The sequence below is a fragment of the Citrifermentans bemidjiense Bem genome (assembly GCF_000020725.1).
GTDB classification, from domain to species: domain Bacteria; phylum Desulfobacterota; class Desulfuromonadia; order Geobacterales; family Geobacteraceae; genus Geomonas; species Geomonas bemidjiensis.
This window is the reverse complement of record NC_011146.1, coordinates 1,127,501-1,175,000: the sequence shown is the minus strand read 5'-3', so window position 1 is coordinate 1,175,000 and position 47,500 is coordinate 1,127,501. Positions and strand designations below refer to the sequence as shown.

Here is a 47,500-nt window from a genome sequence, read left to right as displayed (position 1 = left end):
CCCGCGTCAACGGGTTTGTTGTTTGTTTTTTCCAATGGTGATAAAGGGCAACGGTCGGTGCGCTGTGGCTGCTTTTTGGACTCGATGGACGGGGTGGACTGGGTGGACTTTATGGACAGGCTCAGTACACGCAGAAGGGGCGATGCTTTGCGCATCGCCCCCCCACCTATTACTGGTCTAACTCTTGCGCCTAGGCTTGCGCCGCTTTCAGGGCCTGCTCTATGTCGGCTATGATGTCCTTTACGTCTTCTATGCCTATGGAGAGCCTGATGAAGTCGGGGCTCACGCCGCTTGCCAACTGCTCTTCTGCGGAGAGTTGCTGGTGAGTGGTGGACGCCGGGTGGATCACGAGGCTCTTGGCATCGCCGATGTTGGCCAGGTGGGACAGCAGCTTTACGTTGTCGATGAACTTCATGCCTGCTTCAAGCCCACCCTTGATGCCGAACCCGATGATGGCTCCTGCGCCGTTCAAGTACTTCTTGGCGTTCGCGTGGTCTTTGTGGCTCGGCAGACCAGGATAGTTGACCCAGCTCACCAGCGGATTCTGCTCCAGCCATTCGGCAACTTTTTGCGCGTTCTCTACGTGACGCTGCATCCTGACATGCAGGGTCTCTATCCCCTGGATGATCTGGAAAGCGTTGAAGGGTGAAATGCAGGCACCCATGTCGCGCAGAAGTTCTACCCTCATCTTGATGATGTAGGAGATGTTGCCTAACGCGTCCCAGAACTTCAAGCCGTGGTAGGAGGGATCCGGCTCGGTGAACTCGGGAAACTTGCCGTTGTCCCACGGGAAGGTGCCGCCGTCGACTACGCAACCGCCGATGCTGGTACCGTGGCCTCCCAGGAATTTGGTCAGCGAGTAAACGACGATATCGGCGCCATGCTCGAGAGGTTTGAATACGAACGGCGTAGCCGCGGTGTTGTCTACGATATAGGGGATGCCCGCATCGTGTGCGACCTTGGCGATGGCCTCGAAGTCGTCAACGTTATTCTTGGGGTTGCCTATGGCCTCGCTGTACACCAAACGAGTGTTCTCATCGATGGCTTTGCGGATGTTCTCCGGGTCGGAGGAGTCGACGAACTTCACGGTGATGCCCAGTTTCGGCAGAGTGTAGTGGAACAGGTTGTAGGTACCGCCATAGAGATAGCTGGTGGATATGATGTTCTGCCCGGCGCTGGCGATGTTCAACACTGCATAGGTCGTGGCTGCCTGACCGGAAGCCACTGCGAGGGCTGCAACACCGCCATCCAATTCCGCCACCCTCTTCTCAAGGACGTCGGTGGTGGGGTTCATCAGACGGGTGTAGATATTGCCGAACTCTTTGAGCCCGAAAAGGTTGGCGGCGTGTTCGGAGTTCTTGAAGACATATGAGGATGTCTGGTAAATGGGAACCGCACGGGACAGGGTAGCAGGATCTACAGTCTGGCCGGCATGAAGTGCGAGGGTATCGAATCCGAATGAATTCTCTGACATAGGTTCTCTCCCGTCCTTTTCTGAAGCTCTTTGATAAAGAATACGTGGTGTATTCTCTATACAAAAACTGCAGCCGCGCTGTCAACAAATTTCACTACCGCATCTCCAGCAAATTAGTCTGGCAACCTGCCGTAAAGTTCGGTAGCCCGTGCGAGTTTGGCGGCAAGCCTTCCGGAAAAGGCGTCGGCGGGGCATCGCCAGCTCCAGTTGCCTCCGGCGACACCCGGAACGTTCATCCGGCCGGTGCTGGGCAGTTCCAGCAGGTCCTGCATGGGGATGATGGCATAGTCGGCAACTGAGGCGAGGGCGCATTTCACCATCTGCCAGACGATGTCGCCTCCGTCCCGATCAAAATAAGCCAGCACGTTCTTTTGCTCCTTCGTCTTCAGAGTATCGAACCACCCTGCTGTGGTATCGTTGTCGTGAGTCCCGGTATAGACCACGCAGGAGCGCACATGGTTGTGCGGCAGATATGGATTTTCGGGGCCGGATCCGAAGGCGAACTGCAGAATCTTCATGCCGGGGAAGCCGAATTGTTCCCTGAGAGCTTCCACCTCCGGCGTAATGATGCCGAGGTCCTCGGCGATGATGGGGAGATTTCCCAACGCGTTGCGCAAGGCATGGAACAATGCCTCACCCGGCCCTTTCACCCACCGGCCGTTGATCGCGGTCTTCTCCCACATCGGCACTTCCCAGAAAGCCTCGAAGCCGCGGAAGTGATCGATGCGCACCATGTCGTAGAGGCAAAGGTCGTTTCTCAGCCTGGCGATCCACCAGCCGTACCCTTCCTGGGCCATCTGTTCCCAGTTATAGAGCGGATTCCCCCAGAGCTGCCCGGTCTTGCTGAAGTAATCCGGCGGCACCCCTGCCACTACGATGGGGACCCCCTTCTCATCCAGGTGGAAAAGGTGCGGATTTGCCCATACATCCGCGGAATCGTAGGCGACGAAGATCGGCAGGTCACCGACCACCGAGATGCCGAGGACGTTCGCATAGCTCTTTAACTTCTTCCATTGCCGAGCGAACTGCCACTGCTGGTACTTCTGCTCGCCGATGGCGGTACCTAATTTCTCGCTCCAGAAGGAAAGTGCAGCAGGCTCCCGGTTAGCCAGCGTATCCGGCCAATCCTTCCAGCTAACGCCCTTGAACTCTTCCTTCAGCGCCATGAAGAGCGCGAAATCGTGCAGCCAGAAGGTGCCATCGCAGAACTGCCAGAACTCCTCTTTGCGCTTTTGCGTCGCCTCCGCGAAAAAACGCGCCGCCGCCCCCCTCAAGCGCCCCAGCTTGTGCTCTTCGACCGTCGGAAAATCTATCCGGTCGGTGGAAAGATCGGGCTTATTTTCCTGGGGCAATAGATCCCCATCGTCCTGGACTGCTTCCAGGTTGACCAGAAGGGGGTTACCGGCAAAAGCCGAGTAACAGGAATATGGGGAGTTTCCATAGGCGGTAGGGCCAAGGGGAAGGATTTGCCAGAGAGACTGACCGGACTTGTGCAGAAAGTCAACGAAACGCCGCGCTTCTTCGCCAAATGAACCTATGCCTCCGGCTCCTGGCAACGAGCTGGGGTGCAACAGTACCCCACTCTTTCTCTGTCTCACCATGTACACCTCGATAACATTGAAAAGGAATGAAAGTCATACGGAATTTTAGCAGTGAGTACTATGACATAAATAAGTTGTAATGCAACACTGTCAGGGTTTACGAGGTCTGCAACAAATGGTATAGTGCCGCCCATGGAAACTATAAAGACAGCAACTTTTGAAGCTTTGATGGAACTCGCCGTAGCTGACGGCGACGGCTATGTTTTCACCTTGGACGGAGAGACCTTCAGGATCAAGGATACGCTGGAAATTACCGGGATCGCTACTAGGAAGGGATACATCATAATCTACTAGTTGGGGAAAGGGGCCGGCTTTGTGGACCTGGTGGACCTGGTGAACCTGGTGGACCTCATGTACTGCCAGGACTTCGTGGAACGGCCTGACTCACGCTCCCGACAAAATCTCATCGACGCGCTGGCCGTCAAGGGTCTCTTCCTCCAGGAGCGCCGCCGCCAATGCGTCTAGCTTGCTCCGATTGGCACTCAAAAGTTCCACGGATTTCCCTTCGGCAGCCCTGATGAACGATGCTATCTCCTGGTCTATCAACCAGGCCATCTCTTCGGAAAAGGTCTTTTCTTCCGCCAACTTCATGCCAAGAAAGGGATGCTCCTCTCCCCTGGAAAAGGTCATCGGCCCTATCTTCTCGCTCATCCCCCACTGACATACCATCTTTTCGGCCAGTTCCGTGACATGCTTCAGATCGCTCTGGGCGCCCGACGACACGTCGTTGAAGACGATCCGCTCGGCGACCCTACCCCCCAGCGCCACGCACAGACGATTGACGAGATAGGCGCGCGGGTAGTGGTAACGATCGTCCTCGGGCAACTGCTGGGTTACCCCAAGAGCACGCCCCCGCGGCAGTATGGTTACTTTGTGAACCGGATCGGTGCTGGGAAGAAGACGCGCCACCAGAGCGTGCCCCGCCTCATGGTAGGCGGTGATCCGCCGTTCCTCGTCCGAGATCACCATGTGCCGCTCCCCCCCCATCAGGAGCTTGTCCTTCGCCCGTTCCAACTCGTCCAGTCCGACAACGCGCTTGTTCTCCCTTGCCGTGAGAATCGCCGCCTCGTTGACCAGCCCCTCCAGGTCCGCGCCGGTCATCCCAGGTGTTCCCTTGGCGATGACCCCCAGATCGACATCGGCTGCCAGCGGGATCTTCTTGGTATGAACCCTCAAGATTTTCTCGCGGTCACGCCAGTCCGGCCGCTCTATGACCACGGTGCGGTCAAAGCGCCCGGGACGAAGCAGGGCAGGATCGAGGACGTCGGGCCTGTTGGTGGCAGAAATGACGACCAACTCTGTGTGGGGATCGAAACCGTCCATCTCCGAGAGCAGCTGGTTCAAAGTCTGTTCGCGCTCGTCATGCCCACCGCCGAAACCAGCTCCACGGCTCCTGCCGACGGCATCCAGCTCGTCAATGAAGATGATGCTGGGGAGCGATTTCCTTGCCGTAGCGAAAAGATCCCGCACCCGGCTCGCGCCCACCCCGACGAACATCTCTATGAAGGCCGATGCGGAAATGGAGAAAAAGGGTACACCAGCCTCCCCCGCCACCGCCCTTGCCAAAAGCGTCTTGCCGGTTCCCGGAGGCCCGACCAGCAGCACCCCTTTGGGTACCTTTCCTCCTACCTGCTGGAACTTCTTAGGCTCTTTCAGGTATTCCACCACCTCGCGCAGTTCCTGCTTGGCCTCTTCCATACCGGCCACGTCCGTAAAGGTCACCTCGATACGCTCGGAGGTGTATGCCTTGGCGCCGGAGCGGGCAAACCCGCCCATCATCCCGGTCGGTCCCTGCTTTCTCATCCCCCGCATCACCAACCACCAGACCCCGAGGATGATGAGCCACGGCAGGAGGTACAGGAACAAGGTTCCCATCGTTGACCCTTCCGTGGAAACGACCGAGACGTCGACCCGTCTGCTGTTAAGCTCGGGCAATAGGGTCATATCTTCTATAGACGGCAATGTGGTGGTGAAGTTGGAGACGCTGACGGTCCCCCCCTTTTCATCGACGGTGGCCGCGGGAACCTTGACCTGATTGCGGAACTGCCCTTTGACGTTCTTCCCCCTGAGCGTGACCTTGGTCACGTTGTTCGCTGCCACCTCGTCCCGGAAACGGGTGTAGCTGATGTCGGCGCCACGCTCCGCCGTCGGCTTCACGACGGCACCGTAGAACAGGTCGACCAACAGCACGAACAATGCGGCGATCATCAGGGGTTTCCAGATGCCTTGTCCCATGAACAGGCTCCTGTAGTGGTACTAACGTTAAAATACCACCGAATTCTAGCTGAGATAACTATCATTACAAGAGATTAATCTGCTCTAGCAGGGGTTCTAATCGCGTTGCGGTGCGGCAGTGGGGTCTTAAAGCGGCAGGAAAAGGCTCAACTCTTTACGCGGTAAGAGCCAAAGCCAAATGAAGCCCCCTTGCCGAGATGGGTGGCCATCCCAAGTTGCAAGAGCAGGTGAAACGGCTCGAGATCGCCGCCAAATACCGCGGTTCCGGCGATCCCCGCCGGGCGGCCGTTCCACGAGACCAGCCGGCAGCCGTACTCGAGGGTTTCCACGGCTTCGCTGCTCTGGGACAGCCAGCGGTAATCGAGGGACGGCTCCGCCCCCTCGTAATGATAAGCAAGCGAGGAGATGCGGCGCATCAGCGACCGCGCGAATTGGGCAAAGGTGAAGGTCTTCAGCAGCCTTCCCTCATTGACGAGTTTCAGCGGGGTGAGCAACTGCAGGGTCACCGTCTCCGTCGAAAGCGGTCCTGCCAGCACCGGATCCTGGGAACTGAGCAGCGGGACGCCGCCGGCAGCGTCAATCGGGGTACGCCCTCCTCCCGGAGCCTCCGCTTCCACCCGCAAGACACGCCCTTTCCTGGATTCCACGAGAACCCGCACCGCACAAAGGTAAGAGGAGACATGCTGAACCGCGCTACCGACCAGGTGTAGCGCCAGCTGATGGTTCGTGCCGCGGTTAGGGGATGGAGGTAGCACAGGGAACTGGAAGATGAAGGGAAGCGGCGGCTTCTGGTGCCGCCGGACCGCTTCCGGGTCCTTGGCTATCTGCTGCCCGAAGGTGGCGGGAAAGGGACAGGGGGCCGCCGAAAGACAGCCGGCGCAGTCGGACCTGCGGCAGGCAAGAGAACTACGGAAGGCGCTCTCGAACTCGGCGCGGGTGACAAAAAAAGCGTGGGGGTCAGGAAGATCCGACGAGAGGGTAAAGGTGAACAGCAGCCTGGCGTAATGCAGCTCCACAAATAATCTCCACTTCTTTGGGCGCAGCCGCGCTGCGAGCTCGCTGAAGGGGGACCGGCACCTTGCGGAGCCAGTCCCCTTCAGAGGGGGCTTTAAACCGATATCCGGCGGGGCGGTTACTTCTGGTTGATCGCGCTCAGCTTCCAGGGGTTGTTGCCGACCGTCCTGGTGAAGGTCCAGTACTCCTCGAATTTGACCGGGTCGGCCTTGCTCCCTGAGACGACGGCCCCGGTGGCGTCGTCGGTCGTGTAGTCGAGGAGGTTGGCATAAATGAGAGCGGTGATGAAGTCCTTGCCGCTCTCCTGCCACGCCTCCGAGATCTCCACGTTACGCACCGCGATGTTCTCCAGCCGGTTCACCCTCTTATCCCGCAGCAGTTGATCGACGTCACCCTGCATGGCGGCCCGCATTTCATCGGTGAAAAGAGCGGAGACGCCGGAGAGGTCGCGGTTCATCCAGGCCCCCTGGATCTTGAAGAACATGTCCATGACGGCGTCGTTGAAGCGGCCTTCGTCAAAAGAAGGATCCATCTGACGAATGTGCGAAAGCCCCTCCTCGACTTCGTCCTGTGCCTGCTGGTATCCCAGGGACTGCGCACTTCCCTGGCTGACCTGATAGTGATCGATGTCGATCACGTTGGGACGCTGCCCGTAGACATCTGTTTCGGGCTCACGCTTTTTCTTGACCATCCGGTAGATGAGATAGGCGATGCCGGCCAGAAGCAGGATGTCGAAGAGGCCGATGCCGCCCCCCATGCCCATGCCGCCGCCAAAGCCCAGAGACCTGAACAGCATCCCTCCCAGGAAGCCCCCGGCGAGCCCGCCCAAGAGGCTCCTGCCAAAGCCGCCGAAGCCGCGCGAGGGCTGCTGGTAAGGGGGAGTCATGGGACTTGGGGTGGGGCTCGGTGCGTACTGACGTGACGGCGACTGGGACGGCGGAGCGACGGGGCGGGAATAGCTCCGGCTCCCTCTGCTCCCAAAGGAGCGTCCGCCGCCAGCGCGGGCATCCGCGTTCTGCTCCGCTACAAGCAGCACCATTGCCAGCAAAACCATGACGATTGCGCTTCGACCGAGGTATCTGTTCATTTTTTTGCTCCTTTTTTTCGATGACACCTTAAGGGAACACTCAGGTAGTTGCTATGCCGCGCCGGCGCCCTCTTTCAGGCGCCGCTCCAGATATCCCCGCACCTGTGCCAGCACGTCGGCGACCGCCTCGTCAGCGGGGAGGATGGCGGCGAACTGCTCCAGCACGCCCCTCTCCCGGATAAGCCTGAGAGTCGAGACGAAGTTGATGTCGTAGATCCATGACAACTGCAGGAGCTTGAAGTCGTTCAGGCTCCTCAGGCTGGAGAGGTGCACCATCTTCCCTTTTCTCACCGCATCCATCACTTCGGGAGAGCACCCCGGCAGGTCCGGAAACCCGAGGCCGGCGGCGGAGGGGCGCTCCTCTTCCGGAGTTTCGAAGTACTCGATGAAGACGCGCCAGATGTCGAGCTTGTCGGCATCGCGCAGCAGACGCAGCAGTTTTTCCGTTTCAGGGGGAAGTCCGGCCGGGACCTCGAAGGCGTTATGCAGCCGTACCGCTATCTCCACAGCTTCCCGCTCCTCACGAGGGAGGAAATCGAGCAGGGCGCGCTGCTTAACCACTTGGGCCGAGAGATGGGCGTGGTTCACGGAATCGCTGTCTTTAAAGGTGTGGTAGTCCCTGAATTGGGGGAAGCGGCCCAGGTCATGGCAAACGGCGGCCACCTCCGCCAGCGTGCAGAACCTCGGGCTCTCCCCCTGCGCGATGCGGCGGGCGGCGAGGCAGACGTTGCGGGTATGTTTTTCCTTGAGGTCGAAGTTGCGCTGCTGTTCCGGGTCCGCGCTGCGGAAGGAATCGCAATACGAGGCAAACCAAGCCCGCAGCGGTTCCAGACCCGGAACCTCCGCGTCACTCATCATGCATCTTCCTGACGATGTACTCGGAAAACTCGGCCATGACCTTGGACTCGTCCCCGCCCTGGTAGGAGATGATGCTGCGGAGATGGGCGAAGGATTCGATGTCCATCTTGTCGAAGGCGCACCCGATCCCCCCCGGCACCAGCCTTGCCACTGTCCCTTTCACGTTGATGACGACGGGCTCGGTGGTCGCGGAAAGGTAGATGGTGATCTCCACAGGACTCCCCATCGGTATCTGCTCATCGGTCTCCATGTAGAGACCGTGCAGACTTACGTCCGTAACCTCGCCCTTTATCGCCACACCCTCTGCCTGCAGCAACGCCGAAACCCTGAACTCGACCCGAGAAAAATTGCGTCTGTCTTTCATCGTGATCCCCTTTCGGACACCCAGTCAAAAAAGGGGGGCGCGGCGCCCCCCTCGTGTTCCGCTTCGCTGCAACTACGGCTTTTTAGTCTTCGAAGTTGCCTGCAGGTCCTTTATCCCTGGAAAGCCCGGCAGCCTGCTTCGGGAGCATTTCCTTGGTCCACTGTGCCGGATCCTCGACGCGCTTACCCTTGGGGCCTAGGTCGTAAGAGCCGGCTTTCAAAATGGCATCGACGGCAAGCGGCGCGGTATCGCCGGAGTTGAATACCTCGGTGATGAGCTTGTAGGCAAAATCCTCGACCCGCTTGGCCATCCTGTCACGCGCCTCCTTGGGCTGTGCCAGGAGCTTGTTTTCGAACGGGAGGTTGAGGTTTTTGTAATCCCCCTTCTTCCACCCCTTGGAATCGGCGAAGGCGACCATTTCGGTCCAAAGCTCCTCGGTCATCCCCTCGCCCTTCACCTTGATGAAGTTGCCGTTCGCGTCGAGCTTGGCGTTGCCGTAGTCGTTGACCTCGAGCCCCCAGGAGATGAACTGCAGCGCCGTGGCGACGTTGGCCTTGGTGGTGCGGGTCTTCTGGGCGATCTGGCGCAGCCTGTCGTAGCTGTTGCCGGAGGTGCCGTGCTGGGCGCCGTTCACGCCGTACTGCTTGATGGCCTCGTGGATTTCGGCGGTCAGTTCCACCTGGATGCCGGCGTCGGACGCCTCGATCCCGTGGGTGGTGCCGTTATTGAGGGCGATCCAGTCCGGGAAGACGCCGTGGGCGTTCAGTCCCTTGATCAGGAAAAGCGCTTCGGGCACGGTGGAAAGCCCCTCTTTACCCTTGATCTCGCCTACCTCGGTCTCAAGGCCGGCCCAGGCCGGGATGAACTGGTTCAGCTCCAGGTTCGCCAGGAGGTTCTCTTCGTCGGGGAGGTGGGAGGCGTCGATGGCGATGGAGGTGATGCCGGCGTCGAACATGCTGGGGATCTCGACCTTCGCCGACTTGATGTCCCCCTCACCCTTGATGCCGTAGTGGTCGGCATGGATGGCGACCGGAATGGTGATGCCGAGTTCGTTGGCGACGGCGTCGACCTGGCGGGCCATGTTCCAGTAGTTCACGGGGCAATACGCTTTCTGGCCCCCCTCGGACTTGGCAATCTCGATGAGGACGGCGGCGTTGGCCCTTTGTGCCGCAGCCAGTACGCCGCGGATGACGAAGTGATTCCTGCCGTTGGCTGCCAGTGCGAGCGCGTGCCCCTTGGCGTTCATGGCGCGATCGATCACCTTGCCGCTGACCAGCAAAGCCTTGGAATTGGGGAAAAGCTTCGCGACGTTGGGGGGACGGCCTACTTCGAGGGCTTTGACGAAATCTGAAGACGTTACGGGCATATCTCCTCCTTCTCACTGGGATTGTAGTCAATTCATCACAAAAACCGCTTCCTTATAACATCTTAATCATGCAAAGGCAAGGACAGATCGGGAATCGCGCGCCCTCCGATCGTCCCAGGTACAGTCACTTGGCTAAGGAGAATTCCGTGGCTCCGCCACCTGTGAACCTCCCGCCGCCGAGATATTCGCCCTGCCAGAACAGGTACCCCTCACCCGGCGGAAGCCCCGCCTCGACGGCGGTAAAGGAGAGGCGCGAGGGAGGCGATCCCTTTTCCGCCCCCACCACCGCTTGCAGCGCGTAGCGCGACAGCGTGGGATATTCCCCCCGTACCGTCTGCGCTTTTACGGCTTCCGCAACGGTTCCCCGGGAGACGGCGTACTGCACCCCCTTTTCGCGCCGGGGGAGCTTCGCGTGCAGCAGCAATTCCCCGCTACCTTCTCCGGAGACGCGAAGGTCGTAGCAGGGCGTCCAGCGCTCGTCCTGCAAAAGGTAGCTGACCCGCGCCTTGCCTCCGGCCAGCCAGATCCTTGCGGCGGCCACTCCCTTGGCGGCCGCGGCGAGCTGCCGTTCCACCTCTTCGAGGTTGTTGCGGCACTTGCGCTTACTGCGGTACACCGACTCCATCTGGCTCAGCGCGAAGTCCGTTCCCTGCTGCAGGGACCCAAGCGGATCGGGGTTCGCCTTGGTCTTTCTCGGCGCCTTGCCGCTTTGCGACTTGGCCGCCGCGCTGAAGATCTCCTCGCGCCTTTCCAGGACTGCCATGCGGTCCTGCAATTCGGCCTTGCGCTCCTTCAGGCGCGCTATCTCCCCGGCACGCCGCCGCTCCTTTTGCGCCGACACCAGTTCCACCCGGAGCACCCCCCCGCCGGACACCGGCTTCACCCGCAACGAGCCCGGGGCGAAGTTGTCGGGGAGAGGGAGTTCCACATAGCCGTTAGCGGCGGATAGCTCCTGCTCCACCCGGGCGCCGTCCAGGAAATAGGTGACACTCTTCTGTCCGGCCAGGGCCTGTCCGCAAAGCGGCAGGGAGAGCAGGATAAGGGCAAAAGGCAAAAAGCGCATGCGGCACCTCGCAATGAAACCCTGTAGGATCACCGGCAAAAAACACAGATGACAAATCTACAGGACCGAAAGGTCATTGCAAGAGCCGTAAAAGCTCTACTTCCCTACGTCCAGCAGTTCCACATCGAAGATCAACGTGGCGTTCGGGGGAATCACCCCGCCGGCCCCTGACGCGCCGTAACCAAGCTGCGGCGGGATGACCAGCTTTCTTTTGCCGCCGACCTTCATGGAGATGACACCTTCGTCCCACCCGGGGATCACCTCGCCCGCACCGATGCGGAAGCTGAAGGGCTGGCCGCGATCGACGGAGCTGTCGAACTTGGTGCCGTTTTCCAAGACGCCCGTGTAATGCACGGTCACCATCTTCCCGGAGGTGGGAGCGGCGCCGGTACCTTTAACGATATCGGTATAGGAGAGCCCGGAAGCAGTCACCGTCGCGCCGGCGGGGGCCTTGCTCTCGGCGGCCTTTTCCGTCACCGGCTTCGCCTCTTTCTGGGAACATGCGGGAATGGCTACTGCAGCCAGGAGCAGCAAAACGACGATGAACTTCTCTACGTTGCGCATCTACTTCCTCCGTCTGTGTCTTGTTCTTCTTGTCGGTGAGAACAGCAGTTTTTCTAGTCGAGCATGTGGATGAACAGACCGCTTCTGAGTTTGGGTTCGAACCAGGTCGACTTGGGCGGCATGATCTTGTCCACGTCGGCCAGCGACATAAGCTCCTCGATGGAGGTCGGGAAGAGCGAGAAGGCGACCTCGTATTCTCCGGAATTCACCACCCTCTCCAGCTCCTCAACCCCGCGGATCCCCCCCACGAAATGGATGCGCTGGTCGGTGCGCGGGTTGCGCACCCCGAGGACCGGGTTGAGCAGGTTGTCCTGGAGGATGGAGACGTCCATCGACGCCACCGGGTCCGTCTCGGAAAAGGACTCCTCGCGGGGAACGAGTTCGTACCACTTCCCGGCCAGGAACATGCCGAACTGGTGCCGCTCGCCCGGCTTCACCGGGCCGCAGACCGGGGTAACCTCGAAGCGCTCCGCGACCCGGGCCATGTACTCGGCCACGCTCCGCCCGTTGAGATCCTTCAACACGCGGTTGTAGGGCATGATGGTCATCTCGTTGTCCGGGAAGATCACGGTGAGGAAGTAGTTGTACTCTTCGCTGCCGGTGTGCTTATCGTTGGCGTTCTTCCTGAGGTCGCGCACCCGGCTCGCCGCGGCGCTCCGGTGGTGGCCGTCGGCGACGTAGAGGGTCGGGATGGCCGCGAAGCTGCTGGTCAGGGAGTCGATGAGGGCGCGGTCGGCGATGGTCCAAAGGGCATGGGAGACGCCGTCGTCGGTGGTGAAATCGTAGACCGGCTCCCCCTTGGTGACCTCTTCAATGGTCCGGGTGATGCCGGGGTTGTTGCGGTAGGTGTAAAAGACCGGCTCGTCGTTGGCGTTCAAAACGTCGATATGCTTCACCCGGTCCTCTTCCTTGTCGGCGCGGGTCAGCTCGTGCTTCTTGATGGTGCCGCTTTGATAGTCATCCACCCCGGCGCAGACGACCAAGCCGGTCTGGGTGATCCCCCCCATCTTCTGGCGGTAGACGTAATACTGCTCGCTTTCGTCCTGAACCAGCACACCCTGCGCCAGGAAACCCTTCAGGTTTTCATGTCCCTTGACGTAGACCCCTTCGGAGTGGACATCGGTCCCCTGCGGCAGGTCGATCTCGGGGCGGGAGATGTGCAGAAAGCTCATCGGGTTCCCGGCGGCCATCGCGATGGCCTCTTCGGTGTTCATGACGTCATAGGGGAGAGCGGCCACTTTCTCGGCCAGCTCCTTCTTCGGGCGTACCGCTTTGAACGGTTTGATAAATGCCATAACTGCTCCTGTCTTAGCTTCTTTTCTACCTTCTATGTTCTTGGCGCCGCGCCCGGTTTTGCGCGCCACTCTCTGTCCGAAACGCAAGGTTCGGACGCAAGCGGCGCGGCTTACGATTAACCTATCGGCATGACGCGGCTTTTCCTTAAAAATACCTTTTAGCGCCGATAAATCGCTTCTGGAAGTACGACTCGTCCATGGAACTCACCTTGATGTCGTCACCCCTGCGCGGGGCGTGGACGAAACGGCCGTTGCCGACGAAGATCCCCACATGGTTGATCTCCTCGGGGGAGCCGCCGAAAAATACCAGGTCGCCGTCCTTCAACTCATCCCGCCCCACCACGTCCCCCACGCGGTACTGCTCCCGTGAAGTACGGGGGATGTTGACGCCGCACAGGTTGTAGACGGCGCGCACGAAGCCGCTGCAGTCCATGCCGTCGACGACGGTATCCCCGCCCCAACGGTACGGGATCCCGACGAAGCGCTCGGCAGTGCGGGCGGCGATCCCCCCCATGTCGCTTCTGTCGCGCTTGGCCACGGATTCCTCGGTTTTTCTAGGCAGCGCCGGCGGCTTGGCGATGGAGGGAGAGGGTGTCTTGTGCAGCGAGGGCTCGCGGACCGCCGGGGTCCGCTCGGCCTGCGGCGTGGCGATGAAATACGAGGTTACCACCCGGTCCTTCACCAGCTTCTGGGCCACCTTCCTCGCGTCCTCGCGGCGGGGGAAGTCGCCGAAGCGCACGGCGTAGATGCCGTTCTCCTTCTTGAAGTAGAAAGCCTCGATCCCCTGCTCCTGCAGCTTGCGGGTGACGCGCTCGGCGTTTTTGACGTCGGAGAAGGCCCCGACCTGGATGGCATAGCCTACGCTGGAAAGTCCTGCGCGCTGGGCGGCGCATCCGGTGGCAGCCGGCGCCAGGAGCATCAGGCAGATGGCCAGTACGTGAATTTTTTTGAACATTGGATGAATCCTTACCCTAAATATCCTTGGTCTCCCGGCGCACTCCCATAAGGTACGGGACCACGAAGTCGTCGAGGGAACCGTCGAGGACGGCGTCCGGGTTGCCGCTCTCCACACCGGTGCGCAGGTCCTTCACCATCTTGTACGGGTGCAGCACGTAGGAGCGGATCTGGCTCCCCCAGCCGATTTCCTTCTTCTCACCCGCTATGTCCGACGCCTTTGCTTCCCGCTCGCGCAGCTCCATCTCGTAGAGCTTCGAGCGCAGCACCTTCATGGCGGTGGCCTTGTTCATGTGCTGGCTCCGCTCGCTCTGGCAGGCGACCACGGTCCCGGTGGGGATGTGGGTGATCCTGATGGCGGAGTCGGTGGTGTTGACGTGCTGCCCGCCGGCGCCGCTGGAACGGTAGGTGTCGATGCGCAGGTCGCTCTCGGCGATCTTGATCTCGATGTCTTCCTCCTCGATTACCGGGAAGACGAAAGCCGAGGCGAACGAGGTGTGGCGCCGGGCGGAGCTGTCGAAGGGGGAGATGCGCACCAGCCGGTGGATTCCCGCCTCGGCCTTCAAATAGCCGTAGGCGAATTCGCCGGTGACCGCGAAGGTGACCCCCTTTACCCCGGCGCCGTCGCCTTCCTGGTAATCGGTGATCTCGGTCTTCCACCCCTTCTTCTCGCAGTAGCGCAGGTACATCCGCAACAACATCTCGGCCCAGTCCTGGGACTCGGTCCCCCCCGCCCCGGAGTTGATGGAGACGAAGGCCCCCGAGGCGTCGTGGGGGCCGGAAAGCATCCTGCGGAATTCCGCCTGGGACACCCCGGTCTCCAGCTGCGCGTTCATGGCGGCTACCTCGGCCAGGGTCGCCTCGTCCTGCTCCTCGCTCCCCAGCTCGATCAGCTCCTTTATGTCCCGCGCCTGTTTGTCGAGGCTCTCCCAGGTGGTGACGTCCTTTTCCATCGCGGTCCTGGACCTGAGCACCTTCTGGGCGTTTTCCGCATCGTTCCAGAAATCCGGGCGGGAGGTCAGCTCCTCGAGTTCCTGCATCCGCTCCTTCTTGTCATCTACTTCAAAGAGACCCCCGGAGCTTGTCAATACGCTCGGTGAGTTCTTCTACCTTGGCAATTTCTTCTCTGAACATCTGATTCTCCTTATCTCTCTTTAATCCCCCAAGGGGAGTGCGTTTGGTTGCAGCGGCTGGTGCCGCTTCTACAGGTGGCGCTGCAGCTAAAAGCGTTTCTTTCTGAAGCAGGCCGCGCCGAGCGCGATGCCGGTCCCCAGGCAAAGGAGCGCAAAGATGTCGCCGTAGCGGCTGTAAAAGGTGCCGCCGGTCCCCATCCTCACCTCCCCGGAAAGGGTCGCCTCCTCGAAGAGCGGGGTCATGCCCCGGATGTGACCCTTGCTGTCTATCACCGAGGAGATCCCGGTGTTCGCCGCGCGCACCAGCGGAACCCGGTTCTCGACGGCCCGGAACACCGTCATGGAGAGATGCTGATAGGGAGCGGAAGAGCGCCCGAACCAGGCGTCGTTGGTGATGTTCACCAGCATGGTCGCCCCGTTTTCCACGTAGGCGCGCGCCACCTCAGGGAAGATCCCCTCGAAGCAGACCAGGACCCCGATCTTCCCGTTGCCGGTCTTAAGCGGTGTCGCCCCCTTTCCGGGGGAGAAGTCGCCGATCCCCTCCACCAGCTTGTTCACGAAGGGGAGCAGGGACGCCAGCGGCACGTACTCGCCGAAGGGAACCAGGTGCAGCTTGTCGCTTCTTCCGGCAACCACGCCGGCCGGGGAGATCAGAAACGCGCTGTTCAGGTAGCGCACCTTTTCTCCCTCCTGGTCGTAGGCGGGGCTCCCGGTCAGCAGGTAGCTTTTCAGCTCCGCCGCCAGGGCCTTAACCCGCGCGGCGTAGCGAGGCTCCGACTGCAGGAAGAAGGGAAGCGCGCTCTCGGGCCAGACCACCAGGGTGCCGGGGCTTTGCGCACCCTTGCGGGTGAGCCGCTCGTAGGTCGCCACGGTCGATTGCTGGAAGGCGGGGTCCCACTTCTGTTCCTGACGGATGTTCCCCTGCACCATGAGGACCCGCTGCAGCTCCCCCTTCTCCGGGCGGCTGAGCGCGATGACGCCATACCCCATGGTGGCTGCGATCAGCACCAGCAGCGCCAACAGGCCCGTCACCGGATAGCGCTCCCTGTGGCGCATGGATACCCAGATCCGGTAGAAAACCACGTTGGCGAAGGCGACCAGGAAACTGACCCCGTAAACCCCGGTGAGGTCGCTGATCTGGATCAACGGCAGGGTCCGGTACTGCGAATAGCCGAGGTTGGCCCAGGGGAAACCGGTGAGAAGATAGGAGCGGACGAGCTCCCCCGCCACCCACAAAAAAGGGAACGAGAGCATCAGCCCTATCCGCTTCGACTCGCAGCGCCGCGTAAGCCAGACGACGATCCCGGGGTAGAGCGCCAGGTAGCCTGCCAGCGCCAGGTAAAGGGCGACGCTCGCGGCCAGGGGGAGCTTCCCGTAGGTAGTCATCACTATGTTCAGCCAGTAAAGGATGCCGGCATAGGCGGCGCAACCGGCGGTGAAACCGAGCCTGAAGCCCTCCCCCGGTGAAGCGCCGGCTGCGGCCAGAAACAGCGGCACGAAAGCGATCCAGGCCAAAGCCGAGATGCCCGGCTCCGGGAATGCCAGCGCCAGCATCCCCCCGGAAAGAAGCGCCAGCAGGTAGCGCCCCGCAGCAGACCTCCCAAGGTTCATCTTGCTTTTTCTCACGGCGCCTCGGACTCCTTGTCCTGCGGCCGCGCCTCGCGCCTGGCGATATGCACCTTGGCGATGCGCCTGTCGTCAGCCTCCAGCACGGTCAAGACCAGGTCGTCGCTCTCGATCACCTCTCCGGCGGCGGGGATGCGCCCGGTGAGATGGAAAATGAGCCCCCCCACCGTCTCGAACTTGTCCTTCTCCACCACCACGTCGAAATGCTCCTGCAGCTCCTCGATGGGGAGCCTGCCGTCGGCCACGATGGAGTTGTCCGCTTGCACCGACAGCCGCTCGGTCTCCAGGTCGTACTCGTCCTGGATGTCCCCCACGATCTGCTCCAAGAGGTCCTCGATGGTGACGAGCCCGGCCGTGCCGCCGTACTCGTCGATGACGACAGCCATGTGCACCCGCCGCTTCTTGAAGTCGTGCAGCAACTCCTCCAGGTTCTTGGTCTCGGGGATGAAAAACGGCGGGCGGATCAGCTTTCTAAGCTCAATCGCGTGGTCCGGCTCCCCCCAGTACCTCAGCAGGTCCTTGGCGTAGATGAGGCCGATCACGTTGTCGATGGTTCCTTCGTAGACAGGGAGGCGGGAATGGCCGGAGGCGATGATGGATTTCAGCACCTCGCTCACCTCGTCCTCGATGGAGACGCAGGACATCTCCATGCGCGGCAGCATGATCTCGCGCACCATGGAGTCACCCAGGCCCAGGATGGAACGGATCATCGCGTTCTCCTCCTGGTTGATGACCCCTTCTTCCTCGCCGGCGTCCATCATCTCCTGGATCTCGGCCTCGGTGACCCGCTTCTTGCCGTACAAGAGCCTGGTGAGGGACTCGATCAAGCCCTGCCCCTTGCTTCCGTTATCCTCTTCCAAGGACGTTTCTCCTCCGTTGTTGCGTTAACCGTTTGATCTTCCCTCTCAGGCGAAGGCGTTGAATAGCAGGTTCACCGCCACGGTGATCGAGATGCCGGTGAGCGCGCCGTACACGAGTTCCCGCACCGTGTGGATCTTCAGCAAAAGCCTTGAGTGGCTCACCATGAGGGCGAGTATCAGGCACAAAAGCGCGATGAGCGGGTCCTGGGTCTGCAGGGTGACCGAGGTGGCGATGGAGAAGGCGACCGCCGAGTGGCCGCTGGGGACTCCCCCCTTGAGCGGCGTGCCGCTGCCGGTCACCCCCTTCAGTATGATGACGGCGATGAGCACCAGGATCACGGAGACAAGGATCCCCAGCTCCGAACCGGTTCCGACCATGGCAAGCAACCTCTTTTCCACCGGGAAAATGTACTTCGACAGCACCAGGTATCCCATGATCGCCGTCCCGAAGGCAGCCACGAGAACCGCGCCCGCCGCTACGTCCTTGGCAAGCTTGGCCATGGGGTTGAACTCCGGGGAGATCATGTCCACCACCACCTCGATGGCGGTGTTCAAAAGCTCGGCAAAAAGCACGAAGCTGATGGCGAGCGCCAGCAGCATGAACTCCAGCAGGGTGACCCGCAAGAGGAGGGCGGCGACCAGCACCACCAACGCGGCCAGAAAATGGTGCCGCATGTGCTTTTGCGTCCGCGCCGTGTAGAGGATTCCCTCTATGGCGCAGTTCACCGATTCGACGAAGCTCGTGGGCTTCATCGCTTCCCCCTGCGGACGCTAGACAAGACCTTCCCCGACCAAGAGGGCGAAGATCTCGCGTTCCTTCGCCTCCATGCGGGCCGCCTCAGCCTCGCCGCTTCTTTCGTGATCGTAGCCGGTGATGTGCAGGATGCCGTGCATAAGCAGGAAGTAGAGGCGGCTTAGGAAGGTTTCCCCCGCCTCCTCCGCCTCGCGCGCTGCGGTGTCCACCGAGATCACCACGTCCCCCAGCAGTTCCGGGTTTACTGCACCGAACTCCCCTTCCTGCATGGCGAACGAAATCACGTTGGTTGCCTTGTCCCGCCCCAGGTAATCGCGGTTGATGACCCTGATGGCGCGGTCGCCGACGATGCTGATGGAGAGTTCGGCCTCAGGACATCCCAAGGCGTCTAAGATCCTCTGCGCCACCTTTCGCAACGCCGTCGTCCCGACCGGGATCCGCCTTTGGCGGTTCGCTATCGCAATCCTCTGGGCACTTCTTGACAATGTTCTTCTCCTTGTAGGCCGGCTCCGGGTAGTCTATGCGCTGGTGGTAGATCCCGGCAAGTATCTGGTTGAAACTCTTCGCTATCTCGTGCAGGTTCTTGAGCGTCAGTTCGCACTCGTCGAGCTGCCCGTCGATGAAGATGTTGTTGATGATCTTCTGCACCATCCCCTGGATCCTGGCGGGGGTCGGGTCGGTGAGGGTGCGCGAGGCGGCCTCTACGCAGTCCGCCAGGAGCACGAGGCCGGCTTCCCTGGTCTGCGGCTTGGGGCCGGGGTAGCGGAAGTCCCGCTCCTCAACCGGCGGCGCGCCCGGGGTCTCCAGTCCCTTCGCCTTCAGGTAGAAGTAGCTGATCAGGGAGGTGCCGTGGGACTGGCGGATGATCTCGATGATCGGCTGCCCTACCCGGTGCTCCTTGGCGAGTTCCACCCCTTCCTTCATGTGCGAGATGAGGATCAGCGCGCTCATGCTCGGTGAGAGCTTGTCGTGGCGGTTCTCGCCGTCGCGGATGTTCTCGATGAAGTACTGCGGCTTCTTGAGCTTGCCGACGTCGTGGTAGTAGGCGGCTACGCGGGCCAGGAGCGGGTTCGCGTTGATCGCCTCGGCTCCCGCCTCCACCATGTTCCCCACGAGCACGCTATGGTGGTAGGTCCCGGGGGCGCGGATCATCAGCTCGCGCAAAAGCGGCGAATTGAGGTTGGCGAGTTCGAGGAGCTTCACGTCCGTCGTGTACTGGAAGAGCGCCTCGATGAGCGGGATGGTTCCCGAGGCGAAGACCGCGTTGATGAGGCCCCCCAGAAGGGCGAAGGCTACGCAGTAAACGGTCTGCAGCGAGAAATGGCTGTCGCTGTAGACGTAGAAGCAGACGGCTAGCGCCATGTTGACCACGCTCACCTTGAAACCGGCGCTGTAGATGGTCCCGCGCTCCTTGCACTGGCGCACGCCGTGGGCTCCCACGATCCCCCCCAAGAGGGCGTAGATCACCACCAGCAGCGAGTTGTTCAGCATGATGCCGGTGAGGGGGGCGGTGACGGCGCAGTAAACCAGCGCTACCTCGGAGTTGAGGATGATCCTGACGATGATGGCGCTGGCGGCAAAGGGGAAGACGTAGAAGTAGCTCGCGGTGTCGATGCTGGGGAAGAGTCCCCCCATGGCGGTGGAAACGGCGGAGACCAGCTTCAGCACCGCGAAGTTCCCCACCGTCAAGAGCGACAAAAGCAGGATGTCCTTGTTGCTCGGGCTGAACTTGCGGATGTTCTTGCGGCCGAAGCGAAACGGGACGTAGCAGAGCACGACGACCAGCCCGAAGATGCCGAGCCCGGTGAGGACCGGGGCGCGGTTCTTCGCCTTGTAGATCTTCTCCAGCTTCATCGCCTGTTCGGAGGTGACCCGCTCCCCGACCCGGACGATCATCTCGCCGCGCTTCATCTTGAAAAGGACCGGGCGCACCGCGGCGCGCGCCTCGCTTTTCTTGTCGTCGGTTAAGTTGCGGTCGAAGCTCAGGTTGGGGGCGATCATCCGCTGCGCCACCCCCTTGAGAATCTCGAGGTCATGCGCCGAGGCGCCCTGGGTCAGGTAGACGCCGCGAAAGGCGCGCCTGGCCGCTGGGAGGTCGATGCTGGAGGAGTAGTCCCCACCCGCCACTTCCTGCCTTGTGGTCTCGTCCAGGACCACGATGCCGTGGCGCAGATCGGCGGCGAAATTGGAGCGGTCGGCGACGATGCGATGACGGTAAACGGGGGCGAGCTGCCTTCCCAGATCGGAGAGAAAGGCCCGCTCCTGCCTGATCCGCGACAGCGCCCCGAACTCCTGTGTCGAGATGTCGACCCCCAGGACGCCGGCGATGGCGTTGCGGCGCGCCTCCCCCTGCCCGGAGTCGCGCATGAGTTCCAGCGCCTCCTCGAAGCGGCGCACCAGGTCTATGTTTCCGTTTTGGGCGAGACTGTAGATAAACGGGGCCACGGCCTCGGCCTCGGCGCGCTTTTTCTCGGTGAGCAGGAGATCCTCGATGAGGTAATCCTGGGTGGCGCGGATATCCGAAGTAGCGATGTCGCCTTCGCGGTAGTTGACCGTGAGGAACTGCGGACTCGGGATGATGAGCAGGGTGAGGAATAAAGCTGTGAGGAAGAGCATGATAAAGCGGCTGCGCTTTTCATACTTGTCACAGGAGAAGCCTTGGGCAACTGCTTCCAACCAGCTGTCACAGAGCCGGATGAGTGAGCTCTTCTGTTTTTTGTCGCCGCTTTCGGTGGGCATTATATCTATAGTTCCCGTGTCATGAGGACAGAGGCTGCAGGTTGGCACGCAAGGGGACAATATATATCTAATGCCGGATTACTGTCAATCTAAACCAAAAACCTTGGGAACAGCAGCTCTGACAGCAAGTTAGCAAAATTTTACAAAAGTCCCTTCCATTTAGGTGCAGAAATGTTATATAACGGAACTCAATTAAGAGGGGGCGTCGTAGTCTCTTCGTAATTTAATTCAACCTAGGGGGAACAGATGAGCCAGATAACCGACGTTTATGCCAGAGAGATCCTTGATTCCAGGGGGAATCCTACGCTTGAAGTAGAGGTATTCCTGGATTCCGGCGTTATGGGAAGGGCTGCGGTTCCGTCCGGCGCATCGACCGGCGAGCGCGAAGCACTGGAGCTGCGTGACGGCGACAAGGGGCGCTACCTCGGCAAAGGCGTGGAACAGGCTGTCTCCAACGTTAACGACATCATCGCCGACGAGATCACCGGCATGGATGCGACCGACCAGGTTGGGATCGACAAGAAGATGCTGGAGCTCGACGGCACCGAATTCAAGAGCCGCCTGGGCGCCAACGCCATCCTCGGCGTTTCCCTGGCCGTAGCCAAGGCCGCAGCGGAAGAAGTCGGAGTGCCGCTGTACCAGTACATCGGCGGATGCAACGCAAAAGAGCTGCCGCTGCCCATGATGAACATCATCAACGGCGGGGCCCACGCCGACAACAACGTCGACATCCAGGAATTCATGATCATGCCCGCCGGCGCCGCCAACTTCAAGGAAGCTCTCAGGATGGGCGCGGAGATTTTTCACGCGCTGAAGAGCGTCCTCAAGGGCAAAGGGTACAACACGGCGGTCGGCGACGAAGGGGGCTTCGCGCCGAACCTCAAGTCCAATGAGGAAGCGCTGGAAGTCATCATGGAAGCCATCGTCAAGGCCGGCTACAAGCCGGGCGAAGAAGTACTTTTGGCGCTCGACGTCGCGTCTTCCGAACTCTTCGAAAACGGCGTCTACACCCTCGAGAACGAGGCGGAGTCCAAGAAGACCGCGGACCAGCTGGTCGACTTCTACGAGAACCTCGTCAACAAGTACCCCATCGTCTCCATCGAAGACGGCATGGCCGAAAACGACTGGGACGGCTGGAAAAAGCTCACCGACCGCCTCGGCAAACGCATCCAGATCGTGGGCGACGACCTGTTCGTCACCAACCCCTCCATCCTCAAGGAAGGGATCAAGAAAGGGATCGCCAACTCCATCCTGATCAAGCTGAACCAGATCGGCACCCTGACCGAGACCCTCGACGCCATCGAGATGGCCAAGCGCGCCGGCTACACCTGCGTCATCTCGCACCGCTCCGGCGAGACCGAGGACACCACCCTTGCCGACCTGGCAGTGGCGGTTAACGCGGGCCAGATCAAGACCGGTTCGCTCTGCCGCACCGACCGCGTCTGCAAGTACAACCAGCTCCTCAGGATCGAGGACGAGCTGGACGATGTTGCGCAGTTCCGCGGGCACGAGGTCTTCTACAACATCAAGAAGTAATCGGGTTCCATTCATAGCTGACAAAAGGGGCGCCTCCAGACGGGGGGCGCCCTTTTGTTTTCCGCCCGCGGCGTTTTTGCAGCAGCGGCTCGCCCGGGCTTGAAGCCTCCCTCTGGAAGCGGGTGCCCCAAAGCCGGTAGGCGCACGGGGATTCCCTTGCGCCTTGTTGCTCATGAGGGTATACTCCGCCGCATGTTAACCTACCAGATAGACGCCAAAGACCACTGCAGGCGCATGGACAGCTTCATGCGCAACCTGCTGCCGACCGCCCAATTTTCCTACCTCAAAAAGCTGATCAGCTCCGGACACGTCAAGGTGAACGGCTCCCCCGTCGAAGCGGCTCAGCTACTCAGGTTCGCCGACCAGGTCACGTTGAAGGAGAGCTCCAAGACCGCGGCCTTCCTGGCGCGGCTCACCCCGGAGCTCGACATACTCTTCGAGGACAGCTGGATCATCTCGCTCAACAAGGCGCCGGGGCTGTCGGTGCACCGGACCGAGGACCCGGACGAGGTGAACTTGGTGGACCTCGCCGAGGCGCTGCTGCAAAAGCGCGACGGCGTCGGCAGGCTCCGGCCGGTGAACCGCTTGGACAAGGGGACTTCGGGAGCCATCATCCTCGCCAAGAGCGCTGTGGCCGCGGGGATGTTCGGCAAGATGGTCCAGGAAGAGGGACTGGGCAAGCTCTACTTGGCGCTGGTGGAAGGAAAGCTCCAGAAGCAGGGTGTGATCGATGCGCCGTTGGACGGAAAGGAATCGCAGACAAGTTACCTGAGGCTCTTTCATGGGGGCGGGGTTTCGCTATTGGCGGTCTACCCGATCACGGGTCGCATGCATCAGATCAGGCAGCATTTCAAAATGATCGGTCACCCGATCCTGGGGGACAAACGCTACGGCGGGAGGGCTCTGACCGGCTTCACCGGGCACGCCCTGCATTCCTTCAAGACGACCCTGGTGCACCCGGCGACCCGCGAAGAGGTCAACATCCCGGCCCCGCTATCGGAGCAGTTGATGCGGCTCGTGTCGCGCTACAGCGCCGTGAGCGAGAAGGACCTGCTCGACACCATGCACCAGCTGCCGGCAGCAGGCCCCCTCCCCGCCTAGCTCACCAGCCGTGCTCGCCGATCAGCGGCACGAAGCGAACCGGGCAGAGCTGCTCATGGCGGAAATGCCCGTCACGCGTCCGGCGCACCAGCACCAGCTCCTGCAGGTGCTGGGTGGGGCCGACCGGTATCACCAGTCTCCCCAAGGGCGCCAGCTGGTCCAGCAACTCGCGCGGCACCTCGGGCGCCCCCGCAGTCACCACAATGGCGTCGTAGGGCGCGTGTTCCAGCCACCCCCGTGTGCCGTCTCCGAGATGGACGGTGACGTTGCCGTAGCCAAGCTCTTTGAGCCTCGCCCGCGCCCCCGCGGCCAGGGAGGGGATGCGCTCCACCGTGTAGACCTGGGCGGCGCAACGGCTAAGAACCGCCGCGGCATAGCCTGAACCGGTGCCGATCTCGAGCACCCGCTCCCTGCCCAGCAACTCGAGCGCCTCAATCATGTAGGCGACGATGTAGGGCTGCGAGATGGTCTGCCCCTCCGCTATGGGGAGCGGACCGTCGTCGTAGGCAAAAAGTTCCATCCCCAAGGGGAGAAAGGCTTCTCTGGGAACCTCCCGCATCGCCTGCATTACGGCCGCGTCGCGAATCCCCCGCGCGGCAAGGTGCTCGCTCAACATCCGCTCCTTCCTGGCCTCCATCGCTCTTTTCGGGTCGACAGTCATACCTCCTCCAAGGTGCAAATGGTAACATACAGCAATCGGCAGACAACGGGGCTGGCCTGACAGTCACAGCCCGATTTCAACAGCCGCCATTCTGGCATCAGATGAACCCCGAACAGCTTTAGCGGCATCTAATCTTATACGGAAGCGTCGCCCATTCAAGTTGTTGACTCTTTTTAGGGGCGAGCGTAGACTAAAATCATAGCAAAGAGGTCTTTGAAATAGCTCTGGAGTATAGGTACAGAGGCAGCATGAGGTACCCTGATTATTCCACACTTACAATTTCCCAGGTTTCAGACGCGGTGTGCAATTCCCTGAAGTAAAAGGAATTACCTAAAGCGTTTTCCGGGGAGATGCTTCACAAAAGAGCGTGGTCTCACCAACCTCTACCGTACTTTGGAGCTCATAACTGGCGCTTAAGGAGATCAAGCCGATTGGCCTAAAATAATCACATCCGCCATGCGCGTTTAAACCGCTTCAAAAAGGGGGAGTAAACGGAGTGCAACGGGTGGCATGGTCAGTAGAGAGCATGCGCATCGACACCACCTGCAATCGTTCCCACCGACGGATATGTGTAAAGGATTCTCCGCGGTTAAGCGCCAGTTATATTTCTGGGGAAAAGGTCCAGTGATTTCATTCACTGGGCCTTTTTTCGTTTCCACTCCGCACCGGGACATGCCCCGGTTACCGCGGCTCAAACCGGGACAACTTGTACGGTATCTGAGAAAAGGTCCGGGAAGCTGGGCCGACCGAGGGGCCCCATCCGAAAGATCGATCGACCTGGGCATGAAATTTCGGGCGGCAAAATGCGGGGTATGATCGGGATGCTATACTGTGGTGGCTTTAAAGGAATCTAACGCGATATGGAGGTAGCCATGCCACGAGGTGCCAGAATAACCATGGAGGAAAAGGGACAAAGGGCGGTCCGGAGCTTGGAGCCTTACCTGCCCAAGGGTGGACTCCAGGAGGGAACCGTGTGCAAGGGGTGCGGCATAGTCTACCGCAACAAGAGATGGCAGATTGAAACCACCCCCGGCGCGCATAGCGGCGAGGTGTTCTGCCCGGCCTGCCAGCGCATCCAAGGGGAGGACCCGGCGGGAGTGGTGACGCTGTCCGGCCCTTACCTGGCGCAGCATAAGGAGGAGATACTTAACAGCATCAAGCAGCAGGAGTCCAAGCACCGCGAGAAAAACCCGCTGGGGCGCATCATGGAGATCAAGGACGAGGACGGCCAGATCACGGTTACTACTACCGAGGACAAGCTGGCCCAAAAGATAGGTAGGGAGATCTACAAGTCTCAGCGAGGCGAGCTTCACTACCAATGGAGCCACGACCAGCGCATGGTCCGGGTGGCGTGGAAGCGTTAGCTTTCGGCCTGCAGCTCTTCCGATCCACATTGCAAAAAGCCCCCCTTGCCACGGCAAGAGGGGCTTTTTGCTTTTTGTTATCGCCTGCGTAAGGGGTCGAACAGGTATTCCAGCCCGTTCACCTTCACCTCGTAAATGCACTGCAGCATGGCGCCCAGTTCTCCCGCGGGAAACCCTTTCTGGCGCATCCACACTAGGTAAGGCTCCGGGAGATCAACCAGGAGGGTTCCAAGGTACTTCCCGTAAGGCATGGTCGTCTTCGCCAGCCGGAGCAGATACCTAGGGTCAGGGACCAGATCCTCCAATCTCTTACCCCTTGAGCTTCGCCTTCAGCAGGTCGCCCAAGGTACCCATCCCCTTCGGCGCTTCGGAGACGGTCTTTTTGTAGGCGTCCATGGTTTCGGCTTGCTCCTGCTCGGCGCGGCTCACCGAGGCAAGCGACAGCGAGATCCTTCTCTGCTCGCGGTCCACGCCTTCAACCTTCACCTCGACTTCCTGCCCTTCGGCAAGAACCTCGCGCGGGTGCTGAATCCTCTTGCCGGCGCCCAGCTTGGAGATGTGGATCAGTCCGTCGACGCCGCTTCCCAGGGTGACGAAGGCGCCGAACGGGGTGAGACGGGCTACCTTGCCGTTCTGGTAGGAGCCTTCCGGGAAGGCACTGGCCGCCTCTTCCCAAGGATCGGCCAGGGTGTCCTTGAGAGAGAAGGAGATGCGGTTCTTTTCCCAGTCGATCCCCTTCACCACCACTTCGACTTCCTGCCCGACGGTGAGCACGTCGCTTACGTGGTTCACCCGGGCCCAGGCCACCTCCGAAACCGGCAGCAGCCCCTCGACCGCCCCGATGGAGACGAAGGCGCCGAAGTCGCGCAGGGAGGTAACGGTGCCCTTGACGCGCTGCCCTACATTCAGGGTCTCTTTCAGCGCATCCTTTTGCTGCTGCATTTCCTCTTCCAGCAGCGCGCGGTGCGAGACGACTATATTGCGTCCGTTTTCGGCGTACTCGACGATCTTGAAGGAGAGCTGCTTCCCGATGAAGGAAGCCGTATCCTCCACCCTTCTCAGGGCGATCTGCGAGAACGGGCAGAAGGCGCGCGAACCGGCGACTTTGACTTCGAAGCCGCCCTTGACCTCTTTCTCTACGGTGCCCCCGACCGGAATGCCTGCTGCGTAAGCCTCTTCCAGTTGGGCGTTGCCGGCCGACTGGCCGCTTCCGGCACCGATCTTGGTGGTGAAGCGCATTTCGTTGTTGCGCGACGAGATGAACCAGGCGGTGACCTTGTCGCCGACCTTGACGCTCACGTTGCCTTCGGCATCGGTCAGTTCCTTTATGTCCAGGACCCCTTCGCCCTTGCGACCGGTATCAAGGAAGACCCAGTCTTTGGTGATCTTGAGGACAGTCGCCTCAACCTTGGAGCCCGGCTCGAGGCGCCCAGCATCCTTTTGGCTGCGCTCGAATAAGTCAGCAAAGCTTTCCTCTTCCGTCTCCATCTCATCCCTGTTTTCGTTATCCATTTAAGTGACCTCATCGACGTTTTTGTTGCGCTTTGGCAACCCGTGGAGCATACAGGTGACCCCGCACCCTTGTCAACCACGTTTGAGCAGACAGCGGTCCGGTTTTGGCATTATTTATCAGGGGTATTGCCGCACGTCTACGCAAATTTGCTCATGAAATTAAAGTTACTGCCGCGCCCCTCCGATAGGTCCTGTGATGCTTGAGGAAAACATCACTTTGCTATACCAGGAGGAACAGCATGGGCATCTTGGTCTGCTACGACGACTTCACTTACGATGTAGTCAACGATTTTCATTTTGACTACCTTGTTTCCACCGGGTCCATTGTCGGGTTTGATCGGTCAGGGCAATGGGTCAAGCAGGAGGAAACAATTCCAACGCCTCATCCTATCGAAGCTACCAAGGCTGAACACTCGGCCTAATCACATCACATACAGCAGGGGTAGCAGTTGCCAGGCCTCCAGTGAGGATATGCAGCTCTCCCCTTCTCCTGCCAACAGGATTTTACACTTGCCGCAGTGACTCTTGTGCAAGCGGCCGCACCGCTATGCCACCCGCTCCCCTTCCCGCCGCCCTGATCTAAGCATTGCTTTCGGACATCCCAGATTAAATTATGATAACATCTCCCGGTGCATGGCCATGAGAACCGTAGCAACGGAGGAGTTATGAACGTACCGGCGGCGCTAAAGCGGATCACAGATCAGGTATGGGAACTACCGGTGAGCTACAAGGAAGGGATGCTGGTACCCGCCCGAATCTTCGCCTCGGAAAAATTGGTCCGGGAGATGGATGCGGGCGTTTTCGAGCAGGTCAGCAACGTCGCCACGCTCCCCGGCATCCAGAGATACGCCTACTGCATGCCCGACGGCCACTGGGGCTACGGCTTTCCCATAGGGGGAGTCGCCGCCATGGATCCGGGAACCGGCGTCATTTCCCCTGGAGGGATAGGCTTCGACATAAACTGCGGCATGCGGCTGGTATTGACCAACCTGACCGCCGACCAGGTATTCCCCAAACTGCATCAACTGGTCGATCGCCTCTTCGCCAGGATACCCACCGGCGTCGGATGTCATGGTTTCGTGAAGCTGAAGCAGGACGATTTTCGTTCCATAGTGCAGCAGGGTTCGCGCTGGTGCCTGAAAAACGGTTTCGCTACCCAGGAAGATCTGGATATGACCGAGGAAGGGGGCTGCTTCTCCGGCGCCGACGCATCGCACATAAGCGACAAGGCGGTTGAGCGCGGCTACAACCAGCTCGGCACCCTAGGGTCCGGCAACCACTACTGCGAGATCCAGGTGGTAAAGCCCGAGAACATCATGGACGCGGAACTGGCCGCAGCGTTCGGGCTCACCACGGTACCCAACCAGGTGGTGATCATGTTCCATTGCGGCAGCAGGGGCTTTGGCCACCAGGTGGCAACGGACTACTTGAAATTGTTCCTCTCGGTCATGGGGCGCAAGTACGGCATCAAGATCGTCGATCGCGAACTCGCCTGCGCCCCATTCCATTCGCCTGAAGGGCAAGCCTACTTCAGCGCCATGAAGTGCGCCGTCAACATGGCCTTCGCCAACAGGCAAGTGATCCTGCATCGGATCAGGGAGGTCTTTTCCGACCTGTTCCACGCCTCGCCCGACGAACTCGGGCTGCGCATGGTGTACGACGTGGCGCACAACACGGCAAAGCTGGAACGGCACGAGGTAAACGGGACCCGGAAGGAACTCCTGGTACACCGCAAAGGATCGACCCGTGCCTTCGGCCCTGGCGCGGCAGGGTTACCCGGTTGCTACGCCAAGACCGGCCAGCCCGTCATCATAGGGGGTAGCATGGAGACCGGCTCCTACCTGCTCGCGGGGATGCAAAGCGGCGCGGACGCCTTCTTCACCACCGCCCACGGCAGCGGCAGGACCATGAGCAGGCATGAGGCGAAGAAAAATTTCAGGGGCGACAAGCTGCAGCGTGAAATGGAGGCGCGGGGGATCTACGTTCGCACCGACTCGTTCGGAGGGTTGGCGGAGGAGGCGGGGCCCGCCTACAAGAATATAGACGAGGTTGTGGAAGCCACCGAGCTGGCAGGTTTGAGCAAGAGGGTGGCGCGCCTGGTTCCCATCGGCAACATCAAGGGGTAGCCCCTGCAGCACCGGGGCCAGTAGGGGGAAAGATGCCGTATCAATACCGCGGTGACATAGCCCATGCCGACGTCGCTTTCGATGCCTGGGCTAAGACCCTGGAGGAACTCTTCCGGGATGCTGCACGGGCGACCGTGCAGGTGATGGCGGAAAATCTCGAGGGGATCAGGCGGTCGCAAACGGTGGAAGTGAAGCTGACCCAGGAAAACGAGGAGATGCTCCTTTTCGATTTCCTGAACGAACTGATCTTCTACAAGGACGCGAGGAGACTGCTCCTGCTCCCAGCGGAGCTGACCATTATGAGGGGAGAGAGCGGCGTCGAGTTGCGCGGCACGCTGCAGGGCGAGGAGATCGATCCGGCAAGGCATGAAATGAACACCGACGTTAAGGCAGTTACCATGCTGAGATACGCGGTGGAAAAAACCGACGAGGGTTGGCGTGCGACGGTGGTCTTGGATGTCTGAAATAAAAGGCTAGTCGATGGTGTAGGACGGGTCGACGATACGTTCGCTGCGGCATACCGGGCAGCGTCCGGGCTTTCCCAACCGCTCCCGTTTCCGAAAAGAAAAACCGCACTCCAGGCAGGCAGGAGGTGTCACCACTAGCCTGCTTCGGAGTGCGGTTCGTATGTGCCCCAGGTGCTCCAGCACCTCTTTCTCGCCAATCCCCACCTGCCCTGAAATCTCCCTGGCCGTCATGCTCTCGCCGGTCAAAAGCGAAACGATCTCGTGGCGCACCGTCTCGCGCCGGTCCGGAGGAACGCGCGGCTCCTTCGGCCTGCTCCTCATAGCCCAGTCAAGACCAGCTTGTTGACCACCTCGTTCACCCCCAGCACGTACCACACGTCCGACTCCGCCGCCCTCTTATTGTTCGGGGTCGGCACCGTCCCTTCGATTGTGACGACCCCGTCCCGGCTATGGACCGTTATCTGCGACGCGTTCACCAGCGGATCCTTCTCGAGCACGATCCGGATCAGGTCGACCAGCTCTTCATCCTGCTCTTCGGCGTTGGAGAAGAGGTCAATCCCGTTGACCACATCGCGGCTACCGGGAACCCACCAGCTAAGAACCCCCGCTAGGCGCTTGTGGGAGATGCTCTCGGCGACGCCGTTAAGCACCACTACGCCGTTATCAACCTCCACCTCGAAGTAGCGCTCCTCCTGAACCGACCGGACCGGCTCCATAGCCTGCTTAACCAGCGCTCTGACCGAGTACGACAGGAAGGCGGGCTCGCTGGTGAGGGCGTTGCAGACATGATCGCGAATAGCGCCGTCCTCCATCGGCTCCGAAGGTTCAACCCGCAGCCGGTCGACGATGCCGGAGACAGGGGAAGGCTTCGCGGCTATCGTGAGCGCGATCTTCTTGGCGGCAATACCACCGACTTCGCCTGAGATGGTGACCACGCCGTCAGCGAAGCTGAGTTCAATGGGATGGTTGTGCAGGTTCACCCTCGGCTCGCGCTCTAATGCGGCGCGGATGGTGCCGACGACCTCGTCTTCTCTTATCATGATGATCCCCCTTTCGTGTCTTAATTAGCAAACAGCGGCTCGCAATCTGCTGGTTTCACTGGTGTTGGGGTGGGAACAAAACACATTAACGAAGCCAAGGAGCAAACGAATTAGATTGTATCACGGGGCAAGGAGTTGTCGAACGGGAGGGGAAACGCGGTAAAAGGGGGGGACGGGGCGGCTGGCGCCCCGATTTTCCATCACATGATACGGTTGAGAAAGGACTGAATTCTTTCGTGCTCCATCTGGTTGCTGAAGAAGTCTTCGGGGGTTCCCTGGGCGACGAAGGATCCCTTCTCCATGAAGATGACCCGGTCCGCCATCTCCTTGGCGAACCCCATCTGATGGGTGACGATGATCATGGTCATCCCCTCCTTGCCCAACGACCGGATGGTGTCGAACACCTCGCCGATCAGCTCGGGGTCGAGGGCGGAAGTGGGCTCGTCGAAAAGCATCAGCTTTGGCCGCATGGCCAGCGCCCGAGCTATGGCGACGCGCTGCTTCTGCCCACCCGACAGGGTCGCCGGGTAGACGTCGCGCTTGTCGGAAAGCCCCACCTTAGCCAACATGTCCAGCGCAATCTCGCGGGCAGCTTCGGGGGACTTCTTCTGCACGGTGAGCGGCCCCTCCATCACGTTGCCGAGCACGGTCATGTGCGGAAAGAGGTTGAAGTGCTGGAACACCATGCCGATCTCGGAGCGAAGCTCGCAGATCTTCGCGGGAGCGTCCAGATGGCGCCGGCCGTGCTTGCTCTTCACGTAGCCGATCTCGTTCCCTTCGAAGGTTATGGTCCCTTCCTCGATCTCCTCCAGGAAGTTCACCGAGCGCAAAAGCGTCGACTTTCCCGATCCGGATGGCCCTATGATGACCACGATTTCCCCCGGGCAGACGTCGAGGTCGACGCCGTTTACCGCGGTCAGCGCGCCGAAGCGCTTGGTGATCCCTTTGAGGCTTAGAAGCGGTTGGTTAGCGGTTTTCATAGATGCCGGCCCTGATCTCGATCTTCTCGAATATGAAGGTGAAGATGGTGGTGAAGAGGAGGTAGATGAACGCGGCCAGAATCAGCGCCGTCACGTTGAAATAGGCGTTGAACATCTGGTCGGCGGAACGCATCAGTTCGACCATGGCGATGGTGGAGACCAGCGCGGTGTCCTTGATGAGCGCTATGAACTCGTTGCCTATGGGAGGCATCAACCGCTTGTAGGTCTGTGGGATGACCACCCGGCGCATCGCCTGCCAGTAGCTCATGCCGATCGCCTTGGCGGCTTCCATCTGCCCGTGCTCTATGCTCTGAATGCCGCCGCGGATGATCTCGCCCAGGTAAGCGGAGTAATTGAGGCCCAGCCCCAGGATGGCGGCGGTGAAGGGTTTGAAGGTGATGCCCAGAGACGGAAGGCCGTAGTAGATGAAGAAGAGCTGCAGCAGAAGCGGAGTGCCTCGGAAGAGCCAGATGAAGAGCCAGCAGAGTCCGGAGACAGGCTTAAAGGTGCTGATGCGCCCTAAAGCTATCAGCAGGCCGCCCAAGGGGGAGATCACGATGATGCAGACCACCAGGGTGATGGTCATCACCGCCCCCTTCAAGAGCTGCGGCAGGAAGCGGAGACAATCCTCCATGAAGACTACGTAGCGCGGCTTCTGTTCCTTTTTGACCGATGCGATGAAGTTGAGCGCCTCGCTGTTGTCGGGGTAGAGGGCAAGGACCTCGTTCGCGCTGGCGCTGGCGGCATTCATGTCCTTGAGGGCGAACTGAAGCCTCGCTATCTGCATCCGGCTCCTGACGAAGGCGCCGCTGTCGTCGCCCTGGTCCGGCTTGACCTTCTGCAGGATGGCGATGGCGGCAGGGAGATCTCCGCTTCCCATCGCGTCGTTGGCGTCGCTGAATATCTGGTCGTAGTCCGTGGCGTAGCAGGTCTGGACCAGGAGGAGGAACAAGCATGAAAAAAGCAGGATCGTTTTCTTCGAGATCCTGCCGGGGAAAAGTCTCATCGGCACACCTGAATTATTGGCTGTAACGGTTCCCCTCCCCGTTGCCCGGGGAGGGGATAGTTCTGTCTATTTCCACTTCTTCGGGTTGGTGATGTCCTCGCCGAACCATTTCTTGGAGATCTTCGCCATGGTCCCGTCCTTCACCATCTTGTCCAGGGTCTTCTGCACCGCCTCGCGCAGCTCTACGTCATCCTTGCGGAATGCGACGCCGAAAGGCTCCTTGGTGATGTTGCCGGGGATGATCTGGAACTTGCCGGGGCGCTTGGCGATGAAGTCGCGGCCGGTGGCGTCGTCGATGACTACCGTGTCAAGACGCTTGGATTCGAGGTCGAGCAGAGCCTTGGGGTTGTCCTCGTACTCGCGCACTTCGGCGGGTGCTGCCGGGAGTTTCTTGACCGCTTCCACGGCGGAGGAGCCTTTCTGGACCCCTACCTTGGCCCCTTTCAGGTCCGCAAGCTTCTTGAACTTCTTCTCCCCGAAGCGAACCACCGCCACCTGCCCGTCCATCTTGTAAGGCTTGGTGAAGGCAACTTCCTTCTTGCGCTCGTCGGTGATGGTCATACCGTTCCAGATGCAATCGAACTTCTTGGAGTTGAGCGCGTGCATGACGCCGTCCCAGGCGGTCGGCTGCCACTTGATCTTGATCCCCAGGCGCTTGCCTACTTCTTCCGCGGCGTCGATGTCGAAGCCTACGAGTTCGCCTTTATCGTTGCGGTAACCCATGGGGGGGAAGGCATCGTCCAGACCGATGGTAAGGGTGCCTTCTTTCTTAACCCTTTTGAACGACCCGTCCGCGGCAAAAGCCGAAACGGCCAGCGTGAGTACCAGCAAGGAGGAGAGGATTGCCAAGATCTTTTTCACGTTTACGCTCCTTTTCTTTCCTGTTTTATTGGGGTGCGGCTTAGAAAATTTTGATGTAGGCAAACAGGGGTTTGGACCGGCGGATTATTACAGAATATGGGAAAACCGTCAAGCAGGTATTGGTGATGCGGTCAGACCGCCTGACAGGATGTTGCACTGTCACAAATGCCGCCAAAGAACGAGAAGATACAGTATGTGCCCGGTACCGTATACCATGTTGCCCCCATTTTGCCAAAACAGTATAATGCCGGTAGTCGAATTGTTATCAGCTGAGAGGATGTGACGAGGCTTTAGCAAATGTGCAAGAAGATATTCATAGCGGCGACCGGGCAGCACTGCGGCAAGACCACCATCAGCCTGTCCTTGCTGCACCTGGCCAAGAAGAAGTACGCCCGCGTCGGATTTATAAAGCCCATAGGGCCCAAGGTTTTCATGCTGGACGGGGTCGAGATGGACATGGACGCTGCGCTGATCGCCTCTGTCTACGGGATGGAAGCTGACCGTGCGCTGATGTCCCCCGTGGTGCTCGGCAAGGGATACACCAAAAGGTACCTCTCCGGCGAGATCAACCCCGAGGCGCCGCTGGAAAGCATCAAGAAGGCGTGCCGCGAGCTTGAGGCCAAAAACGATTTCCTGATCATCGAAGGTTCAGGTCACGGCGGGGTCGGCTCCGTGGTCGGCGTCAACAACGCACAGGTCGCCCGCACCCTGGATGCACCGGTCATCATGGTGGCAAGCGGCGGGATAGGATGCGTCATCGACTCGGTGCAGTTGAACCTTTCGCTGTTCCAGCAGCAGGGAGCGGACGTCAAACTGGTCCTGGTGAACAAGCTCCTGCCGAACAAGCGTGAGGAAACGCTGGGCTTTCTGCGCAGTTTCTTCGAGAGCCGGCAACAGCAGGTAGCCGGAGCGTTCGACTACTCCCGCACCCTGGCGAACCCGACCCTGCTCGACCTTTCCAAGCTGCTGAAGCTGCCCCTTCAAGGGGACCAGCAGGGAAAGAACCGCATCATCCACAACATCCAGTTAGGCGCAGCATCCTCCCAGCGTGTCATCGACACCTTGCAGGATTCGACGCTTCTCATCACCACCAGTTCCCGCGACGAATTGATAGTTACCACATCGGCACTCTACAATATCCCCGCCTACCGGCAGAAGCTGGCCGGCCTGGTGATCCCCGGCATCGCCCCCATCTCCGCCATCAGCCAAAAGATTCTGGACGACAGCCATATCCCCTACATCAGGACGCTGCAGAACACCGCCGAGGTCTTCATAACCCTCTCCGAGCACGTCTCCAAGATGACCGCTGACGACGATGAGAAGATCAACCTGATCAAGGCGACCGCCGAAAGCGTCTTCGACTTCGACGCCATCGACGCCATGAGCCGTTAACAAAAAAAGCCGGCGGAGGGTTCAATCCCCCCGCCGGCTTCCCGCTTCAATCCTGCCGCAAACCTTCTTCGCTACTCCCGCATGTCAGCTAAAGCGTCATAGATGCCATAGGGGGTCGATTCCACCACCTGAACCGTCTTCCCCAACTCCCGCTCCAGGTCGTCCACCGTCAGGTCGTCGAGAAATACCCCCTCCCCCTCCTTAAGCATGACGTCGGGGACCAGCACCAGATCTCCCAGTTCTACGCCCTTAAGCGCGGAAATGATGTCCCTGCCGCAGACGAGTCCGGTCACAGTGACCGACGGGCCGAACAGCCTGTTTTTCACCGCCACCGCAACGACGGAGGCGCCGGTCGCTGTCGAGAGCTGCGCCAGAAATCCCGCCAGGTAGTTGTAGGGCGACTCGCCGCTGACCACCGTGACACGCGCGCCCGGCACCGGTTCGGCGTCCTCCAGCACCTGCTCTGCCTCCGACAGAAAGAGAGGGATCATTCCTACGCCGTTTTCCAACTGTGGCAGATCGCCGTAGCTCTCCAAGGATGGGAAGGGAATCTCCCCCTTGATATAAAACTCGTCGGCGAGAAACAGAAATGGCTCTCCGAGCCTCTCTTCAAGAAGCCGCGCCTTGCCGCTCCATTCCTCGATGAAGGAGGCTGCGAACTCTCTGGTCAACGGGGCAAGCGGCGGAAGATGCTTCCGGTGCTCGGTGAGCCCCACCGGAACCACCGCCAGCGAGGCTACCGCCGGATACATCGACGCCAGATCCTCGACGGTACGGGCAAATGCCTCCCCATCGTTCCATCCTGGGCAGAGCACCACCTGGGTATGCATGGTTATCCGCGCCTCGGCCAGTTCCTTCATGACGTCGAGTATGGGGAGGATGCCGCTTTTGCCCAGCAACTCCTCCCTTAATTTAGGCTCGGTGGCGTGAACCGAGATGTAGAGCGGCGACAGGCGCTGCTCCTTGATCCGGTCCAGCTCGGCACGGCCGATGTTGGCCAGCGTCACGTAATTTCCGTAGAGAAAGGAGAGCCGGTAATCCTCGTCCTTGACGTAGAGCGGGCCGCGCAGCCCCTTGGGGAGCTGGTGTACGAAGCAGAAGACGCAGTTGTTGCCACAGCGCGCCGGAAGAGGAGCCTCGAAGGAGAGGCCCAGCGGTTCACCTTCCTCCCGCTCCACCTCCAGTTCCCAAAGCTCGCCGTCCCCCTTTTCGAGTTCGAGATCGAGCAGGTCGTCCGCCGAATAGTAGTTGTAATCAATGACGTCGCGCAGCGGGTGCCCGTTCACCGATATGAGCCGATCTCCCGGCTCGATCTCAAGTTCATCGGCGATGCTTCCCGGCATCACCCTGTCGACAATAAGGCCTGACATCCACTTCCTCCTCTTCGCGTCCCTTTGGCAAGCGCCCTGCTATACCGGCTGCGTAAGAATCCGATTGCGACAGCGCTGTGGCGTCGGGCACTCTTCCAGACACAAGCAGCAATCATATGAGGAGAAGGAGGATTTTGGCAATAGATAAAAAAGGCAGCCGGCTCTTTGGAGCCGGCTGAGGATGGAGAGGTTTCCCGCTAACCCATGGCTGCTTTGGAAAGTATTTTATCCGTAGCGGACTGGATATAGCGATGAAGTTGGCTGAATAATTACTGATGTAGACGGAACACGCCATCTACTGAGGTGATGCTGCAGATAGCATGTTTATAAATGAGGATATCGCCGTGAACTTCCATAAGAACGGAAAAATTGTCGAAGGATTTGATGTGCCCTTCAAGCTTCTCACCGGACATTAATTGCACCAAAACCTTTACGCGTTCCTTACGAGACTGATTCAGATATTGGTCCTGGATGTTAAAAGGCGTTTTCGGCATGATTCCGCTCCCTTACGCAAGAAATTCAATCACATGTCCAAGGATAGTAGCAAAACTTCCGGGATATTCAAGCCAATAAATATCATTTTCCTTGCCGAACCATGTCATCTGCCGTTTGGCGTAGCGCCTCGTGTCTCTTTTTATGAGGGTAACTGCTTCATCCAGCGTCATTTCCCCTGCCAGATAAGCGGTTATTTCCTTATAGCCGATTGAGCGCAAAGCTTTCAACTCATGCCCGTACCCCGCAGCCAGCAGCAAGCGAACCTCTTCGACCAGCCCATCCTCGAGCATTTTCTCAACCCTGAGGTCTATGCGGCGGTACAGTTCCTGCCGCTCCACCCGGATCGCCATTTTGAGCACTTGGTAGTGAACATCGGAGAAGGCATGTTCCGAGCGGAAAGCCGAAACCGGGCGCCCGGTCTGCGTGTACACCTCCAGCGCCCTTATCAGGCGAACCCTGTCGTTTGGGTGCAGGCGCGCCGCAGTCTCCGGGTCGACCAGCGACAGACGCCTCAGCAGTTCCTCGCCCGGCACGTCATCGAACTGCCGGCGCAATTCCGGGTCACCTGTGGGAGAGTCCACCAAGCCGTATAGCAGCGCGCGAATGTACAGCCCGGTCCCGCCGACGACAATGGCCCTTTTCCCTCTGCGCTCGATGTCGGCGATGGCTGCGGTGGCCTCGCGCCTGAAATCCGAGGCGGTGAAATCCTCATTCGGATCGAGAATATCGATCAGGTGGTGGGGGACGCGGGCCAGGTCTGCAGCGGAGGGCTTCGCCGTCCCGATATCGAGCCTGCGATAGACCTGCATCGAGTCCGCATTGACGATTTCTCCGCCGATCTCTTCCGCCAGCTTCACCGCGAGGTCGCTCTTGCCGGAACCGGTGGGGCCTCCAAGGACGATGACCTTGATCTTTTTTTCCTTATCCTGCAACAGGTGCCTCACTTCTGCGTAACGGTCGACACCGCTAGATTCTCTTGAACATCTTCTCTACTTCGGCGAGCGTGAGGGTCTGCATCACCGGCCTGCCGTGAGGGCAGTTACTGGAGAAATCGGTCTCATCCATCTGCTTGAAGAGTGCCGTTATCTCCACTTGGCTCAGGGTGCGCTTCCCACGAACCACGCTGTGGCAGGCGATGCGAGCGAGCAGGTCCTCCTGGATATCGCTGAAGGCGCGGCTGCGGCTGAGGCTTCCCAGCTCCTCGAGTATGTCGCGAATCGTGTCCACATACCGCGTCGCCGACAGCACCTGCGGGACTCCCTTCAACAGCCAGGTATTCCCCCCGAACTCTTCGAACTCGAACCCCAGGCGGGCAAGCTCCGCCAGGTGTTCCCGCAATACGGCCGACTCGCGGAAGGAGAATTCCATGGTCTCCGGAAAGAGAAGCCCCTGGCTGTCCACCTCCCTCCCGGCGAACTGCCCTTTCAGCTTTTCGAACGCGACCCGCTCGTGCGCTGCGTGCTGGTCGATGAGAACGAGGTCGGTCCCTCTTTGACAGAGGATATAGGAGGCGTTGAATTGCCCTATGACGCCGAGCGAAGAGAAGTATCCCGCTGCAGCGGGGTCCGGTTCAGGCGCCGCCGTCTCGGGTTCACGGACCGGCACCGGCGCAGCCATGGGGGCATAGGGCAACGCCTCCTTGGACGTCACAGATCCCTGATACTGCGGTCGAAGCGAAGGCTGCGGCCTCGGCTGAAAATCCACCAGGAGCTCCCTTACCTCTGCCACCCGCGCTTCGCTGATCGACGACTGCTGCGGTTGAGCCTGCGGTGCGGGAACCGGTTTTTCAGACGTCAGCGCCGGCCGGGGCTGCGGCGTCACGGGCAGCGGAGCTTGCGACCCCTCCAGGACTGCTCGCGCCGCTGCCGCGTCCTTCTCCGTCGGCCGGGATACTGCTGCGACTGCAGGGCGCTTTAGCCACGGCGTTTCCTTGAGCACCGACTCCACCGCGTTCTGGATGGCGTCGTGCACCCGCCCCTGCTCTCGGAAACGAACCTCATGCTTGGTCGGATGCACGTTCACATCGACTTCGCCCGGTGCTATCTCGATAAAAACGGCGACGACAGGGTAACGTCCGCGCTCCAGGAAGTTGCGGTACGCCTGGAGGATGGCGTGCTGCACCACCTTGTCCTTGATGAAACGTCCGTTTATGTAGGTGTAGAGATGGCTCCCGGCACTGCGGCTGCACTCCGGCGCCGCAACCAATCCGCTCACCTTGAGCCCCCCCTCCTGGTAGGAAACGGGGTACAAAAAGGAGGCGATGGAACGCCCCAGCATAGTAGCGACCCGCTCCTTCAGGTCCGCATCCAGCGCACGGAACACCACCTTGCCGTCGTTTTTATAAGTGAAGCGGACCTCCGGCCTGGAGATGGCGAGGCGGGTCAGCAACTCCCCGACGTGCCCCCCCTCCGTCTCGGCGCTCTTCATGAATTTAAGCCGCGCCGGCGTGTTGAAGAAAAGATTCCGCACCGAGATCACAGTCCCGACCGCCATGCCGCATTCCTTCACTTCCTTGATCCGTCCCCCTTCGGCGTAAATCTCCGTCCCCTCGACCGAGTCGCTGGTCCGGGTAGAGATGGTGAGGCGGGAAACCGAGGCGACAGATGGCAGCGCCTCGCCTCGGAAGCCGAGAGTGCAGAGGGAGAAGAGATCTTCGTCTGTCGCGATCTTGCTGGTTGCGTGACGTTCCAGGGCGAGCAAGGCGTCGTCCCGGGACATGCCGCAACCGGTATCGGAGACCTTGATGAGCCGCCTGCCACCCGACTCTATCTCGACCACGACTTCCTTGGAACCTGCGTCGAGTGCATTCTCCACCAGTTCCTTCGCGACGGAGGCCGGACGCTCCACCACCTCTCCAGCGGCGATCTTGTTGGTTAAATTCTCAGGGAGTATGCGAATCTTCGTTGCCAAGCCATTCCTCTCACAAGCGTTGTAGGGTGAGCCAAGATACCTTAACCGGCGCCTGTTTGTAAATCCAAGATTGGGCTTTCTCTCACACGTCACGCTCATGGGGCCATTGCAGCCATAACAAAGAATGCTATAACGAAAAGATGAAAAAATTTTCATCTTTAAGGGTGCTGACATTGACTGCGGGGATACTATTTGCTGCCGTCTGTTACGCAGACGCAGCCTCCTCACCGTTCGTGCATCCCCCCTCTGCCTACCTTATCCAAGTCAACGGACACACCTACAAGGAAAGAAACGCACACATTCGCCGCCCTCCTGCAAGTCTCACCAAAATCATGACAGCACTGATCGTGATGGAGAGGTGCAAACTTGATGAAGTGGTAGTTGTGAGTCGGGGCGCCGCCAGGGAAACAGGGAGCAGAATTGGCCTTAGGCGAGGCGAAAGGCTGACTGTGCGGGATTTGCTTGCTGCCACGCTCATGGCCTCAGCCAACGACGCCTGCCGCGCACTTGCCGATCATGCCTGTGGCAATCAAAGGGATTTCGTGGTACAGATGAACGCCCGGGCCCGGGCCCTGCAATTGCAAAACACGCGCTTCACCAACGCCTGCGGCCACGACAACGCCGGACTCTATACCACCGCCCACGATCTGGCACTCCTGACCGAGAAGGCGATGCAAAAGCCATACTTTGCAGAACTAGTCGCCAGGAAAGAGATGCGCATCCGCACACTGAACAGCAAGCGCTCCTACTACCTCAGGAACAAGAACCGCCTGATAGGGCGCTATCCAGGTGCAATTGGCGTAAAGACAGGCACGACTCCCAACGCCGGGCAGTGTCTGGTTGCAATAGCCGAGCGTGAAGAGCGCAAAGTGCTGCTGGTTATCATGCACGCCAGAAATCGGTGGCGGGTAGCACCAGCTATGCTCGACGCGGCATTTGCTGCTGATTCCGCAGATATCGAGGAAAATCCAGGCAACACCATGAAGGCAACGGTAGGAGATTAGATGAAGCATTACCGAAAGGGACTCTGGTTCCAGATAAAGTCCAGGCGCGGCTTCGTAAACATCACCGGTGACATTCAGGAAGCACTGCGGGAAAGCGGGATAAAGGAAGGGCTCCTGCTCTGCAACGCCATGCACATTACAGCCAGTGTCTTCATAAACGACGACGAGTCGGGGCTGCACCAGGATTTAGAGCAATGGTTGGAAGGGCTGGCGCCGGAGAAGCCTCACTCGCGCTACCGGCACAACAGCGGTGAAGACAACGGCGATGCGCATCTCAAGAGGACAATCATGGGGCGGGAGGTTGTTGTTGCAGTCACAGGCGGAAAACTCGACCTGGGGCCCTGGGAGCAGGTGTTTTACGGGGAATTCGACGGAATGCGCAGGAAGCGGGTTTTGATCAAGATCATCGGGGAGTGAATCGGTTAGTCGCCGTTAAATTTTGCCACCAGTACGGTTATGTCGTCAGGCTGCGGGTCAGGCTGCCTAGTGAGAGCAATGAGCCGATCCACAGTCTCCAGCGCGCCCTCCTCACTTCTAATCTGCCCGGCAAGTATCTCATGGGTCAACTCGAGCTGCGGGTTGGCGTCGATGAGCCCATCGCTGTAAAGAACAAACACATCCCCCTTTTCAAACTGTACCTTCCCTTCCTGGTAAACTTCCCCCCCCTGCACCCCCAGGGGAAGCCCTCTCGGCGAGAGAGTCTCCACCGCGCCAGTGGCTCTCCTGACAAAGACATAGCCATGACCGCAATCGACGAAGGAAAGGGTGCGTGTAACGGAGTCGAGCTGGGCATGGAAAAGGGTGACAAAGCTCTCGGAATTCTCCAGATCCTCGTTGAGCGCCTTTTCCGCCAGGTGCACCGCCGGCGCGGGTGTGTTGTACAGCGTAACGGCATGAAGTGCCGCTCTAACGGTCGCCATGAGCATGGCCGCCGCCATCCCCTTGCCCATCACATCACCAAGAGTCAGATTGAAAACGGTGGGGGTCACCTGCTGCCAATCGTAGAAATCCCCTCCCACCTGCTTCGCAGGCAGACACCTCGCGCTTACATCAAAACCGGGGATATTTGGATAACTGCGCGGCAATAGTTTTGCCTGGATTTCCGCGGCGTAAACCAGTTCCAATTGCAGTTGGTAGCGTCGCAGTTCACTCTCCCTGAGATCTGCCTCAGCTTTCTTGCGCTGGCTGATATCCCTGAAGATCGAGATGTTGCCGGTCACCACGCCGTGCCGGTCCAGCCTTTTCATCGCGTAAAGTTCGCCGATGAAAACTTCCCCGCCTTTCCTGCGGAAGTTCAGCTCTATGAGTTTTCCATCCACCGGTCCCTCCACGTCGAATACTTCTTTTCCGGTGCTGTGGAAGTCATCCTCATTCGCGTAGAGGATGATGCTGCTTTCTCCCACCACCTCGTCGGAGCTGTAGCCAAACGTGTCAATGAGTGCCGGTTGATTGACATGCAGGATCGTCCGGTTGTGGTCAGCCACCACGATGACGTCCCTGATGCTGTTGAAGAGGTTGCGGTAGTCCTCCGCCCGCTTCTCTATCTCAGCATATGCTACCTCCAGCGCCTTCTCGGTTTGGCGTTGCTTCGCGCGCTCCGTTGCCTCAGTTAGCGCCCTTTGTACCGCTGGCCCCAGTCTGGACAACCTGCTTTTGAGCACGTAGTCGGTGGCGCCGCTTTTAAGGGACTCAATCGCCGCCTCTTCACCAAGCTTGCCTGAGACAAAGACGAAAGGCAGATCAGGAAGCTTGGCCCGGACCATCGCCAAGGCGCTCATCCCGTCAAAGGCAGGGAGCGCAAAGTCGGCAAGAATGAGGTCCATTCCACCCCGCTGCAAAGCTTTGTCGAACTCATCCCGCCTCGACACCACCTGGACCTCACAATCGAGCCCCTCTGCGGTAAGAGCCATCAAGACGAGTTCGGCATCCATCGGATCGTCCTCTAGATGCAGTATGCGCAATCGCTGCGTCATCTGATCCCACCTCTGTGCTGAACCGGAGGCGGCTCGTTCACTATGGCCCAGAATGCGCCTATCTCCTTTACAGCTGTAATGAATTCGTTGAAATTTACCGGTTTGACCACATAAGCGTTGACACCAAGTCGGTAGCTTTCCACTACATCCTTCTCTTCACGCGAGGAGGTTAGAACCACCACGGGAATGCACCGTAATTTTTCATCCGCCTTGATAACGCTCAGTACCTCGAGCCCGTCCACCTTAGGCAGCTTGAGATCGAGCAGGATGACAGCAAGGTTCCCAGCTTCGCTGTCTGCATATTTTCCCTTTTGCTGAAGGTAATCGAGCGCTTCGGCCCCGTCACGGACAATATCCACCTCGTTCGCTAAATTGTGCTCGGCCAAAGCCTCCATCGTGAGCTCCGCATCGTTAGCATTATCTTCAACAAGGAGGATACGTTTTAGTTTGAACGTACCCAGCCTCTCCTTAGTCTCCGCAGCCATGAGTACCTCCAAGACACTCCTTCCAGCTGAACACGCAGCTACTGAAAGACGTTATGATTTTACCATGTCTTCCAATCCTTACACGCAACTGCTGATACTGAACAGGACGAACCTGTCCCATTAAGTACCCCAAACGGCGGGCGCAAGATAGTTCAAGTGGTTTATCTGCGAGGAAAAGATCTATGGAGGGAGTGAATGACCAGGGGGCCGGTCCCCTGAAGAGAGGGAAGAAGAACCGGCCGGTTCAAGGTAGACAGTGTGAGTCCGTCACTGATGACGCTCTGAGGCAAACAACCCGCGGGAACCCGGTACTCCTATAGGTATGAACGCAACGCGATCTCCGGGATGAACAAGGTGATCGAGAGTGTAGATCTTGTGGTTGATGAATACTCCATCCACCTTTTCAGGCGGCAAGTCCAGCCGCTGTGCTATGCTGATAGCGGTACACCCTGACTCGGGCACGTCCATTTCGACCTCTGTCGGCTGGCCACGTTCTTTCCTGATACCGTGGAGGGCTCCGAACATGCGGACTGTAGCACTTGCTTGACCTGCCATAACAACCTCCTTTAATTTAGGGACTCCGGCTGGAGTAGGTTGTTATGAGCCAGAGCGCTTGGTGGCTCAGCCGCGGTTAAGGTAGGCTGAGTATACGTTCCCGATAATACCCCTCTGGCATTTGATGTCAATGAGGGAAGTCAAACAGCAGCAGCAAGAAAAATATGTGTTATATCTTTTTGTCACAAGCAAATTTGATAGAAAGGAGTAACAATGAAAACGATACTCGCACTGGCACTCATCTTAACATCTGCCACCTTGCTGCAGGCAGCACAAGAAGTGCCGCCCTCAGGAACCAAACTTGGCAGTGTTACAGGAGGGGTATTCAAGGATGCTCACCTGGTGATCGACAACAAATGCGTTTCCTGCCATTCGGCACAGCGGATTGAGCAAGCCTTGGCGGCCGGCAAGGACATGCAGAGCATCCAGCATCGCATGGAACAAAAAGGCGTCAAGCTTACTGCCGACGAACAGACTGTGCTGGGAATTTTTTGGAAAGATAGCCCTTTGCGAAAGAAGAAGTGAGTTGAAGCAGCCGGACGTGCCGGTAGGATGAGAGTTACTGTGCCAGACTTACCTCCACCGGCACGCCTTTTTTTTCCAGCATGGCACGCACCAACTTCGAAAAATCTGTTTTTGCCAGCAGCCCCTCATCATAGAGTCGCTTCAGCGCCTGGCCTACAGTCGGTTCATTTTCCCGGCAGCGATGTACTTCGATCAGGACCTTACCGTCACGTACACAGATCTTAAACGGCTGGTACACCACTACGACACTCATACCAATGTGCGCCAGTTCGAATAGGGTTGCTATGTCTTCAGGATAGAGGCGAAGGCAACCGTGGCTTGACCTGCGGCCAATCCCCCACGGTCTATTAGTGCCGTGAATGAGGATATTTGCCCGGGAGAGGCGTAGCGCATGTGTGCCCAGTGGGTTGCTGGGCCCCGGCGGCACGATTGACGGCAATCCTGGTACCTCATGTCGTATTGAGTCTGGAACATGCCAGGAGGGACTGGTTATTTTTTGGATAACTGTGTAAGTGCCCAAGGGGGTTTCAGCACCTTCGTCCCCAATGCCTAGCGGGAAGGTAAAAACGGCGCCAAATTTTCCCTGTGGGAAAAGATACAGGCGGTACTCCGCTAAATTGACAACTATGTCAGGATCACTCTGGACACGCGGCACAATCCATTCAGTCGGAATGGTGACAATAGTTCCCGGTTTGGGAACGAACGGGTCGATGCCAAGATTGGCGTTGATGATCGAGTAGTAGCCGACATCAAATCGTCGCGCTACTTCTACCAGGGACTCGTCTTTGCCAATGATGTACTGCTGGATGGCGCCAATGATGCCCTCCGCCTTCTGGAATGTGGCAGCGGAGGCCAAGGAAGGTAATGCCGCAGCTATTAGAAAGAGGATTATAGATAAAGGTATTGATGCGAAACCGAGAGAAGGAGTGAAACCATGACGCGATGGAGAGGTGGCCATGGCAATAGAGTTACTTCTTCTGGTTCAGTTCAAAGATCTTCTGGGCCCGCTGCGCAGACTGTTCGGCCGCAGCAGCGGCAGCTTCAGCCCTTTGTGCGCTCGCCGATGCCGTGGCAGTCGCTTCATCCAGCATCGCTTTATTTGCCAGTTGGGCTTGGCTCACCTGGGTTTCTAAAGCAGCTACGCGGGCCTCAAGTGAATCAGCTTTGCTCTGAAGAGAAGCATTTTGATTTTCGAGGACGTCGACTCTGCAACTGATGGGGTCGAGATGCTTCTGCACAAAGCTCTTTGAGGCGCAGCCCGTTGAAAGAAGCAAAATAGAAACAACTCCGAGAGAGTAGATCTTCACTTTACACCTCCCTTGTCAAATTATTATACAAACCTAATTTTAACGATGAGGGTTTGAATTTGCAATGCAAGGGAGGTGAAACACGAAATTAATCTATGACTAAATACGAGCCCAGGCGCGAAAAAGCCCCGTCAGGATATTCTGACAGGGCTTTTTTATTAAATTCCCTGCGGCGACCTACTCTCCCACACCGTTACCAGTGCAGTACCATCGGCCCAGAGAGGCTTAACTTCCGTGTTCGGGATGGGAACGGGTGTGACCCTCTCGGCATAGCCACAGAGAAACTCTTAGCTCGAACCTTTACGGCTCTAGCAATATATTTCTCCACAATTGCATCTTCGTGATTTGTAGGTTTTGGTTGCTAGCAGTTTATGATCGGGGGGTGGGAGTCCCACCCCCCTCTCTAAGAATTTTTTATGGTCAAGCCTCACGGCCGATTAGTACCGGTCAGCTGAATGCATTACTGCACTTACACACCCGGCCTATCAACGTTGTGGTCTACAACGGGCCTTTAGGGGATTGCTCCCAGGGATACCTAATCTTGAAGGAGGCTTCCCGCTTAGATGCTTTCAGCGGTTATCCTTTCCGTACATAGCTACCCAGCGACTGCTCCTGGCGGAACAACTGGAACACCAGAGGTACGTTCAACCCGGTCCTCTCGTACTAAGGTCAACTCTTCTCAAGTATCCTACGCCCACAGAAGATAGGGACCAAACTGTCTCACGACGTTTTAAACCCAGCTCGCGTACCGCTTTAATTGGCGAACAGCCAAACCCTTGGGACCTACTTCAGCCCCAGGATGCGATGAGCCGACATCGAGGTGCCAAACCTCCCCGTCGATGTGAACTCTTGGGGGAGATCAGCCTGTTATCCCCGGCGTACCTTTTATCCGTTGAGCGACGGCCCTTCCATACAGAACCGCCGGATCACTAAGACCTACTTTCGTACCTGCTCGACTTGTTGGTCTCGCAGTCAAGCTCCCTTATGCCTTTACACTCTACGGCTGGTTTCCAATCAGCCTGAGGGAACCTTCGCGCGCCTCCGTTACTCTTTGGGAGGCGACCGCCCCAGTCAAACTACCCATCAGACAGTGTCCCCGATCCGGATGACGGACCTGGGTTAGACATCCAAACAAACCAGGGTGGTATTTCAAGGATGACTCCACCGAGACTAGCGTCCCAGCTTCAAAGTCTCCCACCTATCCTACACAAGCTTATTCGAATGTCACTGTCAAACTGTAGTAAAGGTGCACGGGGTCTTTCCGTCTTTCTGCGGGTACTCGGCATCTTCACCGAGAATTCAATTTCGCTGAGCCACTGGTTGAGACAGCGCGGAAATCGTTACGCCATTCGTGCAGGTCGGAACTTACCCGACAAGGAATTTCGCTACCTTAGGACCGTTATAGTTACGGCCGCCGTTTACCGGGGCTTCGGTTCAAAGCTTCACCTTGCGGCTAACAAATCCCCTTAACCTTCCGGCACCGGGCAGGCGTCAGACCCTATACGTCGTCTTGCGACTTTGCAGAGTCCTATGTTTTTAGTAAACAGTCGCTACCGCCATTTCTCTGCGACCCTCCCAAGCTAAGAGAGCAAGTCTCTTCACCCAAAAGGGCATACCTTCTCCCGAAGTTACGGTATCATTTTGCCGAGTTCCTTAACCAGTGTTCTCTCAAGCACCTTAGGACATTTATCCTCACCCACCTGAGTCGGTTTACGGTACGGTCACCTGCTGTCTGAAGCTTAGAGGCTTTTCTTGGAAGCATGGGATCAACGACTTTATGGGGATACCCCCTCGTCATCAGCTCTCAGCGTTGAATGGAGAAAGGGATTTGCCTCCTTCTCCC

At 59.0% G+C, this 47,500-nt stretch carries 46 protein-coding genes and 2 rRNA genes (2 of these 48 cut by a window edge); 11 read left to right on the top strand and 37 right to left on the bottom strand.

The features are described 5' to 3' along the window. The 3 genes from GBEM_RS21190 to malQ form a co-directional block, all read right to left on the bottom strand. Positions 1–155, bottom strand: the 5' portion of a protein-coding gene (locus GBEM_RS21190; RefSeq protein ID WP_012529451.1) for a hypothetical protein. The gene continues 139 nt to the left of window position 1, outside the view; the window shows 155 of its 294 coding nt (coding positions 1–155); its start codon is at positions 153–155; the stop codon falls past the left edge of the window. Positions 156–190: 35 nt separating this feature from the next. Next, a complete protein-coding gene (locus GBEM_RS05085; protein ID WP_012529450.1) occupies positions 191–1,474 on the bottom strand; it encodes an O-acetylhomoserine aminocarboxypropyltransferase/cysteine synthase family protein in 1,284 nt (427 codons plus the stop codon). A 113-nt stretch (positions 1,475–1,587) separates the two neighbouring features. Then, the gene (gene malQ, locus GBEM_RS05080) at positions 1,588–3,075 is read right to left on the bottom strand and encodes a 4-alpha-glucanotransferase (RefSeq protein WP_041262659.1); all 1,488 of its coding nucleotides are present in this window, start codon (positions 3,073–3,075) and stop codon (positions 1,588–1,590) included. A 168-nt stretch (positions 3,076–3,243) separates the two neighbouring features. Here malQ and GBEM_RS21925 point away from each other — a divergent pair, with 168 nt between their 5' ends. Next, on the top strand, positions 3,244–3,369 hold the full coding sequence (locus GBEM_RS21925) for a hypothetical protein (RefSeq protein WP_264175531.1): 126 nt from the start codon (positions 3,244–3,246) through the stop codon (positions 3,367–3,369). A gap of 90 nt (positions 3,370–3,459) precedes the next feature. Here the strand turns inward: GBEM_RS21925 and ftsH are convergent, their stop codons facing one another. The 16 genes from ftsH to GBEM_RS05005 all read right to left on the bottom strand — a co-directional run bounded on the left by ftsH (position 3,460) and on the right by GBEM_RS05005 (position 20,987). Continuing rightward, positions 3,460–5,310 (bottom strand): ATP-dependent zinc metalloprotease FtsH, encoded by a 1,851-nt coding sequence (gene ftsH, locus GBEM_RS05075; protein WP_012529447.1) that lies wholly within the window; start codon positions 5,308–5,310, stop codon positions 3,460–3,462. Between the two features lie 146 nt (positions 5,311–5,456). Continuing rightward, entirely contained in the window at positions 5,457–6,326 is an 870-nt protein-coding gene (gene cas6, locus GBEM_RS05070) for a CRISPR system precrRNA processing endoribonuclease RAMP protein Cas6 (RefSeq protein ID WP_012529446.1), read from the bottom strand. 116 nt (positions 6,327–6,442) lie between these two features. Further along, on the bottom strand, positions 6,443–7,411 hold the full coding sequence (locus GBEM_RS05065) for a Tim44 domain-containing protein (protein ID WP_012529445.1): 969 nt from the start codon (positions 7,409–7,411) through the stop codon (positions 6,443–6,445). 51 nt (positions 7,412–7,462) lie between these two features. Then, on the bottom strand, positions 7,463–8,269 hold the full coding sequence (locus GBEM_RS05060) for an HD domain-containing protein (protein ID WP_012529444.1): 807 nt from the start codon (positions 8,267–8,269) through the stop codon (positions 7,463–7,465). Beyond that, on the bottom strand, positions 8,259–8,633 hold the full coding sequence (locus GBEM_RS05055; protein WP_012529443.1) for a PilZ domain-containing protein: 375 nt from the start codon (positions 8,631–8,633) through the stop codon (positions 8,259–8,261). The genes GBEM_RS05060 and GBEM_RS05055 overlap by 11 nt, the downstream gene beginning before the upstream one ends. Positions 8,634–8,715: 82 nt before the next feature. Further along, positions 8,716–9,999: a class II fructose-bisphosphate aldolase gene (locus tag GBEM_RS05050; protein WP_012529442.1), complete on the bottom strand. Its 1,284-nt coding sequence runs from the start codon at positions 9,997–9,999 to the stop codon at positions 8,716–8,718. Positions 10,000–10,123: 124 nt separating this feature from the next. Then, the gene (locus GBEM_RS05045) at positions 10,124–11,062 is read right to left on the bottom strand and encodes a hypothetical protein (RefSeq protein ID WP_012529441.1); all 939 of its coding nucleotides are present in this window, start codon (positions 11,060–11,062) and stop codon (positions 10,124–10,126) included. A 96-nt stretch (positions 11,063–11,158) separates the two neighbouring features. Next, positions 11,159–11,626 (bottom strand): FKBP-type peptidyl-prolyl cis-trans isomerase, encoded by a 468-nt coding sequence (locus GBEM_RS05040; protein ID WP_012529440.1) that lies wholly within the window; start codon positions 11,624–11,626, stop codon positions 11,159–11,161. Between the two features lie 53 nt (positions 11,627–11,679). Beyond that, positions 11,680–12,921, bottom strand: coding sequence for a DUF1015 domain-containing protein (locus GBEM_RS05035; RefSeq protein ID WP_012529439.1), 1,242 nt, complete (start codon positions 12,919–12,921; stop codon positions 11,680–11,682). Between the two features lie 145 nt (positions 12,922–13,066). Further along, complete coding sequence (locus GBEM_RS05030) at positions 13,067–13,876, bottom strand: NlpC/P60 family protein (protein ID WP_012529438.1); 810 nt, start codon at positions 13,874–13,876, stop codon at positions 13,067–13,069. Positions 13,877–13,892: 16 nt separating this feature from the next. Then, positions 13,893–15,009, bottom strand: a protein-coding gene (gene prfB, locus GBEM_RS05025; RefSeq protein ID WP_012529437.1) for a peptide chain release factor 2 whose coding sequence is annotated in 2 segments (ribosomal slippage) — positions 13,893–14,939 and positions 14,941–15,009 — 1,116 coding nt in all. Because the reading frame shifts where the segments join, the coding sequence is not laid out codon by codon here. A gap of 86 nt (positions 15,010–15,095) precedes the next feature. After that, positions 15,096–16,619 (bottom strand): apolipoprotein N-acyltransferase, encoded by a 1,524-nt coding sequence (gene lnt / locus GBEM_RS05020; protein ID WP_041263011.1) that lies wholly within the window; start codon positions 16,617–16,619, stop codon positions 15,096–15,098. A gap of 11 nt (positions 16,620–16,630) precedes the next feature. Then, positions 16,631–17,494, bottom strand: a complete 864-nt coding sequence (locus tag GBEM_RS05015; protein ID WP_012529435.1) for a hemolysin family protein — start codon at positions 17,492–17,494, stop codon at positions 16,631–16,633. A 45-nt stretch (positions 17,495–17,539) separates the two neighbouring features. After that, positions 17,540–18,247 (bottom strand): diacylglycerol kinase, encoded by a 708-nt coding sequence (locus GBEM_RS05010; protein WP_012529434.1) that lies wholly within the window; start codon positions 18,245–18,247, stop codon positions 17,540–17,542. 18 nt (positions 18,248–18,265) lie between these two features. Continuing rightward, positions 18,266–18,631, bottom strand: coding sequence for an rRNA maturation RNase YbeY (gene ybeY / locus GBEM_RS20615; protein WP_264175530.1), 366 nt, complete (start codon positions 18,629–18,631; stop codon positions 18,266–18,268). Further along, a complete protein-coding gene (locus GBEM_RS05005; RefSeq protein ID WP_012529432.1) occupies positions 18,618–20,987 on the bottom strand; it encodes an HD family phosphohydrolase in 2,370 nt (789 codons plus the stop codon). Before GBEM_RS05005 ends, ybeY begins: the two co-directional genes overlap by 14 nt. A 246-nt stretch (positions 20,988–21,233) precedes the next feature. Here GBEM_RS05005 and eno point away from each other — a divergent pair, with 246 nt between their 5' ends. Both eno and GBEM_RS04995 read left to right on the top strand, forming a co-directional pair. Further along, positions 21,234–22,523 (top strand): phosphopyruvate hydratase, encoded by a 1,290-nt coding sequence (gene eno, locus GBEM_RS05000; protein ID WP_012529431.1) that lies wholly within the window; start codon positions 21,234–21,236, stop codon positions 22,521–22,523. Between the two features lie 192 nt (positions 22,524–22,715). Further along, a complete protein-coding gene (locus GBEM_RS04995) occupies positions 22,716–23,624 on the top strand; it encodes an RluA family pseudouridine synthase (RefSeq protein ID WP_012529430.1) in 909 nt (302 codons plus the stop codon). A gap of 1 nt (position 23,625) precedes the next feature. On the opposite strand, the gene GBEM_RS04990 is transcribed toward GBEM_RS04995, so the two are convergent. Next, positions 23,626–24,285 (bottom strand): protein-L-isoaspartate(D-aspartate) O-methyltransferase, encoded by a 660-nt coding sequence (locus GBEM_RS04990; RefSeq protein ID WP_012529429.1) that lies wholly within the window; start codon positions 24,283–24,285, stop codon positions 23,626–23,628. Positions 24,286–25,157: 872 nt separating this feature from the next. Here GBEM_RS04990 and GBEM_RS04985 point away from each other — a divergent pair. After that, positions 25,158–25,649 (top strand): BCAM0308 family protein, encoded by a 492-nt coding sequence (locus tag GBEM_RS04985; protein WP_012529427.1) that lies wholly within the window; start codon positions 25,158–25,160, stop codon positions 25,647–25,649. A 77-nt stretch (positions 25,650–25,726) separates the two neighbouring features. On the opposite strand, the gene GBEM_RS04980 is transcribed toward GBEM_RS04985, so the two are convergent. Then, on the bottom strand, positions 25,727–25,954 hold the full coding sequence (locus GBEM_RS04980) for a DUF3820 family protein (protein WP_012529426.1): 228 nt from the start codon (positions 25,952–25,954) through the stop codon (positions 25,727–25,729). Positions 25,955–25,958: 4 nt separating this feature from the next. Beyond that, entirely contained in the window at positions 25,959–27,161 is a 1,203-nt protein-coding gene (gene rpsA / locus GBEM_RS04975; RefSeq protein WP_012529425.1) for a 30S ribosomal protein S1, read from the bottom strand. Positions 27,162–27,400: 239 nt separating this feature from the next. Between rpsA and GBEM_RS04970 the strand changes: the two genes are divergently transcribed. The 3 genes from GBEM_RS04970 to GBEM_RS04960 all read left to right on the top strand — a co-directional run bounded on the left by GBEM_RS04970 (position 27,401) and on the right by GBEM_RS04960 (position 29,751). After that, positions 27,401–27,583, top strand: a complete 183-nt coding sequence (locus tag GBEM_RS04970; protein WP_012529424.1) for a GSU3473 family protein — start codon at positions 27,401–27,403, stop codon at positions 27,581–27,583. 243 nt (positions 27,584–27,826) lie between these two features. Then, on the top strand, positions 27,827–29,287 hold the full coding sequence (locus tag GBEM_RS04965; RefSeq protein ID WP_012529423.1) for an RtcB family protein: 1,461 nt from the start codon (positions 27,827–27,829) through the stop codon (positions 29,285–29,287). 32 nt (positions 29,288–29,319) lie between these two features. Beyond that, the gene (locus GBEM_RS04960; RefSeq protein WP_012529422.1) at positions 29,320–29,751 is read left to right on the top strand and encodes an archease; all 432 of its coding nucleotides are present in this window, start codon (positions 29,320–29,322) and stop codon (positions 29,749–29,751) included. Positions 29,752–29,760: 9 nt separating this feature from the next. On the opposite strand, the gene GBEM_RS04955 is transcribed toward GBEM_RS04960, so the two are convergent. The 5 genes from GBEM_RS04955 to GBEM_RS04935 form a co-directional block, all read right to left on the bottom strand. Next, on the bottom strand, positions 29,761–30,075 hold the full coding sequence (locus GBEM_RS04955) for a transcriptional regulator (RefSeq protein WP_012529421.1): 315 nt from the start codon (positions 30,073–30,075) through the stop codon (positions 29,761–29,763). Continuing rightward, on the bottom strand, positions 30,072–30,794 hold the full coding sequence (locus GBEM_RS04950) for a BON domain-containing protein (protein ID WP_012529420.1): 723 nt from the start codon (positions 30,792–30,794) through the stop codon (positions 30,072–30,074). Before GBEM_RS04950 ends, GBEM_RS04955 begins: the two co-directional genes overlap by 4 nt. Positions 30,795–30,994: 200 nt before the next feature. Further along, on the bottom strand, positions 30,995–31,774 hold the full coding sequence (locus GBEM_RS04945) for an amino acid ABC transporter ATP-binding protein (RefSeq protein ID WP_012529419.1): 780 nt from the start codon (positions 31,772–31,774) through the stop codon (positions 30,995–30,997). Continuing rightward, positions 31,761–32,780 (bottom strand): ABC transporter permease subunit, encoded by a 1,020-nt coding sequence (locus GBEM_RS04940; protein WP_012529418.1) that lies wholly within the window; start codon positions 32,778–32,780, stop codon positions 31,761–31,763. Before GBEM_RS04940 ends, GBEM_RS04945 begins: the two co-directional genes overlap by 14 nt. Positions 32,781–32,846: 66 nt before the next feature. Beyond that, positions 32,847–33,641, bottom strand: a complete 795-nt coding sequence (locus GBEM_RS04935; RefSeq protein ID WP_012529417.1) for an amino acid ABC transporter substrate-binding protein — start codon at positions 33,639–33,641, stop codon at positions 32,847–32,849. 297 nt (positions 33,642–33,938) lie between these two features. On the opposite strand from GBEM_RS04935, the gene GBEM_RS04930 reads away from it, so the two are divergent. Then, positions 33,939–35,033, top strand: coding sequence for an AAA family ATPase (locus GBEM_RS04930; protein ID WP_012529416.1), 1,095 nt, complete (start codon positions 33,939–33,941; stop codon positions 35,031–35,033). Between the two features lie 71 nt (positions 35,034–35,104). Here GBEM_RS04930 and GBEM_RS04925 read toward each other — a convergent pair whose 3' ends face one another. From GBEM_RS04925 to mutL, 4 genes are all read right to left on the bottom strand, one after another. After that, the gene (locus GBEM_RS04925; protein WP_012529415.1) at positions 35,105–36,403 is read right to left on the bottom strand and encodes a DUF512 domain-containing protein; all 1,299 of its coding nucleotides are present in this window, start codon (positions 36,401–36,403) and stop codon (positions 35,105–35,107) included. 269 nt (positions 36,404–36,672) lie between these two features. Further along, positions 36,673–36,897: an RNA chaperone Hfq gene (gene hfq, locus GBEM_RS04920; protein ID WP_012529414.1), complete on the bottom strand. Its 225-nt coding sequence runs from the start codon at positions 36,895–36,897 to the stop codon at positions 36,673–36,675. Positions 36,898–36,909: 12 nt separating this feature from the next. Next, positions 36,910–37,830: a tRNA (adenosine(37)-N6)-dimethylallyltransferase MiaA gene (gene miaA / locus GBEM_RS04915; protein ID WP_012529413.1), complete on the bottom strand. Its 921-nt coding sequence runs from the start codon at positions 37,828–37,830 to the stop codon at positions 36,910–36,912. 34 nt (positions 37,831–37,864) lie between these two features. Further along, complete coding sequence (gene mutL, locus GBEM_RS04910; RefSeq protein ID WP_012529412.1) at positions 37,865–39,808, bottom strand: DNA mismatch repair endonuclease MutL; 1,944 nt, start codon at positions 39,806–39,808, stop codon at positions 37,865–37,867. A 140-nt stretch (positions 39,809–39,948) separates the two neighbouring features. On the opposite strand from mutL, the gene GBEM_RS04905 reads away from it, so the two are divergent. Beyond that, entirely contained in the window at positions 39,949–40,812 is an 864-nt protein-coding gene (locus GBEM_RS04905; RefSeq protein WP_012529411.1) for a D-alanyl-D-alanine carboxypeptidase family protein, read from the top strand. Beyond that, the gene (locus GBEM_RS04900; RefSeq protein WP_012529410.1) at positions 40,813–41,229 is read left to right on the top strand and encodes a secondary thiamine-phosphate synthase enzyme YjbQ; all 417 of its coding nucleotides are present in this window, start codon (positions 40,813–40,815) and stop codon (positions 41,227–41,229) included. It abuts the gene before it with no gap. Positions 41,230–41,234: 5 nt separating this feature from the next. On the opposite strand, the gene GBEM_RS04895 is transcribed toward GBEM_RS04900, so the two are convergent. Next, a complete protein-coding gene (locus GBEM_RS04895) occupies positions 41,235–42,785 on the bottom strand; it encodes a SpoIIE family protein phosphatase (protein ID WP_012529409.1) in 1,551 nt (516 codons plus the stop codon). After that, positions 42,782–43,270, bottom strand: coding sequence for a response regulator (locus GBEM_RS04890; RefSeq protein WP_012529408.1), 489 nt, complete (start codon positions 43,268–43,270; stop codon positions 42,782–42,784). Before GBEM_RS04890 ends, GBEM_RS04895 begins: the two co-directional genes overlap by 4 nt. A gap of 768 nt (positions 43,271–44,038) precedes the next feature. On the opposite strand from GBEM_RS04890, the gene GBEM_RS04880 reads away from it, so the two are divergent. Beyond that, positions 44,039–44,350, top strand: a complete 312-nt coding sequence (locus tag GBEM_RS04880) for a hypothetical protein (RefSeq protein ID WP_012529406.1) — start codon at positions 44,039–44,041, stop codon at positions 44,348–44,350. A 34-nt stretch (positions 44,351–44,384) separates the two neighbouring features. Here GBEM_RS04880 and GBEM_RS04875 read toward each other — a convergent pair whose 3' ends face one another. The 4 genes from GBEM_RS04875 to GBEM_RS04860 form a co-directional block, all read right to left on the bottom strand. Continuing rightward, positions 44,385–45,308, bottom strand: coding sequence for a L,D-transpeptidase family protein (locus tag GBEM_RS04875; protein WP_012529405.1), 924 nt, complete (start codon positions 45,306–45,308; stop codon positions 44,385–44,387). Between the two features lie 10 nt (positions 45,309–45,318). Then, entirely contained in the window at positions 45,319–45,657 is a 339-nt protein-coding gene (locus GBEM_RS04870; RefSeq protein WP_012529404.1) for a hypothetical protein, read from the bottom strand. A 164-nt stretch (positions 45,658–45,821) separates the two neighbouring features. Then, positions 45,822–45,938 (bottom strand): 5S ribosomal RNA (gene rrf / locus GBEM_RS04865). Positions 45,939–46,073: 135 nt separating this feature from the next. Continuing rightward, positions 46,074–47,500 (bottom strand): 23S ribosomal RNA (locus tag GBEM_RS04860); it runs 1,531 nt beyond the window's last position.

Bases quoted from the DNA above. Each gene is read 5' to 3' on its own strand.
- GBEM_RS05085 (WP_012529450.1), bottom strand. From the start codon at position 1,474: ATGTCAGAGAATTCATTCGGATTCGATACCCTCGCACTTCATGCCGGC.
- malQ (WP_041262659.1), bottom strand. From the start codon at position 3,075: ATGGTGAGACAGAGAAAGAGTGGGGTACTGTTGCACCCCAGCTCGTTG.
- GBEM_RS21925 (WP_264175531.1), top strand. From the start codon at position 3,244: ATGGAACTCGCCGTAGCTGACGGCGACGGCTATGTTTTCACCTTGGAC.
- ftsH (WP_012529447.1), bottom strand. From the start codon at position 5,310: ATGGGACAAGGCATCTGGAAACCCCTGATGATCGCCGCATTGTTCGTG.
- GBEM_RS05065 (WP_012529445.1), bottom strand. From the start codon at position 7,411: ATGAACAGATACCTCGGTCGAAGCGCAATCGTCATGGTTTTGCTGGCA.
- GBEM_RS05060 (WP_012529444.1), bottom strand. From the start codon at position 8,269: ATGATGAGTGACGCGGAGGTTCCGGGTCTGGAACCGCTGCGGGCTTGG.
- GBEM_RS05055 (WP_012529443.1), bottom strand. From the start codon at position 8,633: ATGAAAGACAGACGCAATTTTTCTCGGGTCGAGTTCAGGGTTTCGGCG.
- GBEM_RS05050 (WP_012529442.1), bottom strand. From the start codon at position 9,999: ATGCCCGTAACGTCTTCAGATTTCGTCAAAGCCCTCGAAGTAGGCCGT.
- GBEM_RS05045 (WP_012529441.1), bottom strand. From the start codon at position 11,062: ATGCGCTTTTTGCCTTTTGCCCTTATCCTGCTCTCCCTGCCGCTTTGC.
- GBEM_RS05040 (WP_012529440.1), bottom strand. From the start codon at position 11,626: ATGCGCAACGTAGAGAAGTTCATCGTCGTTTTGCTGCTCCTGGCTGCA.
- GBEM_RS05035 (WP_012529439.1), bottom strand. From the start codon at position 12,921: ATGGCATTTATCAAACCGTTCAAAGCGGTACGCCCGAAGAAGGAGCTG.
- GBEM_RS05030 (WP_012529438.1), bottom strand. From the start codon at position 13,876: ATGTTCAAAAAAATTCACGTACTGGCCATCTGCCTGATGCTCCTGGCG.
- lnt (WP_041263011.1), bottom strand. From the start codon at position 16,619: ATGAACCTTGGGAGGTCTGCTGCGGGGCGCTACCTGCTGGCGCTTCTT.
- GBEM_RS05010 (WP_012529434.1), bottom strand. From the start codon at position 18,247: ATGAAGCCCACGAGCTTCGTCGAATCGGTGAACTGCGCCATAGAGGGA.
- GBEM_RS05005 (WP_012529432.1), bottom strand. From the start codon at position 20,987: ATGCCCACCGAAAGCGGCGACAAAAAACAGAAGAGCTCACTCATCCGG.
- eno (WP_012529431.1), top strand. From the start codon at position 21,234: ATGAGCCAGATAACCGACGTTTATGCCAGAGAGATCCTTGATTCCAGG.
- GBEM_RS04995 (WP_012529430.1), top strand. From the start codon at position 22,716: ATGTTAACCTACCAGATAGACGCCAAAGACCACTGCAGGCGCATGGAC.
- GBEM_RS04990 (WP_012529429.1), bottom strand. From the start codon at position 24,285: ATGACTGTCGACCCGAAAAGAGCGATGGAGGCCAGGAAGGAGCGGATG.
- GBEM_RS04985 (WP_012529427.1), top strand. From the start codon at position 25,158: ATGCCACGAGGTGCCAGAATAACCATGGAGGAAAAGGGACAAAGGGCG.
- rpsA (WP_012529425.1), bottom strand. From the start codon at position 27,161: ATGGATAACGAAAACAGGGATGAGATGGAGACGGAAGAGGAAAGCTTT.
- GBEM_RS04970 (WP_012529424.1), top strand. From the start codon at position 27,401: ATGGGCATCTTGGTCTGCTACGACGACTTCACTTACGATGTAGTCAAC.
- GBEM_RS04965 (WP_012529423.1), top strand. From the start codon at position 27,827: ATGAACGTACCGGCGGCGCTAAAGCGGATCACAGATCAGGTATGGGAA.
- GBEM_RS04960 (WP_012529422.1), top strand. From the start codon at position 29,320: ATGCCGTATCAATACCGCGGTGACATAGCCCATGCCGACGTCGCTTTC.
- GBEM_RS04955 (WP_012529421.1), bottom strand. From the start codon at position 30,075: ATGAGGAGCAGGCCGAAGGAGCCGCGCGTTCCTCCGGACCGGCGCGAG.
- GBEM_RS04950 (WP_012529420.1), bottom strand. From the start codon at position 30,794: ATGATAAGAGAAGACGAGGTCGTCGGCACCATCCGCGCCGCATTAGAG.
- GBEM_RS04945 (WP_012529419.1), bottom strand. From the start codon at position 31,774: ATGAAAACCGCTAACCAACCGCTTCTAAGCCTCAAAGGGATCACCAAG.
- GBEM_RS04940 (WP_012529418.1), bottom strand. From the start codon at position 32,780: ATGAGACTTTTCCCCGGCAGGATCTCGAAGAAAACGATCCTGCTTTTT.
- GBEM_RS04930 (WP_012529416.1), top strand. From the start codon at position 33,939: ATGTGCAAGAAGATATTCATAGCGGCGACCGGGCAGCACTGCGGCAAG.
- GBEM_RS04925 (WP_012529415.1), bottom strand. From the start codon at position 36,403: ATGTCAGGCCTTATTGTCGACAGGGTGATGCCGGGAAGCATCGCCGAT.
- hfq (WP_012529414.1), bottom strand. From the start codon at position 36,897: ATGCCGAAAACGCCTTTTAACATCCAGGACCAATATCTGAATCAGTCT.
- GBEM_RS04905 (WP_012529411.1), top strand. From the start codon at position 39,949: ATGAAAAAATTTTCATCTTTAAGGGTGCTGACATTGACTGCGGGGATA.
- GBEM_RS04900 (WP_012529410.1), top strand. From the start codon at position 40,813: ATGAAGCATTACCGAAAGGGACTCTGGTTCCAGATAAAGTCCAGGCGC.
- GBEM_RS04895 (WP_012529409.1), bottom strand. From the start codon at position 42,785: ATGACGCAGCGATTGCGCATACTGCATCTAGAGGACGATCCGATGGAT.
- GBEM_RS04890 (WP_012529408.1), bottom strand. From the start codon at position 43,270: ATGGCTGCGGAGACTAAGGAGAGGCTGGGTACGTTCAAACTAAAACGT.
- GBEM_RS04880 (WP_012529406.1), top strand. From the start codon at position 44,039: ATGAAAACGATACTCGCACTGGCACTCATCTTAACATCTGCCACCTTG.
- GBEM_RS04875 (WP_012529405.1), bottom strand. From the start codon at position 45,308: ATGGCCACCTCTCCATCGCGTCATGGTTTCACTCCTTCTCTCGGTTTC.